Annotated in this window: 61 protein-coding genes (2 of these 61 running past the window's edge); 8 read left to right on the plus strand and 53 right to left on the minus strand. The window is 48.2% G+C overall.

Going from position 1 to position 57,512, the window contains the following annotated elements; genetic code table 11:
- Positions 1 to 145 carry the final stretch of a 3-hydroxyacyl-CoA dehydrogenase NAD-binding domain-containing protein gene (locus A1s21148_RS04295; protein ID WP_095671225.1) on the plus strand. The gene continues 1,964 nt to the left of window position 1, outside the view, so 145 of the gene's 2,109 nt are visible here — the last part of the coding sequence; its start codon lies beyond the left edge, outside the window; its stop codon occupies positions 143 to 145.
- Here the strand turns inward: A1s21148_RS04295 and dxs are convergent.
- The 3 genes from dxs to A1s21148_RS04310 are packed head-to-tail and all read right to left on the minus strand — an operon-like array spanning position 87 to position 6,008.
- Positions 87 to 2,033 (minus strand): 1-deoxy-D-xylulose-5-phosphate synthase, encoded by a 1,947-nt coding sequence (gene dxs, locus A1s21148_RS04300; RefSeq protein WP_095671226.1) that lies wholly within the window; start codon positions 2,031 to 2,033, stop codon positions 87 to 89. The genes A1s21148_RS04295 and dxs overlap by 59 nt on opposite strands.
- A gap of 49 nt (positions 2,034 to 2,082) precedes the next feature.
- Positions 2,083 to 4,740 carry an aconitate hydratase AcnA gene (gene acnA / locus A1s21148_RS04305; protein WP_095671227.1) on the minus strand — a complete coding sequence of 886 codons (2,658 nt, stop codon included), beginning with the start codon at positions 4,738 to 4,740 and terminating at the stop codon, positions 2,083 to 2,085.
- Between the two features lie 29 nt (positions 4,741 to 4,769).
- Positions 4,770 to 6,008, minus strand: a complete 1,239-nt coding sequence (locus A1s21148_RS04310; RefSeq protein ID WP_223299354.1) for a class I SAM-dependent RNA methyltransferase — start codon at positions 6,006 to 6,008, stop codon at positions 4,770 to 4,772.
- Between the two features lie 33 nt (positions 6,009 to 6,041).
- Here A1s21148_RS04310 and A1s21148_RS04315 point away from each other — a divergent pair, with 33 nt between their 5' ends.
- Positions 6,042 to 6,707, plus strand: coding sequence for a potassium channel family protein (locus tag A1s21148_RS04315; protein WP_095671228.1), 666 nt, complete (start codon positions 6,042 to 6,044; stop codon positions 6,705 to 6,707).
- A complete protein-coding gene (locus A1s21148_RS04320; protein ID WP_095671229.1) occupies positions 6,704 to 7,363 on the plus strand; it encodes a potassium channel family protein in 660 nt (219 codons plus the stop codon). The genes A1s21148_RS04315 and A1s21148_RS04320 overlap by 4 nt, the downstream gene beginning before the upstream one ends.
- A gap of 2 nt (positions 7,364 to 7,365) precedes the next feature.
- Here the strand turns inward: A1s21148_RS04320 and A1s21148_RS04325 are convergent, their stop codons facing one another.
- Genes A1s21148_RS04325 through A1s21148_RS04335 form a run of 3 tightly spaced genes read right to left on the minus strand, consistent with a single transcriptional unit; the run spans position 7,366 to position 9,013 of the window.
- The gene (locus tag A1s21148_RS04325; RefSeq protein ID WP_095671230.1) at positions 7,366 to 7,992 is read right to left on the minus strand and encodes a DUF3159 domain-containing protein; all 627 of its coding nucleotides are present in this window, start codon (positions 7,990 to 7,992) and stop codon (positions 7,366 to 7,368) included.
- A complete protein-coding gene (gene dut / locus A1s21148_RS04330) occupies positions 7,989 to 8,429 on the minus strand; it encodes a dUTP diphosphatase (protein WP_095671231.1) in 441 nt (146 codons plus the stop codon). The genes A1s21148_RS04325 and dut overlap by 4 nt, the downstream gene beginning before the upstream one ends.
- A complete protein-coding gene (locus A1s21148_RS04335; RefSeq protein WP_095671232.1) occupies positions 8,429 to 9,013 on the minus strand; it encodes a PaaI family thioesterase in 585 nt (194 codons plus the stop codon). The genes dut and A1s21148_RS04335 overlap by 1 nt, the downstream gene beginning before the upstream one ends.
- A gap of 78 nt (positions 9,014 to 9,091) precedes the next feature.
- Here A1s21148_RS04335 and A1s21148_RS04340 point away from each other — a divergent pair, with 78 nt between their 5' ends.
- A complete protein-coding gene (locus tag A1s21148_RS04340; protein ID WP_095671233.1) occupies positions 9,092 to 9,523 on the plus strand; it encodes a DUF3093 domain-containing protein in 432 nt (143 codons plus the stop codon).
- Between the two features lie 67 nt (positions 9,524 to 9,590).
- On the opposite strand, the gene A1s21148_RS04345 is transcribed toward A1s21148_RS04340, so the two are convergent.
- From A1s21148_RS04345 to recG, 24 genes are all read right to left on the minus strand, one after another.
- The gene (locus A1s21148_RS04345; protein ID WP_095671234.1) at positions 9,591 to 9,887 is read right to left on the minus strand and encodes a DUF4193 domain-containing protein; all 297 of its coding nucleotides are present in this window, start codon (positions 9,885 to 9,887) and stop codon (positions 9,591 to 9,593) included.
- Between the two features lie 149 nt (positions 9,888 to 10,036).
- Positions 10,037 to 11,506 (minus strand): GTPase HflX, encoded by a 1,470-nt coding sequence (gene hflX / locus A1s21148_RS04350; RefSeq protein WP_095671235.1) that lies wholly within the window; start codon positions 11,504 to 11,506, stop codon positions 10,037 to 10,039.
- The gene (gene dapF, locus A1s21148_RS04355; RefSeq protein ID WP_095671828.1) at positions 11,503 to 12,315 is read right to left on the minus strand and encodes a diaminopimelate epimerase; all 813 of its coding nucleotides are present in this window, start codon (positions 12,313 to 12,315) and stop codon (positions 11,503 to 11,505) included. Before dapF ends, hflX begins: the two co-directional genes overlap by 4 nt.
- Positions 12,315 to 13,220, minus strand: a complete 906-nt coding sequence (gene miaA / locus A1s21148_RS04360; RefSeq protein WP_095671829.1) for a tRNA (adenosine(37)-N6)-dimethylallyltransferase MiaA — start codon at positions 13,218 to 13,220, stop codon at positions 12,315 to 12,317. The genes dapF and miaA overlap by 1 nt, the downstream gene beginning before the upstream one ends.
- Before the next feature lie 7 nt (positions 13,221 to 13,227).
- Entirely contained in the window at positions 13,228 to 14,661 is a 1,434-nt protein-coding gene (gene miaB / locus A1s21148_RS04365; protein ID WP_095671236.1) for a tRNA (N6-isopentenyl adenosine(37)-C2)-methylthiotransferase MiaB, read from the minus strand.
- A 23-nt stretch (positions 14,662 to 14,684) separates the two neighbouring features.
- Positions 14,685 to 15,425 (minus strand): class II glutamine amidotransferase, encoded by a 741-nt coding sequence (locus A1s21148_RS04370; protein WP_095671237.1) that lies wholly within the window; start codon positions 15,423 to 15,425, stop codon positions 14,685 to 14,687.
- A 33-nt stretch (positions 15,426 to 15,458) separates the two neighbouring features.
- A complete protein-coding gene (locus A1s21148_RS04375) occupies positions 15,459 to 16,427 on the minus strand; it encodes an acyl-ACP desaturase (RefSeq protein WP_095671238.1) in 969 nt (322 codons plus the stop codon).
- Positions 16,428 to 16,464: 37 nt separating this feature from the next.
- Entirely contained in the window at positions 16,465 to 17,148 is a 684-nt protein-coding gene (gene trmD, locus A1s21148_RS04380) for a tRNA (guanosine(37)-N1)-methyltransferase TrmD (RefSeq protein ID WP_095671239.1), read from the minus strand.
- Positions 17,145 to 17,654, minus strand: coding sequence for a ribosome maturation factor RimM (gene rimM, locus A1s21148_RS04385; protein ID WP_095671240.1), 510 nt, complete (start codon positions 17,652 to 17,654; stop codon positions 17,145 to 17,147). Before rimM ends, trmD begins: the two co-directional genes overlap by 4 nt.
- Positions 17,655 to 17,672: 18 nt before the next feature.
- Positions 17,673 to 17,912 carry an RNA-binding protein gene (locus A1s21148_RS04390; protein WP_095527184.1) on the minus strand — a complete coding sequence of 80 codons (240 nt, stop codon included), beginning with the start codon at positions 17,910 to 17,912 and terminating at the stop codon, positions 17,673 to 17,675.
- A 2-nt stretch (positions 17,913 to 17,914) separates the two neighbouring features.
- Positions 17,915 to 18,469, minus strand: coding sequence for a 30S ribosomal protein S16 (gene rpsP / locus A1s21148_RS04395; RefSeq protein WP_190276864.1), 555 nt, complete (start codon positions 18,467 to 18,469; stop codon positions 17,915 to 17,917).
- Between the two features lie 173 nt (positions 18,470 to 18,642).
- Positions 18,643 to 20,082 carry a signal recognition particle protein gene (gene ffh, locus A1s21148_RS04400; RefSeq protein WP_095671242.1) on the minus strand — a complete coding sequence of 480 codons (1,440 nt, stop codon included), beginning with the start codon at positions 20,080 to 20,082 and terminating at the stop codon, positions 18,643 to 18,645.
- Positions 20,083 to 20,110: 28 nt separating this feature from the next.
- A complete protein-coding gene (locus A1s21148_RS04405; RefSeq protein ID WP_095671243.1) occupies positions 20,111 to 22,372 on the minus strand; it encodes a [protein-PII] uridylyltransferase in 2,262 nt (753 codons plus the stop codon).
- A 29-nt stretch (positions 22,373 to 22,401) separates the two neighbouring features.
- Positions 22,402 to 22,740, minus strand: a complete 339-nt coding sequence (locus A1s21148_RS04410; RefSeq protein WP_095671244.1) for a P-II family nitrogen regulator — start codon at positions 22,738 to 22,740, stop codon at positions 22,402 to 22,404.
- On the minus strand, positions 22,737 to 24,041 hold the full coding sequence (locus tag A1s21148_RS04415) for an ammonium transporter (RefSeq protein WP_095671245.1): 1,305 nt from the start codon (positions 24,039 to 24,041) through the stop codon (positions 22,737 to 22,739). Before A1s21148_RS04415 ends, A1s21148_RS04410 begins: the two co-directional genes overlap by 4 nt.
- Positions 24,042 to 24,210: 169 nt before the next feature.
- Complete coding sequence (ftsY, locus tag A1s21148_RS04420) at positions 24,211 to 25,050, minus strand: signal recognition particle-docking protein FtsY (RefSeq protein WP_095671246.1); 840 nt, start codon at positions 25,048 to 25,050, stop codon at positions 24,211 to 24,213.
- 28 nt (positions 25,051 to 25,078) lie between these two features.
- Positions 25,079 to 28,600 (minus strand): chromosome segregation protein SMC, encoded by a 3,522-nt coding sequence (smc, locus tag A1s21148_RS04425; protein WP_095671247.1) that lies wholly within the window; start codon positions 28,598 to 28,600, stop codon positions 25,079 to 25,081.
- Between the two features lie 69 nt (positions 28,601 to 28,669).
- On the minus strand, positions 28,670 to 29,299 hold the full coding sequence (gene rnc, locus A1s21148_RS04430) for a ribonuclease III (protein ID WP_236857233.1): 630 nt from the start codon (positions 29,297 to 29,299) through the stop codon (positions 28,670 to 28,672).
- A 49-nt stretch (positions 29,300 to 29,348) separates the two neighbouring features.
- The gene (rpmF, locus tag A1s21148_RS04435) at positions 29,349 to 29,522 is read right to left on the minus strand and encodes a 50S ribosomal protein L32 (protein WP_095671248.1); all 174 of its coding nucleotides are present in this window, start codon (positions 29,520 to 29,522) and stop codon (positions 29,349 to 29,351) included.
- 72 nt (positions 29,523 to 29,594) lie between these two features.
- Positions 29,595 to 30,197, minus strand: coding sequence for a YceD family protein (locus A1s21148_RS04440; protein ID WP_095671249.1), 603 nt, complete (start codon positions 30,195 to 30,197; stop codon positions 29,595 to 29,597).
- A gap of 49 nt (positions 30,198 to 30,246) precedes the next feature.
- Entirely contained in the window at positions 30,247 to 30,729 is a 483-nt protein-coding gene (locus tag A1s21148_RS04445) for an ATP synthase subunit B family protein (protein WP_095671250.1), read from the minus strand.
- Positions 30,730 to 30,731: 2 nt separating this feature from the next.
- The gene (gene coaD / locus A1s21148_RS04450; RefSeq protein WP_095671251.1) at positions 30,732 to 31,211 is read right to left on the minus strand and encodes a pantetheine-phosphate adenylyltransferase; all 480 of its coding nucleotides are present in this window, start codon (positions 31,209 to 31,211) and stop codon (positions 30,732 to 30,734) included.
- A 45-nt stretch (positions 31,212 to 31,256) separates the two neighbouring features.
- On the minus strand, positions 31,257 to 31,829 hold the full coding sequence (rsmD, locus tag A1s21148_RS04455; RefSeq protein WP_125932389.1) for a 16S rRNA (guanine(966)-N(2))-methyltransferase RsmD: 573 nt from the start codon (positions 31,827 to 31,829) through the stop codon (positions 31,257 to 31,259).
- A 10-nt stretch (positions 31,830 to 31,839) separates the two neighbouring features.
- The gene (gene recG, locus A1s21148_RS04460; protein WP_095671831.1) at positions 31,840 to 34,023 is read right to left on the minus strand and encodes an ATP-dependent DNA helicase RecG; all 2,184 of its coding nucleotides are present in this window, start codon (positions 34,021 to 34,023) and stop codon (positions 31,840 to 31,842) included.
- Between the two features lie 103 nt (positions 34,024 to 34,126).
- On the opposite strand from recG, the gene rpmB reads away from it, so the two are divergent.
- Complete coding sequence (rpmB, locus tag A1s21148_RS04465) at positions 34,127 to 34,312, plus strand: 50S ribosomal protein L28 (protein ID WP_095671252.1); 186 nt, start codon at positions 34,127 to 34,129, stop codon at positions 34,310 to 34,312.
- A gap of 16 nt (positions 34,313 to 34,328) precedes the next feature.
- On the opposite strand, the gene A1s21148_RS04470 is transcribed toward rpmB, so the two are convergent.
- Together A1s21148_RS04470 and thiL are read right to left on the minus strand one after the other, a co-directional pair.
- Positions 34,329 to 35,582: a hypothetical protein gene (locus A1s21148_RS04470; RefSeq protein WP_095671253.1), complete on the minus strand. Its 1,254-nt coding sequence runs from the start codon at positions 35,580 to 35,582 to the stop codon at positions 34,329 to 34,331.
- Positions 35,583 to 35,693: 111 nt separating this feature from the next.
- Complete coding sequence (gene thiL / locus A1s21148_RS04475; protein WP_095671832.1) at positions 35,694 to 36,650, minus strand: thiamine-phosphate kinase; 957 nt, start codon at positions 36,648 to 36,650, stop codon at positions 35,694 to 35,696.
- Between the two features lie 76 nt (positions 36,651 to 36,726).
- Between thiL and A1s21148_RS04480 the strand changes: the two genes are divergently transcribed.
- Positions 36,727 to 36,960 (plus strand): Lrp/AsnC family transcriptional regulator, encoded by a 234-nt coding sequence (locus A1s21148_RS04480; RefSeq protein ID WP_095671254.1) that lies wholly within the window; start codon positions 36,727 to 36,729, stop codon positions 36,958 to 36,960.
- A 3-nt stretch (positions 36,961 to 36,963) separates the two neighbouring features.
- Here the strand turns inward: A1s21148_RS04480 and A1s21148_RS04485 are convergent, their stop codons facing one another.
- The 7 genes from A1s21148_RS04485 to leuC form a co-directional block, all read right to left on the minus strand.
- The gene (locus tag A1s21148_RS04485; protein ID WP_095671255.1) at positions 36,964 to 38,640 is read right to left on the minus strand and encodes a hypothetical protein; all 1,677 of its coding nucleotides are present in this window, start codon (positions 38,638 to 38,640) and stop codon (positions 36,964 to 36,966) included.
- On the minus strand, positions 38,641 to 39,708 hold the full coding sequence (locus A1s21148_RS04490; RefSeq protein ID WP_095671256.1) for a D-alanine--D-alanine ligase family protein: 1,068 nt from the start codon (positions 39,706 to 39,708) through the stop codon (positions 38,641 to 38,643).
- A complete protein-coding gene (locus A1s21148_RS04495) occupies positions 39,705 to 40,706 on the minus strand; it encodes an NAD(P)H-dependent glycerol-3-phosphate dehydrogenase (RefSeq protein WP_095671257.1) in 1,002 nt (333 codons plus the stop codon). Before A1s21148_RS04495 ends, A1s21148_RS04490 begins: the two co-directional genes overlap by 4 nt.
- On the minus strand, positions 40,706 to 41,500 hold the full coding sequence (locus tag A1s21148_RS04500) for a lysophospholipid acyltransferase family protein (protein WP_095671258.1): 795 nt from the start codon (positions 41,498 to 41,500) through the stop codon (positions 40,706 to 40,708). The genes A1s21148_RS04495 and A1s21148_RS04500 overlap by 1 nt, the downstream gene beginning before the upstream one ends.
- A 91-nt stretch (positions 41,501 to 41,591) precedes the next feature.
- Entirely contained in the window at positions 41,592 to 42,035 is a 444-nt protein-coding gene (locus tag A1s21148_RS07580; RefSeq protein WP_095671259.1) for an HU family DNA-binding protein, read from the minus strand.
- Positions 42,036 to 42,293: 258 nt separating this feature from the next.
- Positions 42,294 to 42,893, minus strand: a complete 600-nt coding sequence (gene leuD / locus A1s21148_RS04510) for a 3-isopropylmalate dehydratase small subunit (RefSeq protein WP_095671833.1) — start codon at positions 42,891 to 42,893, stop codon at positions 42,294 to 42,296.
- A gap of 14 nt (positions 42,894 to 42,907) precedes the next feature.
- Entirely contained in the window at positions 42,908 to 44,299 is a 1,392-nt protein-coding gene (gene leuC / locus A1s21148_RS04515) for a 3-isopropylmalate dehydratase large subunit (RefSeq protein WP_095671260.1), read from the minus strand.
- A 54-nt stretch (positions 44,300 to 44,353) separates the two neighbouring features.
- On the opposite strand from leuC, the gene A1s21148_RS04520 reads away from it, so the two are divergent.
- Entirely contained in the window at positions 44,354 to 45,070 is a 717-nt protein-coding gene (locus tag A1s21148_RS04520) for an IclR family transcriptional regulator (RefSeq protein ID WP_095671261.1), read from the plus strand.
- Here the strand turns inward: A1s21148_RS04520 and A1s21148_RS04525 are convergent.
- Both A1s21148_RS04525 and recA read right to left on the minus strand, forming a co-directional pair.
- Entirely contained in the window at positions 45,067 to 45,573 is a 507-nt protein-coding gene (locus A1s21148_RS04525) for a regulatory protein RecX (protein ID WP_320409017.1), read from the minus strand. The genes A1s21148_RS04520 and A1s21148_RS04525 overlap by 4 nt on opposite strands.
- Complete coding sequence (recA, locus tag A1s21148_RS04530; protein WP_095671263.1) at positions 45,573 to 46,655, minus strand: recombinase RecA; 1,083 nt, start codon at positions 46,653 to 46,655, stop codon at positions 45,573 to 45,575. The genes A1s21148_RS04525 and recA overlap by 1 nt, the downstream gene beginning before the upstream one ends.
- A gap of 245 nt (positions 46,656 to 46,900) precedes the next feature.
- Here recA and yaaA point away from each other — a divergent pair, with 245 nt between their 5' ends.
- Positions 46,901 to 47,455: a peroxide stress protein YaaA gene (gene yaaA / locus A1s21148_RS04535; protein WP_095671264.1), complete on the plus strand. Its 555-nt coding sequence runs from the start codon at positions 46,901 to 46,903 to the stop codon at positions 47,453 to 47,455.
- An 18-nt stretch (positions 47,456 to 47,473) separates the two neighbouring features.
- Here yaaA and A1s21148_RS04540 read toward each other — a convergent pair whose 3' ends face one another.
- The 12 genes from A1s21148_RS04540 to A1s21148_RS04595 all read right to left on the minus strand — a co-directional run.
- Entirely contained in the window at positions 47,474 to 47,941 is a 468-nt protein-coding gene (locus tag A1s21148_RS04540; RefSeq protein ID WP_095671265.1) for a TspO/MBR family protein, read from the minus strand.
- A 46-nt stretch (positions 47,942 to 47,987) separates the two neighbouring features.
- Positions 47,988 to 49,253 (minus strand): YeeE/YedE family protein, encoded by a 1,266-nt coding sequence (locus A1s21148_RS04545; protein ID WP_095671266.1) that lies wholly within the window; start codon positions 49,251 to 49,253, stop codon positions 47,988 to 47,990.
- Positions 49,238 to 50,200 (minus strand): sulfurtransferase, encoded by a 963-nt coding sequence (locus A1s21148_RS04550; protein ID WP_095671267.1) that lies wholly within the window; start codon positions 50,198 to 50,200, stop codon positions 49,238 to 49,240. The genes A1s21148_RS04545 and A1s21148_RS04550 overlap by 16 nt, the downstream gene beginning before the upstream one ends.
- A gap of 198 nt (positions 50,201 to 50,398) precedes the next feature.
- Positions 50,399 to 50,596, minus strand: coding sequence for a DUF3046 domain-containing protein (locus A1s21148_RS04555; RefSeq protein ID WP_095671268.1), 198 nt, complete (start codon positions 50,594 to 50,596; stop codon positions 50,399 to 50,401).
- An 18-nt stretch (positions 50,597 to 50,614) separates the two neighbouring features.
- On the minus strand, positions 50,615 to 51,142 hold the full coding sequence (locus A1s21148_RS04560; protein ID WP_223298650.1) for a TetR/AcrR family transcriptional regulator: 528 nt from the start codon (positions 51,140 to 51,142) through the stop codon (positions 50,615 to 50,617).
- Positions 51,126 to 51,392, minus strand: a complete 267-nt coding sequence (locus tag A1s21148_RS04565) for a helix-turn-helix domain-containing protein (protein WP_095671834.1) — start codon at positions 51,390 to 51,392, stop codon at positions 51,126 to 51,128. The genes A1s21148_RS04560 and A1s21148_RS04565 overlap by 17 nt, the downstream gene beginning before the upstream one ends.
- Positions 51,393 to 51,409: 17 nt before the next feature.
- Complete coding sequence (locus A1s21148_RS04570; RefSeq protein WP_095671270.1) at positions 51,410 to 51,904, minus strand: CinA family protein; 495 nt, start codon at positions 51,902 to 51,904, stop codon at positions 51,410 to 51,412.
- A 17-nt stretch (positions 51,905 to 51,921) separates the two neighbouring features.
- Positions 51,922 to 52,473, minus strand: coding sequence for a CDP-diacylglycerol--glycerol-3-phosphate 3-phosphatidyltransferase (gene pgsA / locus A1s21148_RS04575; protein ID WP_095671271.1), 552 nt, complete (start codon positions 52,471 to 52,473; stop codon positions 51,922 to 51,924).
- Complete coding sequence (rimO, locus tag A1s21148_RS04580) at positions 52,470 to 53,864, minus strand: 30S ribosomal protein S12 methylthiotransferase RimO (RefSeq protein WP_095671272.1); 1,395 nt, start codon at positions 53,862 to 53,864, stop codon at positions 52,470 to 52,472. The genes pgsA and rimO overlap by 4 nt, the downstream gene beginning before the upstream one ends.
- A 26-nt stretch (positions 53,865 to 53,890) precedes the next feature.
- Entirely contained in the window at positions 53,891 to 54,634 is a 744-nt protein-coding gene (locus A1s21148_RS04585) for a helix-turn-helix domain-containing protein (protein ID WP_095671273.1), read from the minus strand.
- Between the two features lie 140 nt (positions 54,635 to 54,774).
- A complete protein-coding gene (locus tag A1s21148_RS04590; RefSeq protein WP_095671274.1) occupies positions 54,775 to 57,132 on the minus strand; it encodes an FtsK/SpoIIIE family DNA translocase in 2,358 nt (785 codons plus the stop codon).
- A gap of 17 nt (positions 57,133 to 57,149) precedes the next feature.
- A protein-coding gene (locus A1s21148_RS04595; RefSeq protein WP_095671275.1) for a ribonuclease J crosses the window boundary here: on the minus strand, positions 57,150 to 57,512 show its 3' portion. It continues 1,320 nt past the right edge of the window; only the last 363 of its 1,683 coding nucleotides appear in the window; its start codon lies off the right edge, out of view — the gene reads right to left on this strand; the stop codon is at positions 57,150 to 57,152.

Below are 57,512 nucleotides of genomic sequence, written 5' to 3' on the forward strand. Positions count from 1 at the left end.
TGCTGAGATTGATCTCTGCATGTTGATGGGTTCAGGTTGGCCGATGCACCTGGGCGGAATCTTGCCTTATCTAGATCGCGAAGGAATCAGCGAAGCGGTTTGCGGTCAGCGCTTTCATGCACCGGGTATTGCATCTCTGCCATAGTCGAATCTGACAAGTTCGAAGTCGAGTGGGAACTGTTCCACTCGACAATACTTCTTGCGATGCTCTGCGCGGTAATTCCGAGATCGTTCATGATCTCAGAGCGCTTGGAATGCTCAATGAATTCCAGTGGAATACCAATTGAGTGAATTGGCGTTGCTAGACCTGATGCGCGAAACATTTCGGAGATCGAACTTGCAATACCGCCATGCTTAATTCCATCTTCTAGAACAACTACGCTCTTATATCGCTGGGCAATTGTGACAAGTGAGATCGGAAGTGGCTTAACCCAGCGCGGATCGATAACCGTTACGCCAACGCCTTCTCGATAAGCCATTGATGCAGCTTCTACTGCGATCGCAGCCATCGCGCCGATACTCACCAAAAGTACATCTGCACTCTCTCCGCGATATAGAACATCGATGCCATCGCGTCTTTCAAATGCTGGAATATCTTCTTGAACCGCTCCCTTTGGAAAGCGCAGCATCGATGGTGCATCTGAGATAGCAACTGCTTCGCGCAAAATTTCACGCAGTCGTGCGCCATCACGTGGAGCTCCCACATGCATATTTGGAACAATTCCAGTTAACGCTAGATCCCAAATGCCATGGTGAGAAGGGCCGTCATCTCCGGTAACTCCAGAGCGATCCAAAACAAAGGTGACGCCAGCCTTGTGTAGCGCCACATCCAAGAGCAACTGATCAAATGCACGATTTAAGAATGTTGAATAAAGTGCGACAACTGGATGCAGACCAGCAAATGCCATTCCTGCTGCGCTAGTGACGGCATGTTGTTCTGCAATGCCAACATCGATTGTGCGCTCAGGAAATGCTTTCTCGAATTTATCTAAACCTGTTGGTCCAAGCATCGCTGCCGTTATCGCGACGATATCGCTGCGCTCGTGGCCAATCGCAACTAACTCTTCGGAAAATACTTTGGTCCAACTGGTAGCACTCTTCGCTAAAGGCGCACCAGTTTCTGGATCAACGATTCCAACTGCGTGAAATTTTTCGGCTTCATCTGCAACTGCAGGTTGATGACCACGTCCTTTTTCGGTAATTGCATGAACAAGAACTGGCGCGCCAAATTCTTTAGCCTTCGCTAAAGCCTTTTCAAGTGCTGCGATATCGTGGCCGTCGATTGGCCCCATGTACTTCAGGCCAAGATCTTCAAACATTCCTTGCGGAGCGACAATATCCTTTATGCCCTTCTTCATACCGTGCAAAGTTTCATAAATCGGAGTACCGACAACCGGGGTCTTATGTAGAAATTCTTTACCCCAGTCAAGAAATCTTTCATAACCGCGGGTTACGCGCAGAGTTGAGAGATAAGTTGCAAGCCCGCCAATTGTTGGAGAGTAAGAGCGTTCGTTATCGTTTACGACGATTACTAAATTTCGCTCTTCTGTAGCGGCAATATTGTTGAGCGCCTCCCAAGACATGCCGCCTGTTAGCGCGCCATCGCCAACCACAACAACTACATGGCGATCGCTTTGCCCAGTACGTGAAAATCCATAGGAAATTCCATCGCCCCAGGAAAGTGCAGTTGAGGCATGAGAGTTTTCGATTACATCGTGTTCGCTCTCGCCGCGATTTGGGTAACCAGCAATTCCACCTCGCTGGCGCAGACCATCGAAACTATCTGCCCGGCCGGTAATTATTTTATGAACGTAAGATTGATGCCCGGTATCAAAGAGCACTACATCGCGCGGTGAATCAAAGGTTCGATGTATCGCCAGAGTTAGCTCAACAACGCCTAAGTTAGGGCCAAGATGGCCGCCGGTCTTAGAGACTTTTTCGATAAGGAACCGGCGAATCTCTTCGCTTAACTTATCTATCTGTGCGCGATCCAACGCCTTAATATCAGCGGGACCTTTAAGAGACTCGAGCACGTGCTTAGTCTAGTTAAGGCCCTGCAGTTACGCGATTTCTACGTGATATTTAGGCGAGAAGGGACCTTAAGACGTACTGCATGATCCCCCCGTGGCGATAATAATCACCCTCACCCGGCGTATCGATGCGAACCTTTGCGGTAAATGTCTTATCCCCTGCGGTAACAGTTACCTCTTTCGGAATACCTCCGCCATTTAGCGCAGTGATTCCAGAGATCGCAAATTTTTCATCGCCCTTAAGTCCAAGGCTCTGTGCAGTATCACCATTAGTAAATTGCAATGGAAGAACTCCCATTCCAATCAGATTTGATCGGTGAATACGCTCAAAGCTTTCAGCGATTACTGCGCGAACTCCAAGGAGTGCAGTTCCCTTTGCAGCCCAGTCGCGAGATGAACCTGATCCGTACTCTTTTCCAGCCAAGATAACTAACGGTACGCCGGCTGCTTGGTAAGCAACTGATGCATCGTAAATTGTTGACTGTGCACCGTTATCAAGGAAGTTTCGGGTAAAGCCACCTTCTACGCCATCTAGCAACATATTCTTTAAGCGAATATTTGCAAAGGTGCCGCGAATCATTACTTCGTGGTTGCCGCGGCGTGATCCATATGAGTTGAAATCTGCGCGCGCGACGCCATGTGCTTCAAGGTATTTGCCTGCAGGCGAATCAGCCTTGATATTTCCAGCCGGTGAGATGTGATCTGTTGTTACAGAATCTCCAAGGATTGCTAGAACTCGCGCTCCAGAGATATCGGTAACTGGCTTTGGTTGCGCCGGCATTCCATCAAAGTATGGAGGTTTGCGTACATAGGTTGATTGCACATCCCATTCGAATGTCTTGCCAGTTGGCGTATCAAGTGATTTCCAACGGTGATCGCCATCAAAGACAGTCGCATAATCTTTCTTAAACATCTCGGATGAGATAGAAGAATCAATTACATCTTGAATCTCTTTCGCGCTTGGCCAGATATCTGCCAAGAGAACTTCCTTGCCATCCTTATCGGTGCCAAGTGAATCCTTTTCAAAGTCGTGATTCATAGTGCCTGCTAGCGCATAGGCAACTACTAGCGGAGGTGAAGCTAGGTAATTCATCTTCACATCAGGGCTAATGCGGCCTTCAAAGTTACGGTTGCCAGATAGCACTGCTGTTACAGCAAGATCATGTTCGTTAACAGATTTGCTAATTTCTAGTGGAAGCGGACCAGAGTTTCCGATACAAGTTACGCAGCCATAGCCAACAAGGTGGAAACCAAGTGCTTGCATATATTGAGTTAGGCCAGCGCGATCGTAGTAATCGGTAACAACTTTTGATCCTGGTGCCAAGGTTGTTTTGACCCATGGCTTAGAAGTTAGGCCGCGTTCTACCGCTTTCTTTGCAAGTAGCGCAGCGCCGATCATTACTGAAGGATTTGAGGTATTTGTACATGAGGTAATTGATGCAATTACGACGTCACCATTTTTGATGGTGGTCTCTTTTGCGCCAATCTTTACTGGGTAAGCCTCTTTGCCGGTTTTATCTGTGAAATAAGTTGGCAAGATTTTATCGAAAGCCGACTTTGAGTCGCTTAATGAGATGCGATCTTGCGGACGCTTTGGTCCAGAAATTGATGGAACAACTGTTGAAAGATCTAGTTCAACATGTTCGGAATAACGAGGGCTCACTGATGGGTCATGCCACATGCCTTGCGCTTTTGCATATTGTTCAACCAGAGCGAGTTGATCTTCGCTTCGTCCGGTAAGACGCAGGTAGCGAAGAGTTTCATCATCAATTGGGAAGATGGCACAAGTTGAACCATATTCTGGGCTCATATTTCCAATTGTGGTGCGGTTAGCCATTGGCACAGAGACAACGCCTGGTCCATAGAATTCAACGAACTTTCCAACGACGCCATGCTTACGCAATATCTCAGTAATTGTTAGCGCCATATCTGTGGCAGTTGTGCCAACAGGAAGTGAACCACTTAACTTGAATCCAACTACGCGAGGAATCAACATTGAAACTGGTTGTCCAAGCAGAGCTGCTTCGGCCTCGATACCGCCGACTCCCCAGCCAAGTACGCCGAGTCCGTTAACCATTGTTGTGTGTGAGTCCGTACCAACGACAGTATCTGGATAGGCGCGGAGCACTCCATTTACAGTGCGAGTCATGATTACTCTCGCTAGGTATTCAATGTTTACCTGGTGAACAATTCCGGTTCCAGGTGGAACAACTTTAAATTCATCAAAGGCGCCTTGGCCCCAGCGCAAGAAGCGGTAACGCTCGCGGTTGCGCTCATATTCAATATCTGTGTTCTGCTCGAAAGAATCTTCTGTACCGAATACATCGGCGATAACAGAGTGGTCGATAACAAGTTCAGCAGGTGCCAGTGGATTTACCTTCGCTGGGTCTCCCCCAAGATCAACAATTGCTTCGCGCATGGTTGCTAGATCTACTACGCAAGGGACTCCGGTGAAATCTTGCATGACAACGCGGGCCGGCGTGAATTGAATTTCAGTATCTGGCTCAACTGATGGATCCCATTGTGCAAGAGCTTTGATGTGGTCAGCGGTGATATTTGCGCCATCTTCGGTGCGAAGTAAATTCTCAAGTAAGACTTTAAGCGAGAACGGCAAGCTAGCAGCGCCCTCGATCTTAGAGATATCAAAGATTTCAAAATCTTTGCCACCAACATTTAGATTCTTCTTGGCACCTAATGAATTTTTGCTCATCGCTTATCCCTCACTGATTTATCTTGACGTCAAGATACCTTAACTCGCTTAAAAAGTGCAACAGATTCGATGTGTTGCGTCATCGGAAAGAGATCAAAGGCGCGAATATCGGCCAGCGTATAGCCCGAACTTTCTAAGTAAGCGCTATCCCGGGCAAGGGCTGCAGGATCGCAAGCCACATAAACGATTGCACGTGGCTTTAAAGAAACCATTGATTGAACGACGTTCTTGCCCGCTCCTTCGCGAGGTGGATCAAGAATAATTACATCGGCTTTCGAAAACCGCGGCAGAATCTTTTCGACATCGCCGGTATGGATTCCGACATTGGTGCGCTCGGCAAAATTTCTAAGCGCATCCCCAGTTGCGGATTTACTGCCTTCGACCAGATCGATTCTGCCGCTCTCGCCAACTAATTCGATAACTTGAGATGTAAAGAGCCCAACTCCCCCATAAAGATCCAAAACTTGATCGCCAATCTTGAGCTCGGCATATTTCAAAACGGCTTCGCAGAGAACAGCGGGCGCGCTTTTATGGCTCTGCCAGAAAGAGCGTTGCGATACTTCTAGTGGCGCGCCATTTACCTCATAAGTTGCAATATCTGGTCCTTCAGATGTTCGAACTGGGGTCTCATCGCGCATATATCCCGTAGCAATGGTCCGCTCACCAGTCGATGAAATAGAAACCTCAACCTGCAGATCCCCTTTCCACTTTCGATTACTTAACTCATGATATTTCAATTCGGGTTGCAGAATTCGACAATCAGAGACCGGAACAACTTTATTGCTACGTGCTTGGCGAAATCCGAGCGCTCCATCACGTGTTGTTACCGCAGTAAAGCGGGTGCGATATCCAAGCGGCCCAGCAACTTCTTCTACCTGCAAGAGTATTTCTTTCTTGGCAATACGTGCGAATTGTTCAGTTATAACTTCACTCTTTAGCTGGCGTTGTCTTTCCAACGAAATATGTTGAAAGTCGCACCCACCACAACCAGCGCGATGCGCAAATTGGCAAGGGGCGCTAACGCGATCACTAGAGGCGCTCAAAACTTTCACGACATCGGCGCGATTAAAAGAAGATCCGGTACCGGTTATCTCAATCTCAACTTCTTCACCAGGTATCGCATGGCGAACAAAGATCACTGCTCCCTGGTGGCGCGCTATGAAATGACCGCCATGGGCGATCTTCTCGATGGTGACGTTAAAGCGTTGACCTACGGATAGGTCCGCCTTTCTTTCTGATTTTTCCATTCGAGCATCATCTACCGCCATGTGCCCAAGCCTAGAGGTGGTAAGTTAAACCTTGTGCACGTCGTGATTATGGGATGCGGTCGAGTTGGTTCCTCTTTGGCGAGCGAACTTGAAGCGGCTGGCCATTCGGTTGCAATTATTGATCAATCTCGCGAAGCTTTCCGTCGCCTAGGCCCAGACTTTAAAGGTCGAACAGTCGCTGGCGTTGGCTTTGATCGCGATACCTTGCTTGAAGCCGGTATCGAAACAGCCGATGCATTTGCCGCTGTAAGCAATGGTGATAACTCAAATATTTTGGCAGCGCGCGTTGCCCGCGAAACTTATGGAGTAGCAAATGTTGTTGCGCGTATCTACGATCCAGGTCGCGCTGAGATTTACCAGCGCCTTGGTATTCCAACTGTTGCAACTGTTATCTGGGCAACCGATCAGATCCTGCGTCGCCTAGTGCCTGAAGGTTCACTCTCCGAATGGCGCGATGCCAGCGGAACAATTCAACTCTGCGAAATGCACCCCCACAAAGATTGGTTCGGTCGTCCAATCGCTGAAATTGAATTAGCGATCGAAGCCCGCGTCGCGTTTTTAACTCGACTTGCTGAAGGCTTGATCCCTGATGAGCACACTGTTTTGCAAGAAGGCGATCTAATGCACGTAACAGTTCGCGCCGAAAACACTGCTGCCGTAGAAGCAATTCTGGCCCGCTCACCTGAGGATCATTCATGAGAATTGCTATCGCAGGAGCTGGAAATGTCGGTCGTGCAATTGCGCGCGAACTTCTTGATAACGGACACCAAGTACTTCTAATCGACCGCGATCCAAAAGCGTTGAAGATGGAATCTGTTCCAGATGCCGAATGGTTGATGGCCGATGCCTGTGAAATTACCTCACTCGATAAAGCAGTATTGAATAATTGTCAGGTTTTAGTTGCGGCAACGGGAGATGACAAAGTTAATTTAGTTGCCTCACTCTTGGCCAAGACTGAATATGGCGTTCCTCGCGTTGTTGCCCGAATCAATCATCCAAAGAATGAGTGGCTCTTTGACTCATCTTGGGGCGTAGATGTTGCAGTATCAACTCCACGAATTATCTCAGCGCTAGTTGAAGAAGCGGTAAGCGTAGGAGATGTCGTTCGACTCTTCTCTTTCCGCAAGGGTCAAGCCAACTTGGTTGAGCTAACACTTCCTGATACATCAATGTGCATTGGCAAAACCGTTGAAGAAATTACCCTTCCCGACGATGCATCTCTTGCCGCAATCGTGCGCGATGGTCGTGTGATTACTCCGACTCCAACTGATGTCTTTAGCGCTGGCGATGAGCTTCTCTTTGTTGCTTCAGCAACTGCTGAAAGTTTGATCAAATCCTGCTTTATCGAACAGTAACTTTACTTTTCGCTAACTTTCGTTGTTGGAACGGTTTTTAAGATCATCCAAGAACCATAGGCAGTCGCCAGAAATAGCGGATATCCCATAGCTAGATTTACTGTTCCGAGTAAATTCACATTTCCACTTCGATAAATCGGGTACTGAACGGCGATGCGCGCAAAGAACATCCCAACCCAGAGCCAACTAGCCCGCTTATATGCGCGAGCTCGTGCTGGATCTTTACGCCATTGTAAGTTTTCTCCCAGAATTGGCCCAAGCAATAAACCAAGGATCGGCCATCCCGCCAAGTTGGCAATTAAGTAGACGCTGCCATATCCAAGGTTGGTAAGTAACTTTGGGATATAGAGATCGCTGGCATTTCCGGTGCGATTGGCAAACCAAGCGCAGATTAACGAGCCAATCAACCCAGAGACTGCATGTTGAATAGTCTCACGCATTGCTAGGCGAATTATCGTTAAGAGCGCCGACACTGAAACGGATGCAATAAGTGCGCTTTGAAGTTCATCTGTAACGTTGAAAACAACTAGAAAAATAACTGAAGGAATACCAGAATCAATTAAGCCTTTCTTGCCACCAAAAGCTGCAAGGACTTTCGCCCTATCCTCGTGATGTTCTGGATTACTCATGTGCGACCCGTTGATCCAAAGCCATCAGCGCCGCGACCAGAACCTGGCAGGCTTTCTACTTCTAGGAAATCTGCACGTTCTACCTTTTGAATAACTAGTTGCGCGATGCGATCGCCGCGTTTGAATGAAACGCTCTCTTTAGGATCGTGATTGATCAAAATAACTTGTAACTCTCCGCGATAACCAGCATCAACTGTGCCAGGAGCGTTAACCATGGTGACGCCATGTTTAATAGCAAGCCCTGAACGAGGATGAACTAGCGCAACATAGCCATCGGGAAGAGCGATCGAAATTCCAGTTGGGACTAACGTGCGCTCCCCCGGTGCAAGAACAACATCAATACGCGAGACGATATCTGCGCCAGCATCTCCGCCTTTTGCATAACGCGGCAGTGGTAGATCTGGATCTAGCCTTGTGACTAATACTTGAACGCCCATTATGGATTTATCTCAAATTCCGGATCTACAAAGGCGAGGATCTCAGGGGTCTTGGCGATATGTTCTAGATACTCTTTCGGAGCATTCTCTAAAAAGTGTGACATCGGAACAATTACAAAGAGCGCTGCCGCTTTTACTGCAATTTCACCATCTGGGCCACCAAGGCGACCTTCTGCAGCGGTGTAAACCTTACGATTTACCTGTCCAGTAATTCTTGCTGTTATATGCAAAGTAGTTCCCATTGGAACCGGCTTTAAAAAATCTGTTTCTAAACGCGCGGTGACCGCCGGTGAGCGAATCAACCACATCAACTTTCCGAGCGCTTCATCAAATGCCAGCGATAACAGCCCACCGTGCGCTAACCCTGGAGCGCCTTGGTGATTTTCAGTAACAATAAACTCAGCAGTTAAATCTGCACCAGCTCCTGCGTGTGCAACCAAATGTAAACCAGTTGGATGTAGTTCACCGCAACCGAAGCAATGTCCAAAGTGAGATGGAATCTTGGTCCCAATCTCGGGCGCCTTCGGATGGCGCTCTGGAATCATTGCGCCCTCTGGAGGAGTTGTACTCGGTACTCGACTCATAGCCTCACTTTACTTCATAGTCTTAACTTCATCTACGTTCCAAGATGAGAAAGGAGCTTAAAAGACTAAGATAAAGGTGTGATCTTCCGCGAAGTTCTAAGACCGCCTATTTGGGTGCTGGCCTTTATATATTTTCTCTTTCTCTCCATAGTTCTCTCTGTATGGGCAGCGCTAGATAATCGAGCGACGTTGGTCACTTTTGTAATCTCAATACTCGCTCTGATCTGGATCGCGTTTTCCATGACTTCAGAGATAACTTTTGACGGAAAAGTTCTAAAGATTGATAAAGCAAATATTGAAGTTAACTATCTTGGAAAAGCCACAGTTCTAGATAAAACTGCGATGAGGCTACTGCGCACCCGTGATGCTGATCCTGCCGCTTATCTGGCAATCAAATTTTGGGAGCCAAGTGGGCTGCGAATCGAACTAAACGATTCAAGAGATAGGACGCCGTATTGGCTGGTAACGAGCAAACGCGGCGAAGAGATCGCCGCGCTGCTTAATCGTTAACCAATTAACGGAATTTAACTTAATTTAACTTAATTTAACTTAATTGCATTCTTTGCAGACTGCTATCTTAATTGCACTCTTTGCAGACCGCCTTGGCGCCTTCGCCTTTAGCAAGTTGCGTAATGTGATGCACCAGGAAGCATCGTGAACAAGTAAATTCATCGGTCTGCTTTGGCACGACGCGTACTGCTAGTTCTTCACCAGATAGATCTGCGCCAGGAAGTTCTAGATTCTCTGCCGCCTCTGCTTCATCGACATCAATCTGACCGGATTGAGCATCGACGCGCTTAGCTTTGAGTTCTTCTAGCGACTCCTCGTGGAGTTCCTCATCCGTCTTTCGGGGGGTGTCGTAATCTGTTGCCACTGCTCTCACCTCACTTCCATATATTCAAAACAACTCGCATCTATTGCTCGTTGCGTACGGGCGCATACTCGCGCACTTACCTGTGATTACCCATTACAACCATCGGCGTGTCGCAGATATTCCCCGTATAAGTAAGTAATGACCAGACATTAATGGGGCTTTTCGACAGCCTCAATCGCTTTTGCCAGAGATGCTCCGACCCGAGCGTGAATAACGGTGCCACTTTCCACATATTCCTCAGAGAGAATTTCACCAGTCTCATGAATAGCGTTTACCAAATCACCGCGGTTGTAAGGAATTATCGAATTTATCTCGATATTCGGCTGTGGAAGTGATTTCTCAATTGCATGTACTAAACCTTCAATTCCAAATCCAGTTCGCGCAGAGAATGCATAACTGTTCTTCTCTTTACGCAATATCTCCATAACCACTTCAGGGTTAGCCGAATCAACCTTGTTGATGGCGATAATTTCTGGGATATCTCCCCCGCCAATATCGGTTATAACTTCGCGGACGGCGCGGATCTGTTCAAAAGGATCTGGATGCGAACCATCGACAACGTGAACAATTAAATCTGCTCCAGATACTTCCTCCAGTGTTGATTTAAAGGCATCAACTAATTGGTGAGGTAGATGGCGAACAAAACCCACAGTATCTGAGAGCGTATAGGTGCGACCATCTGCGGTATGTGACTTACGCACCGTTGGATCAAGGGTTGCAAATAAAGCATTTTCGACAAGCACACCTGCATTGGTTAGCCGGTTAAGAAGAGATGATTTTCCTGCGTTGGTATAACCTGCGATAGCTACAGATGGAATGTTGAAGCGTTTACGTTCTTGGCGTTTGGTGTCACGGGATACCTTCATCTCCGCAATCTCGCGGCGCAACTTGGCCATCTTGTCGCGGATACGACGACGATCTGTTTCGATCTTGGTTTCACCTGGACCGCGGCCACCAATACCTGCACCACCTGCGGCGCGGCCACCAACTTGGCGGGAAAGTGAATCACCCCAACCACGTAGACGAGGAAGTAAGTACGCGATCTGCGCAAGTTCTACCTGCGCCTTACCTTCCTTACTCTTAGCGTGCTGGGCGAAGATATCGAGAATAAGTGCGGTGCGATCTACAACTTTCACCTTTAACTTATCTTCAAGTTGTCGCAGTTGTGATGGAGATAGTTCACCGTCGCAAATAACTGTGTCCGCACCACTTGATGCAACTATCTGGCGAAGTTCAATTACCTTTCCAGAGCCGATATACGTTGCAGGATCTGGCTTATCTCTTCTCTGGATCAAACCATCTAGAACTTCCGAACCCGCAGTTTCGGCGAGTGCTTTCAACTCGGCGAGTGAATTCTCGGCCATCTCGGCACTGCCCTCAGTCCATACGCCGACAAGAACAACGCGTTCTAGTTGTAACTGGCGATACTCGGCATCAGAAATATCTTGTAGTTCAGTAGAAAATCCCTTTACGCGGCGGAGTGCGTGACGATCACTTAGCTCTTGTTGTGGATCAGGATCGTATTCGCTTTCATCGGCATCAAAATCTGCCGCTACGCGCGCACTTTCGCGAAGTAGCTCTTCAAATAAATCGTTATTACGAGGTTGGTCGTTACTCATGCATCCTGCAAGTAATTTGTAATATCAATATCTTTTATCAAAACTGCTGGACCAATAAGAGTGGCATTGGCGTGTGGATCGATATCTACTACCAATCTGCCTCCTGGAGGGTGAATAACCCAGCGTGCGGGCAGAGAAGTATTTGTGTGAAGCGTTGCAGCAAGTGCGACCGCACAAGTTCCGGTTCCGCATGAACGTGTTTCACCGCTACCACGTTCGTGCACGCGCATCTTGATCTCTTTATTTGCAGTTACTTCAACGAATTCAACGTTAACGCCTTCTGGGTAGATGTCTCGTGGGCGCACTACTGGCGCATCTTTGAGCGATCCCACATCTTCAATCTTCTCGACAAAAACCACAGCATGCGGATTGCCGACGCTGATGTGATACCCGTTCCAGATCTTTCCCTCAACGGAGGCGGTAACCGCTTCGCCCTCATCGATAACCTTGCCCATGTTTACTGAAATATCATCTTTAGTCGGAACACGTAGATGTTTTACGCCATCTCGGGTATTGATCGCAAAAATTCCTTCAGGCTGGTGGCCGCGTTCAACTAAATATCTCGCCATTACGCGGATGCCGTTGCCACACATTTCAGCGAGTGATCCGTCGGCATTTCGGTAATCCATAAACCATTTACCGTCGCGCTTACCAATTTTTATCAGGCCATCTGCGCCGATTCCAGTTTCACGGTTACACATCGCAGCCGTCTGTGAAGTAGTTATTGATATCTCTTCTTCAGGATCAAAGACCACAAGAAAATCATTCTCGGTGCCATGGCCATAGGTGGCGATAATTGGAGTATTCATTACGTTGTTGAGTTTATCTTCTGCAGAACCGTTTCCAAACGCGGTTGGATCGGTGAAATCCATTTAATTCGCGCATCGCGGGAGAACCAAGTCTCTTGGCGGCGGGCATACTGCCTTGTGGCGCGTTTGGTCTCTTCCATCGCCTGCTCCTCACTAATCTCACCTGCGCGCATGGAGATTACTTGCGCATAACCCAGTGCGCGCCTTGCGGTGGTTGCTTTGGTGATTCCTTCGGTGATTAGCGAATCAACTTCGGCTACCAAGCCTCTGCGCCACATTAAATCAACGCGCGCATCGATGCGTTCGGTTAGCTTCTCGCGATCCATAACCAAGCCAAATTGCAGAGCATCTGGATACTTAGTTGAGCCTTCGCGAGGAAGATTTGCGGTAAATGGATGACCAGTTATCTCAATTACTTCCAGAGCTCGAATTACGCGGCGCACATTTTGGATATCGATCGCCGCAGCTGCTGCGGGATCCAGAAGTTGTAGTCGTTCAAAAAGTCGGGCTACTCCAAATTCTTCGGCCTCTTGATTTAAACGCTCTCGAACTTCTGGATTGGTATCTGGGAAATTCAACTCATCCAGAATCGCCTTTATGTAGAGGCCCGTTCCGCCAACGATTACAGCATGGTTATTGCGCGCGTGAATCTCGGTAATCTTGGCTCGCGCTTGTTCTTGATACCAGGCAACCGTTGCATCTTCGGTAACGTCCAAGACATCTAGTAGATGATGCTCGATGCCGCCTCGTTCTTCCAGAGTTAACTTCGCGGTTCCTATATCCATGCCCCGATAGAGTTGCATCGAATCGGCATTGATGATCTCTGCACCAATCTCTTTAGCAAGAGCAACCGCAAGATCGCTCTTACCGGTCGCGGTAGCCCCACAAATCACTATCGTCTTCATAGTTGAGTTATTCAGCGGCACTTGGCTTGCGAAGAGTCGGAATGCCTAGCGAAGTTGCAGTTGGTCCTTGCTTTGTGCGCGCTTCGTGGACATCTCCCCCACGAGTTTTGATATGTGCCAACTCTTTAGCGATTAAGTAATGTGCTGAAGCATCTATTATTTCTAGGTCCACAAAATCTCCGGGGCGCGCTTGGCTAGTCGCATCAAAGTGCACCAAGCGGAAATCTTCGGTCTTTCCAGTTAACCGAGCCTGTGCTTGATCACGACGACCTTCAACTTCTGAAACCAGCGCGCGATGGGTTTGGCCGATAGATCTTTGATTTACCCCTAGTGAAATCTTCTGTTGATGTTCATGTAAACGCGTATAGCGCTCACCAACAACCGCTTCCGGTACTTGATTTGGCATTACACCAGCTGGGGTTCCGGGACGGATTGAATACTTGTACGTGTAAGCCGCCGAAAATTGTGCTTGCGTTGTTAGATCAAGAGTGGCTTGGAAATCATCTTCGGTTTCACCTGGAAAACCAACGATGATGTCGGTTGTAATCATGGCGTGTGGCATCGCGGTTCGTACACGTTCCAAGATGCCAAGGTAGCGACTTGAACGATAAGACCGGCGCATCTCTTGCAAGATACGGTCCGAACCTGATTGCAACGGCATATGAAGATGCGGCATCACATTTGGGGTTGTTGCCATTACCTCAATGACATCATCGGTGAAGTCACGTGGGTGCGGGGACATAAAGCGCACCCGCTCTAGGCCTTCTATTTCGCCACATTTGCGAAGTAACGCGGCAAAGGCACCGCGATCACCGAACTCCACACCGTAGGCATTTACATTCTGGCCGAGCAAGGTGATCTCAATTACGCCTTGATCGACCAGTGCTCGAACTTCTTTCAAGATATCTGCTTCGGGGCGATCTTTTTCAATGCCACGTAACGTCGGGACGATGCAGAAGGTACAAGTGTTGTTGCAGCCAACCGAAACTGAAACCCACGAGGTAAAGGCAGAGAATCTACGCGCCGGCAAGGTTGATGGGAAATGCTCCAGCGCTTCCTTAATCTCGATCTGTGATTCTTCTTCAATACGAGCACGCTCGAGAAGTACCGGAAGCGACCCAACGTTATGAGTACCGAAGACGACATCCACATAAGGAGCCTTCTTAAGGATTATCGATTGATCTTTCTGAGCCAAGCAGCCGCCAACTGCGATCTGCATATTGGGATTAGCCTTCTTAATCGGCGCAAGGAAACTTAGATTTCCATAGAGTTTGTTATCAGCATTTTCGCGCACGGCACATGTGTTAAATACAACGATGTCAGCTTGTTCGCCCTGAATAACCGGAAGATAACCTGCTTCATCTAAAAGGCCGGCGATGCGTTCAGAATCGTGAACGTTCATCTGGCAGCCATAAGTTTCGACTGCGTAGGTGCGGGCCATGAGGAGAAGGGTATCGCTGTGAGTTAGAGAGGTAATACCTCAAAGCTCAGATCCTTGCGATTAACGACCAAGATTGAATGGTTGGTTAGACGAGTCCAGTGATCTTTACCCCAACCGGTCGATGCCACCTTGATGACGCCATCTTCAACGCTATAGCGAAGTTCATAATGGCTCTCTACAGTCCATTCAGTCGAATCAGCCTCATTGAATTCACAGACCGCAATAAAGGTGTCGGGGGTCATGAGCATTGAGTTGATACTCGTGAAGTCGCAATTAGCAGAAATGGTCTTTACCGCTTTGCGAACACCTTCGATCAAACCAAGTTCATCAATACAGCTCAAGATAGTAAAGAAATAACGCTCACTATCAGTAGTTGAAGTGAACTTACCTAGGTAGCGTGGATCAACAAATTTCTGGACTGAATCGATCGATTTGATGGTGCCATTATGCATAAAGGAATAATCACCGTAGATAAATGGGTGGTTGTTGGAGAGATCTACCGTCAAACCTTTAGAAGCTAGGCGAAGGTGCAATAGCGCGCCATCTGACTTCAAATTCGTAGAAGATTCGGCGAACTTTTTACTTTCTGCGGCGAGAGTTAAGTCGCGAACAAGTTCGGTCTTGCGTGTATCTGTTGAGCAAGCCGAAATTCCCCAACCGTGTTTATGCTCTTTGGATAGTTCTACAAAGTTTTCAAATCCTTCGCCAACAACATCTGCAAAGGTACGTTCTTCGGTCGCTACATATCCAAGTAATCTACACATGGGGCAAATCTACCTTGAATTAAAAGTTAAAGTTTACTTTTGGATACGGATTGGGTTTTGGCCGCGTGCGATCAAGCGCTCAAAATGGACTTCGCGCTTATCGTTGAAGGTGGCAGCTTCTTTTCCAGATTTCTCCATGAAGGCAACTAATTCATCGCGCGCAACTAGGCCATCTCCGGAGAGATCATTTCGTTCAAAGACGTTCCAGGCGCGAAGCACTGGAGATACAACATCGTCTAGGTGCTGTTGTAGATCATAAATTCCAGCAAGAGCGATCTGTACCGCCTTGCGTCCAAATCCTGGCATGTTTGCACCGGGCATATCAAAGTTGGTTACAACATCTGCGATGGCGCGCATCGAAGCGTTTGGTTCCATATCCAGTGCTGCAGAAAGAGTGTTGCGGTAGAACAACATATGCAGATTCTCATCTAGAGCAACGCGCTGCATCATTCCCTCAGCGATTGGATCATCGGAAATTTTTCCGGTATTACGGTGCGAAATACGCGTTGCTAATTCTTGGAATGAAACGTAGGCAATCGTGTGCAACATATCGTTTTCATACGGAGTTTGATAACCAAGTGACATGTGAGCCATGCGCAGATCTTCAAGTTCATATGGATCGACGCCACGAGTAGCCATTAGGTAGTCGCGAATTACGATCGCATGGCGCGCTTCTTCAGCGGTCCAACGTTCAATCCAATTTCCCCAAGCACCATCACGTCCCATCGAAAGCGCAATTTCGGTGTGATAGCTAGGCAAATTATCTTCAGTTAAGAGATTGAGGACTAGTGAATCTTGCGCGACCGGTGAAAGGCGTGAATCTTTTGCTTCCCAAGCATCACCATTTAGCGGACCTGCGTAATCGCGGCCTTCAGACCATGGGACATACTCATGTGGATACCAATTTTTTTGAACAGATAGATGGCGCTCGAGTTCAACTGCGACAACTGGCTCAAGATCGCGAATAAGTCGAGATTGGATCTGTGCTGACTCATCGCTCATAGGTGAACGCTAAAGCAATAAAGCGGTTACTGACGAGTTATAAATTCTTTTTCGCGCGCTCAATGGCCTGTAATTCGCGCCACTTAGCGATTTCAGCGTGATTGCCACTCAATAAGATCTCAGGCACCGAGATGCCACGCCATTCTTGTGGTTTCGTGAAATTCGGATACTCCAAATAACCTTCAGAGTTATGTGACTCTTCAGTAAGCGATTCAGGGTTTCCAAGTACTCCTGGAATCAAGCGGGTAATCGCTTCAATCATTACAAGGGAAGCAACTTCTCCCCCGCCAAGAACATAGTCGCCAATTGAAACTTCATGAACTCGAACATTTTTGGCTGCATATTCAGATGACTCGTAATGTTGACGTACCCGATCATCGATTCCTTCGTAGCGACCACAGGCGAAGATAAGATGGCTTGAGCTAGCGAGGCTCTGCGCCATTTCCTGGTTGAAACGCTTTCCTGCAGGGGTCAAGATAATTAAATCTGTATCAGCAACTATCAAGGGATCTAATACTCGCCCCCAAATTTCAGGAAGCATCACCATTCCGGCGCCGCCACCGTATGGAGTGTCATCAACTGTGTTGTGGTTATCTTGCGTTGCCGCGCGAAGATCGTGAACTTGTATATCTACCAAGCCCTTGCTCTGTGCTTTCCCAAGCAGCGAAAGTTGAGCCGGCGCAAAGTATTCAGGAAAGATTGTTACCGCATCGATCTTCATTTACTGACTCCTGCTTCGTAATCCTCGGGAGGAATAACGGTCATTCGCTTTGCTTTCACATCAACTACTGGAACTAATTGATGTACGAAAGGAATTAACACTTCTCCACCTTCGGTCTTAATGCTCAGCACATCTTGCCCAGGCAGGTTTAAGACTTCAGTTACTTCCCCAAATAAATCGCCATCAACTAGGTATGCCTGACAGCCGATTAGCTGCAGCACGTGATAATCATCTTCATCAAGACCTGGCGCATCGATATCAACGTCGGCATAGAGAAGTTGATCCCGGTATTTCTCGATGGCATTGCGATCTTCTACTCCATCGAAGCTAAGCAACAGGATTCCGTTGTGCACACGTGCAGAAGCCACGGTTAAATTACCGTGGCTTTCTGTCTCAAGTATTGCCCCGATGGCAAAACGTTCTGCTGCATCATCGGTACGTACTTCAATTGTGGCCTCGCCCAAGATTCCGTGGGCGCGACCGATGCGACCTATATTCAGGCGCATCAGATAAAAGCTTTCGCTTTAACGAGCCTCATCGGTATCGATTAGGTCAACGCGTACAGTGCGACCAGCAATAGCGCTTACAACTGTGCGAAGCGCTTTTGCAGTGCGACCATTACGACCAATTACCTTGCCGATATCTTCAGGATTAACACGAACTTCTAGAGTCGTGCCGCGACGATGAGTCTTTTCCTTCACGATGACATCTTCAGGATTATCAACGATTCCTTTAACGAGGTGCTCGAGAGCTTCGTCCATCATTGTTATTCAGCGGCCTCTTCAGTTGTCGCTTCAGCAACTGGCGCTTCAACCACATCTTCTGTAGTCGCAGCTTGAGCTGGAACCTCTGCCACTGCTTCTTCTGCAACTGGCTCTGACACAACAACTTCTTCAACAATAGGAGCAGGGTTAGCCTTTGCAGCCAACTTCTCTTGCGCCTTCTTCTTCATTGTTGTTGCGCCTTCTTTAGGCTCATCCATTGCTTGCTTAACAGCTGCTTCGTAAGCGATGCTCTTAGCTGGCTTTGGTGTTGCAAACTTAAGTGTTCCTTCGGTGCCAGGTAGGCCCTTGAACTTCTGCCAATCGCCGGTGACCTTAAAGATCGCCTCTACAGCGGCAGTTGGTTGTGCGCCGACTCCGAGCCAGTACTGCGCGCGCTCTGAGTTAACTTCCATGATTGATGGCTCTTGTCCTGGAACGTAACGACCAATTTCTTCAATTGAAAGTCCGTTACGTGCTTTACGTGAATCTGTTACGACGATGCGGAAAAATGGTGTGCGGATCTTTCCCATGCGCATTAAGCGAATTTTTGTAGACAAAGAAGTAGTGCTCCTAAAAAGTGTGTCGCATCTAGAACTATGCAGCGGGGTGCGCATGTATTCGATACAACTGTGGATATGGATGTTGTGGGGGTAGAGGGCCCCTCAACAGGAGACTAATCTTGCCATCTACGCGTGTAGAAGCGAAATCCAAGCGTGGTGAGAGCAGGGCTTTAGCCCTTCTCCTCCAAGGCGCGTTTGGCGGGATTACCAGATTTCGACTTCTTCTTAGCTGGCTGCTGGCTGACCTTCTGAACAGGTGTGGGCGCCCCTGGTGGCATACCCATGCCGGCAGGCAACCCTTTACCGCTGCGCATCTGTTTCATCATCTTCTGTGCTGCTGCGAATTTATCAACTAAAGAATTTACATCTTGAACTTTTCGACCGGCGCCCAATGCAATTCGTGCACGCCGTGAACCATTTAGAACTTTTGGATCACGGCGCTCGATTGGCGTCATTGATTGAACAATTGATTTAGTGCGGACGATTTCAGATTCATCAAAATTCTCGATCTGTTTCTTCATCCCAGCAGCGCCCGGCAACATTCCGAGTAATTTCGACATCGAGCCCATCTTCGACATCGCCTCTAACTGCTCGAGAAAATCTTCAAGTGTGAAGTCATCCCCACGCGCAAATTTTTCTTCTAGACGTGCGGAACTTTCAACATCAAAGGCTTTCTTGGCCTGTTCTGCCAAAGTTGCGACATCGCCAAGACCCAAGATTCGTGAAGCCATGCGATCGGGATAGAAGATATCGAAATCGATGAGCTTTTCACCATTCGATGAAAACATGATTGGTTTACCGCTTAATTGTGTGATCGAAAGCGCGGCGCCACCTCGAGCATCACCATCGAGCTTGGTAAGTACCACGCCATCAAAACCAACGCCATCCTGAAACGCTTGCGCGGTGCGGACAGCATCTTGACCGATCATCGCATCAACAACGAAGAGGATCTCATCTGGCGAAATTGCATCACGGATAGCGATCGCCTCGCGCATTAAATCTTCATCTACACCTAGGCGACCTGCGGTATCGACGATAACCATGTTGTACAACTTAGATTTTGCGAAAGCGATTCCTTGCTCTGCAACCTTTACTGGATTTCCAACACCGTTGCCAGGTTCAGGTGCAAAGACTGGAACGCCAACGCTTTCTCCAACAACCTGTAATTGGTTAACAGCATTAGGGCGTTGTAGATCTGATGCGACAAGAAGAGGAGTGTTGCCTTGTTCGGCATAGAACTTGGCAAGTTTTCCAGCCAAAGTAGTTTTACCGGCTCCTTGCAAACCAGCCAACATGATTACCGTCGGAGCAGTCTTTGCAAAGCGAACTCGGCGCGCGGATCCGCCAAGGATCTCTACTAGTTCGGCGTTAACGATCTCAAAGATTGCTTGTGCTTGATTTGTTCCTGATTGCAGATTTGGGAGCGCTTCCAGCGACTTGCTGCGAATTTTTTCGATAAAGCTATCTACGACAGGTAGTGCAACATCTGACTCGAGAAGCGCGGTACGAACTTCGGCGCAAGTGTTTTCGATATCTGAAGGAGAAATTTTTCCTCGGGAACGCAGCGAGGAGAACGCGTTCGAGAATTTGGAGGAAAGGTTGTCAAACATAAGGTGGCAATAGTACTTGAAAGGTTAATTAAGCAAGAGCGCTAGATAGGCGATTGGCTAGTTCTTGGGCGCGCTCAGGAGAGAGCGCTCCCCCACCAATTTCAGTTACATAAAGGGTATCTATCGCTTCCGCCCCCAAAGTTGTAACGATTGCGGAGCGAATATCAACTTGTGACTTCGTGATTACATCGCCGATTCCAAATAAAAGTGCGGGACGATCATGGCTACGGACTTCAATGATGGTTGCATCAGTTGCCGAATCCATAAAAGTTTCAACGATCGGAAGCGGAACTGGAATAGACGGAATATTTGCGTAATCTGCAACGCGGCGTTTAATTCTCTCAGTTAAATCAGACGGATCCGCTAAAGCCTCGGCTATTGCCGCCTTTATCGCACCCTCATCGACCGATGGGGCGAATTGGTTAGGCGTAACAATCCACTTCATGATTGCGCTCTTGCCAATAGTTTGCGTACGCGCTGAACGCACATCAAATCGGGCCAAGTTTAAAACACCAGCAACGATAGAGAGAAGTCCCGTTTTATCTGGAGCTATGATTTCGATTGCAAAATCAGGATCGCGTGCTTCAATTTTAACTTGAAGTTCGCCACTATCTGCTAAAACTCTCTGCTCGCTTGTGAATTCTGGTTGTCGCGCTATCGTGTTATCGGTTAACGCCGAAGTAACCCGAGTAACAAGTTCGCTTAATAAACTCTCTTTCCAATCACTCCATGCCGCCCGCCCTGTTGCCTGTCCATCGGCGATGCTGAGCGCATGCAAGAGTTCTAGGGTCTGTAAATCCGGAATCACAGAAGTCACGCTCGCGATAGTCGCGGGGTCATCTAAATCTCTCCGCGTAGCGGTGGCGCTCAATAGCAGGTGATGTTTTACCAATAGCTTCAAGGTCGCAATATCTTTTTCATCAAAACCAATACGGCGTGCAAGCGGTTCGATTAACTTCTCTCCGCGATCGCTGTGATCTTCTTGCGTACCTTTTCCGATATCGTGGAATAACGCCGCAAAGAGAAGTAAATCTGGGCGGTGCACACTTCTAGTAAGCGCAGCTGCAAATACCGCGGTCTCAACCATGTGTCTATCAACGGTATGGCGATGCAGGGCGTTGCGCTGCGGCAAGGAACGTACCGCTCGCCATTCAGGCAACCAATCGAAGAGAATCTCTTCTTGATCAAGCCCTTCCCAGATTCGCACCATAGGCGCACCTGCGCCAATTAGCGTAATTAAATTCTCACGTGCAGATCTAGGCCACGGGTTCGGTAACTTAGAAATACCCGATTTTGATGCCTGAGCCAGAGCTTGCAAAGACGTTGGTGAAACCGGAAGCCCTGCTTGTGCCGCAATTGCAGCAGCACGTAAACCAATTACCGGATCTTTATCAAAATCAAATCCTTCGTCAATGAAGACTTCTTGATGCGCAATTGATATTCCTTGCGCAATCTGTGTTGTGCGTGATCTCTTTAAGAAGCGTCCAATCCCATCTTTTCCGCGATGATCAAAGCGATGCCAAGTTGATTCGAGAAGATAGTCAACCGATCTAGCGGCCTGTGCGATATCGCTCATAAGCGCATCCGCATCGGCGTATTTCAAAAGTTCGGAAACTTTATCTTGCTCTTGAAAAAGTAAGCGATCCTTATCTCTGCTGGTAACGGTATGCAAAGCTTCACGCGCATTGTTTAAGACTGATTCTGCAGTGCTGATGTGTTCCAGGGAGATAGAGACCGCGCCTGAACGAGCGATCGCTCGCAGTGCGTTGATATCTCTTAAGCCCCCACGCGCCTCTTTTAAATCAGGTTCAAGGAGGTAAGCGAGATCACCGGCGCGAAGATGGCGATCGGCGAGTGAGCGGCGTAGTTCGGGCAGCCTTTCGCGCGAATTACCGCGCCAGTCATCGATTGCATCGTGTTGCACCGCCGCCACTAAATCTGGATCACCGCAAATTAATCGAATATCAAGTAGTCCCAGCGCCACCTTTAAATCACTGGAAGCGCTCTCACGTGTTTCGGATCTAGTTCTAACGGAATGATCGACTTTAAAAGATTTATCCCAGAGCGGGTAGAGAATTTTATTTACTATCTCTGCGAGAGATTTCTCTTCAATTCTCCCGTTATGTAGAAAGAGAATATCTAGATCTGATCCTGGAGATAGCTCACCGCGGCCGTAACCGCCGACCGCGGCGAGTGCTACCCCACTAACTACATCTGGTACTTGGCTAAATAGCGAGGTCAGGAAGCGATCGCTCTCGTTCGATCGCTCCCTTCGCTCACGTGTACCCATGTACCTATCTTACTGACCTGCTTTATCTCCTAGATCGCATCCGTTCCGCGTTCACCGGTTCTGACGCGCACGATTGAATCAACTGGCGTTGTCCAAACTTTTCCATCGCCGATTGATCCTGTTGATGCTGCTTTCACGATGACATCGACAATTGCCGCTGCATCTGCATCATCAACTAGTACCTCAAGGCGAACCTTGGGTACTAGGTCAACGGTGTATTCGGCGCCACGATAAACCTCAGTGTGTCCACGTTGGCGACCGAAACCACTGGCTTCAGAGACCGTCATTCCGGTAACGCCCGCTGCTTGCAGAGCATCTTTGACTTCATCTAACTTAAATGGTTTCAAGATAGCTGTAATTAACTTCATAGCAGTGAACCTCCTCGTGATGAACTTGTCATTTCATATGCAGTTTCTGCGTGTTCATTTAGATCAATGCCTTCTACTTCTGCATCTTTCTTTACGCGGAAACCAATTGTCTTTTCAATTGCGTAACCGATGATCAGTGTGGCAATGAATGAGTATGCGAAAACAAGTCCCACGCCCAACGCCTGCTTTCCAAGTAGCGCTGTTCCGCCACCATAGAAGATTCCATCGAGGCTAAGGCTGTTGACCGCTGATGAGCCAAATAGACCGATTGCAAGTGATCCCCAGATTCCACCGATTAAGTGAACTGCCACTACATCGAGTGAATCATCGAAGCCAAGCTTGTATTTGATTCCGACAGAGAGCGCACATATCGCTCCTGCAAGCAGGCCAATTACTACTGCGGCCCATGGTGCCACGAATGCACATGCTGGAGTGATTGCAACTAACCCTGCTACCGCACCTGATGCTGCACCAAGTGAAGTTGCATGTCCATTACGAACCTTCTCTACAAGTAACCAACCCAGAACCGCAGCAGCTGCTGCAACTTGAGTATTGATTAGAGCTAGAGCTGCTGTTCCATTTGCAGCTAGTGATGAGCCGGCGTTAAATCCAAACCAGCCGAACCAGAGAAGACCTGCGCCAAGCATCACCAAAGGTAATGAGTGTGGACGCATTGATTCTTTACGCCATCCAACTCTCTTTCCAATTACGATCGCTAGCGCTAAGCCTGCAGCGCCGGCGTTGATGTGAACTGCGGTTCCACCTGCAAAGTCTTGAACGCCTCTGCTAGCTAAATAACCTGCGCCCGTAATTGTGTCTCCGACTTTATTTCCGAATGCGAATACCCAGTGCGCAACTGGGAAGTAAACCAAAGTCGACCAGATAGCGACAAAGATCGCCCAAGCGGTGAACTTTGTGCGGTCTGCAATTGCACCGGAGATCAGCGCAGGGGTAATGATTGCGAACATCAATTGGAATGCTGCAAAGACAAGAACTGGAATTGGATAAACTCCACCGTTATTTGTGAAGTCATTAACAACTCCGCCTAAGCCAGAAAATGAGATATTTCCGTACCAAGGTGAATTAGCTTTGTATCCAAATGCCAGTTCAAAACCGTAGATAACCCACAGCACGCTAACAATTCCGATGGTAACCATCGACATCATCATCATATTTAGAACGCTCTTAGTACGAACCATGCCACCGTAGAAGAACGCTAAACCTGGCGTCATAAGTAGAACGAGAGCGGTACTTGCTAATACCCAGGCGGTATCGCCTGAATTAAGAACAATCTCTTCCATTATTCGTTTCCTATTCCTAGAGTTTTAAAAAAATGAACAAACCCTCGCCGTTGAGATGGGGTAAAGATGCTCTCGGCGGGTTACGTAGGCTCGTTTTCTAGGTTAAGACGGGGTCACAAAATCGGGAAATTTGTTACATCTGTGTTACGCCGAGTGCGGGATAGGAAGGCTATTCGCCGATTAAGCCAGAGATGTAGCGCTCCGAGTCGAAGGCAGCGAAATCTGATTCGGCTTCACCGGTTCCGACAAACTTGATTGGTATATCGAGAGCGTTTTCAATGGCTAGGGCTACTCCGCCTCGGGCGCTGCCATCTAACTTTGTGACAATCAAGCCAGTTACATCAACGGCTTCGGTAAAAATCTTTGCTTGGGTAATTCCATTTTGACCTGTCGTTGCATCAATCACCAATAGAACTTCTGAAACCGGTAAGGATTTTTCGATTACGCGTTTTACCTTGCCGAGTTCTGCCATCAAATCGCTCTTATTGTGAAGTCGCCCAGCGGTATCAATAAGCAAGTAGCTAACTTGTTGTTCGTTTGCACGAACTGCGGCATCAAAAACGACCGATGCAGGCTCGGCTCCCTCTTTGCCAGCGATAACTTCAACGCCAATACGCGCTCCCCATGTCTGCAACTGCTCTACTGCAGCAGCGCGAAAGGTGTCGGCTGCAGCAAGAATTACTGAAGAGCCAGAGCCTTTTAGCGAAGCGGCCAACTTCGCAACTGAAGTTGTTTTGCCGGTGCCATTTACTCCAACAACGATTAGCGCTGAGGTGGAGACTGCCTTACTTAAGGTTCGGGATTTACTTGAGAGCTTCGAATTTAATATCTGAGTCAGAGAAGCGAGTGCATCATCGCCCTTGATTGATTTAGCATCTTTGATAATTGAGGATGTAAGTGACGGGCCAAGATCTGCGGCAAGAAGTTCTGCTTCAAGTTCTTGCCAATCGAGTGGATCAGCCGTCGAAACGCCTTTTATCTTTGAGATGAATTTACTGAAAATACCCATTGTCTAAAGAACCATTGCCTAAAGAACCTTAAGCGGTGTCAGATTCGCGCAGGCGCTGTGAAATAACCTCAGTTACGCCATCGCCGCGCATGGTTACGCCATAGAGCGCATCAGCGATCTCCATCGTGCGCTTCTGGTGAGTAATGATGATCAACTGTGAACTTTCGCGAAGTTCTTCGAGCACAACTAATAATCGGCCCAAGTTAACGTCATCGAGGGCGGCCTCAACTTCATCAAGCACGTAGAAAGGACTTGGTCGTGCTTTAAAGATCGCTACCAACATAGCAACCGCTGTCAGAGACTTTTCTCCGCCTGAAAGTAGCGAGAGGCGCTTGATGCGCTTTCCTGGTGGGCGTGCTTCCACATCAACGCCAGTGTTGAGAAGATCATCAGGATTTGTAAGTATCAAACGACCATCGCCACCTGGGAATAAGCGGGCGAAGATATCTTCAAAGTGTTTAGCGGTTTCTTCGTAAGCTTCCATGAAGATCTGTTGCACGCGATCATCGACTTCCTTGATGATATCCAGTAGATCTTTCTTGGTGCGCTTTAGATCTTCTAACTGTTCGGCCAAGAACTTAAGGCGCTCTTCAAGCGCGTTGTACTCTTCCAAAGCTAATGGGTTGATCTTGCCGAGAAGAGTGAGTGAACGTTCAGTGGCAGCGAGGCGCTTCTCCTGTTGATCGCGGCGATACGGGATTAATTCAGTAGCGACGATCTCACCGGTCTCGGTTTCGATAAAGGTTGGTACATCGTTCTGAGGTCCGTACTCATTTACAAGAGTTGTCGTATCAACTCCAAGTTCTTCTACTGCCTTGGACTCAAGTTGTTCGATGCGCATACGTTGCTCGGCGCGAGCGATCTCATCTTTATGAACCGAAGAAGTAAGCTGTTCGAGTTCAGAGGCGAGTTCACGGCCACGTGATCGCACGGTAAGCGTTTCGCCTTCGCGGTCCGAGCGTGATGCCTCTAGTCGGGCGCGCTCTGTTGCAGCCTTTGCGATAGATCGTTCAATATGAATTAACGCTTCATACGCTGCCTCTGCAATTGCAGAAGAGATAAGCGCACCGCGTGCACGTGCACCGCGACGCGATACTGCACGCTCGGATGCTTCACGTTCGGCGTTAGCGGAATCTTCTAGAGCCTTGGCGCGCGCACCAATTGAATCAACGCGCTCTTCGCTGGTACGAACGGCAAGGCGTGCTTCTACTTCTGCAGTTCGCGCAAGCGAGACTTCATTTCGTAAGTTTTCGGCGGCGCTGTGATCTGGTTCGCCTATTTCGCCACGCTGTTGAAGTTGTGCAGATGCGATCGAAAGTTCGTTCTCATCGCGACCTTTAGCAGCATTGGCTTCAGCGATCGCAGAATTTAAGCGCTCAACTTCAGCCGATGCCGATTTCATATTCTGACCGGCAACTGCAAGTTGCTCGGTAAACGCTGAAATCCGCGCATCAGATTCATTTAACTTAGATAACGCGATATCAAATGTGCTCTGTTTGCTTTCCACATCGCCTTGCGCCTTTGAAATTTCAAATTTAATGCGATCGCAGTTATGGGTAATTGTCTCAAGCTTGGCCTGTAACTCTTGAACCAGAGCGTTAATTTCAATTAGCGAAGTTGAAGATGCTGAACCGCCGCGTGCACGTTTTGCGGTGATTACATCGCCGTCGCGAGTTACAACTGTGACGCTTGGGTGGGAGCGAATAATGCCTTCGGCCTCACGAGCGTTATCTGCAACGACTGTGTTAGATAAAAGCGAGGCAAGAAGCTCGGAAATTTCGGAGGAGCGAACATGTGAAGTGAGCGCTGTAAGTCCAGCAGGAACAGATGTAGCGTTGTGTGAACCTGGTTGGTAGACAAGTACATCTGCTTGGCCCAAGTTCTCAGAACGCAATGTTGTTAGCGCACTAATCGCAGAATTTAAGTCACGTACAACAATCGCATCAGAGAGCGTACCAAGCGCTGCAGCAGTTGCAGATTCCCATCCGGAATCAATTTGAACGAGGGAGGCAATGCTTCCGAGAATTGTTAAGCCGCGAGAATCACGAACTAACGCTGCCCCACCATCACGTGATTTCGAGGTAAGCAACATCGCTTCTAACTTGGATTCAACGGCATTTCGCTCACGATCGGCGGCGCGCTCAGCATCAACTAGTGAACTCAGTTCCGCTTTCGCGCTATCCAGAGATCGCTTAGCGACTTCAAATTCAGAGTCGAGCCCAAGTTCTCCGGCATCTGCACCAGCAATATCCATCTCGAGAGTTGAATATTGACGTTGTGCGCTCTCGGCGCGAGATTGCGCTTCATCGCGCGCTTTTACTAAGCGAGCAATTTCTTCTGCGATCGCTTCTAATCGCGCAGCCAGTGATTTGATATGCCCTTCTTGACGCGCAGTACCCTCACGTTGATCGGCGATAGCGCGCATCGCTGCGGCGATTTTATCTTCCTCAACTTTTAAAGATTGTTCAGCGCCTGCAAGTTTTGAAGTTGTGGCTTGTAAGTGCGCTTGTGCGCTCTGAACTTCGCTGCGCAGTTGCGCCTCCTGCTGGCGAAGCGCCAGCGCTTCTTGATCAAGCGCTTCTGGGTCACGGCCTGCGCTACGCGCTTCTTCTGCTTCTTCGGCTAAGAAGCGTGAGCGCTCTTGTGCAAGTGATTGCGTTCCGCGGAATTTTTCGCGAAGCGCGCTCAGTGCGTAGAAATTTTCCTGTGCTGCAATTAGAAGTGGGCTCTCGAAAGCGGCTTGCGCATCAAGAGATTCTTCGCGTGATCTGACTTTATCTAACTCATTTTCAACAAGTGAACGTCGCTCACGAAGTGCGGTTTCATCCGCTACTTCAGCATCGAGAGTTTTGGAAAGTGAGATGAAATCATCAGCGAGCAGACGTAACTTGGCATCACGAAGATCAGCCTGAATTGTCGCCGCTTTTTTCGCAACTTCTGCTTGCTTCCCGAGTGGACGGAGTTGGCGACGAAGTTCAACCGTTAAATCCTGAACGCGAGCCAAATTGGCCTGCATTGAATCTAACTTGCGTAGCGCTTTCTCTTTACGTTTGCGATGCTTAAGTACGCCAGCTGCTTCTTCGATAAACCCACGGCGTTCTTCAGGGGTAGCCATCAAAATTGCATCTAATTGGCCTTGGCCAACGATGACATGCATTTCGCGGCCGATACCTGAGTCGCTTAGTAGTTCTTGGATATCCAATAAGCGTGATGCTTCACCATTTATTTGGTACTCGCTCTGGCCATTACGAAAGAGAATGCGGGAAATTGTTACTTCGGTGTAATCAATTGGCAGGGCGCCATCGGTGTTATCGATTGTTAGTGAAACTTCTGCGCGACCAAGTGGTGCACGCCCGCTTGTGCCAGCGAAGATGACATCTTCCATCTTGCCGCCGCGAAGTGACTTCGCACCTTGCTCGCCCATAACCCAAGTGAGGGCATCTACAACATTTGATTTTCCAGAGCCGTTTGGACCGACGACGCAGGTGATGCCCGGTTCCAGGCGAAGCGTCGTTGCCGACGCGAAGGATTTAAATCCTTTAAGCGTCATACTCTTTAAATACACGGCGTAAACCTACCGTTTAGGTGGCGTCTTTACGTACGTGACGCGAGTGAAGTACTACTTGAGGGTTGCGAGAATTTCGTAGGCAGAACGAGCCGCTGATTGCTCTGCTTCGCGTTTGCTCTTACCGATACCTTGCGCAACTGCTTCACCGGCGACCATCGCTACAGCGGTGAAACTCTTATCGTGGTCTGGGCCTTCTTCAGTTACTAAATATTCGAGGGTGCCTTTTCCAAGTGATGAAACTAATTCTTGGAGCGCGGTCTTGCCATCTAGCCCAGCGCCCTTTGCCATAGCGCTTTCGAGAGTCTCATTAATTAACGTGCGAACAACGGTAGTAGTTGTTGCAAATCCGCACTCCAGATAAATAGCGCCAATCAAGGCTTCTAGAGCATCGGCAAGTAGTGAGTTTTTATCGCGCCCACCGGTGACTTCTTCACCTTTTCCAAGGCGTATATATTTTCCGAGTTCGAGTGTGCGCGCAATATCTGCGAGCGCACGCATATTTACGATTCCAGATCGCAGTGGAGATAAACGTGATTCATCTAAATCTGGATAACGAAGGTAGAGCTCTTCAGTAACAATTAAGCCCAGTACTGAATCACCTAAAAATTCTAAACGTTCATTTGTTTCTTTAGCACCGGTCTCATATGCAAATGATCGATGGGTAAAAGCTAACTCGAGCAATTCGGGCTTTAATGTGATTCCGAGTTGCGCAGTTAAAGTAGAGAACAGATCAGACCTCGAGAACCTGGCGGCGGTTATATGTTCCGCAGGTTGGGCATGCTGTATGTGTGAGCTTTGGCTGCTGGCACTGTGGGCATGCTGCAAGTGATGCTGCAGTTGTCTTCCACATTGAGCGGCGTGAGCGTGTCTTCGAACGAGACATCTTTCGCTTTGGAACTGGCACGGTAATCGTCCTTAATCTCTTTTAAACCTATTGGTAAAAATTGGCTTAACTCGGTTAGGAGGTAAGTATCCCTTATTCATCCGATTTCTTAAAATCCAGTCCAGCCAAGCCCGCCCAGCGAGCGTCGATCGCCTCATGCTGGTGGCCTTCCGGAAGATCTGCCCACTTCTGACCGCAATCTGGACAGAGCCCGAGGCACTCTTCTGAGCAGAGCGGGTTGATCGGTAGATCTAAGACAACGGCATCCCGAATTGGTGGCTCAAGATCCATCACATTGCCATCCATCCAAAGTTCGTCATCTTCTTCCAGATCTACGTCGTCATCAGCTGCGCGCTTGGACTTCTTACCCTTTTTGCCAGAATCTTTACTTGGCTCGTAGCGATAGAGCTCTTGAATCTTTCGTTCAACGGTAATTTCAACTGGATCAAGGCAACGAATGCACTCGCCCTTTGCGATCGCATATAGATCAGCGCTTAATAAGACTCCCTCAGTAACGGATTCCAGGCGCAGATCTACTTCAATAACATCACCGGCTGGGACGCTCACCAGCGGAACACCAATTGGCTCCAAAATTTTTAGATCTAACTGATATTCCTTCATCTCTCCCGCACGGCGAGGAAGTTCAAAAGTATTGAATTCAAAGACCTGTGAGGCCTTAGATGAAGGTTGCGACATGGGTATTTTCTCTTCTTGATATCTTCTTGGCTATATAACTAAGTGCTAATTACTTGTCGTCAGCTAATTGAGATAAAACATCTTTATCGTTTGCGCCATCTAGTCGCTCACGACCGCGGGCTACTGCATCAAGAGTCTTATTGAGGATCACTTCTAGAGTGGCAAGGCGACCATCAATGTAGCTTTCTACTTCAGCGCGCTCATCGGCGGCAAGTGCACGAGCGTCATCGAGGATACGTTGCGCTTCATCGCGAGCAGCCTGAACGATCGCGGTTTGTTCGATCATGCGGGCAACATCTTCGCGTGCTGTAGCGATCATCTGCTCGGCAGATGATCTACCTTCCTCAATTAAATTATCGCGCTGCACCAAAATCGCTTCAGCTGCAGATAAATCTTGTGGAAGTGCAATTCGTGCGCCATCTAAAATTTCTAGAATCTCGCCGCGATGTACAACGCAGGAAGCAGAAAGTGGAACTCCGCGAGCCTCTTCGATGAGAGTAATTGCGGTGCTGAGTTTTTCAATCGAATCCATTTTTACTTCCCTGCTACTCGTGCTTTAAGTGCATCATTTACGACGCCTGGAACCATAGAGGATACATCTCCACCGAAATGAGCGAGCTCTTTAACGATTGAAGATGATAGAAATGAGTGGGTTGGAGCAGTTGCCATAAACATGGTTTCGACGCCAGAGCCTTGGAGATTTACTTGCGCCATCTGAAGTTCGTAATCAAAGTCGGTAACCGCGCGCAAACCTTTAACGATCGCTTGGATCGAATTTTCCTTGCAGTAATCAACTAGCAATCCATGCCAAGAATCAACCTTGACGTTCTTAAATTTAGAAGTAGTTTTACGAGCCATCTCCATACGCTCTCCTACTGTAAAGAGCGATGCCTTAGTGCGATTTTCCAATACGGCAACAATAACTTCATCAAACTGGCTGCTCGCGCGCTCGATAATATCGAGGTGGCCAAAGGTGATTGGATCAAATGATCCTGGGCAAACTGCGCGCTTCATGGAGTAAACGCTAGCAACGATCAGCGTGGTTATCCATTTTCAGGCTCAAAGCTCGGCTGGAACCCCATAGAAAATGGTCGCTTGCCCATAATTCTTTTCGCGCAGAGCCTGGTATCCATCTGGCCAAGAGATTTCCTTTACTCTGGAATTTCGCTCAACTGCAATTAGCGCTTGTGGATGGAGAAATCCGCCCTCGCGAAGTTGAATGAGATTTTCAATTACATCAATATCTTCTACATCATATGGTGGATCAATATAAATGAAGTGATACGGAACTGTTGCGCGATCCTGCAAGAAACGGTGAACGCTCATTCCAAAGAGATGGAAGCTGCCTGGACACAGCGCGGTCTTGATGCTTTCGAAGTTTGCGGTAATCGACTTTTGCGCTTGTTCATCTTTTTCAACTGCGTGAACAATCTCGGCGCCTCGCGAAAGTGATTCGAGCGCGATTGCACCGGTGCCAGCATATAAATCCAAAATATGAAGCCCTGCAAAGTCGCCAAACTCAGATGCCAAGGTTGAAAAAAGCGCCTCGCGGGCGCGATCAGAAGTTGGTCGGGTGGCACCTGCCACGGCGGCAATATTTCGCCCCTTGGCAAGTCCTGCGATGATGCGCATTTATTTATCCCTAACCTTTATCGATATATGTAGATGTTTGCTCTTTCTTTAACATCTCTAATTCGTCTTTGAGCAAAGGATAGCCTTTGAGAGAGCTATCGCTTTCTAACAATTCTGCGGCAACGTTGCGAGCTTCCTCAATTAGACCTTCATCGCGCAAGACGCGCAGCAACCGAAGATGCGAACGAGCGCCGGATTGTGTCGCACCTAAAACATCGCCTTCACGTCTTTGTTCAAGATCGATACGAGAAAGTTCGAAGCCATCTTGGGTCTTAGATACAGCTTCCAATCGCTCACGTGCTGGCGTTTCGATTGGCGCGCCAGATACGAGCAGACATAAACCAGGTGAAGTGCCGCGGCCAACGCGGCCACGTAATTGATGTAACTGAGATACGCCGAAGCGATCTGCATCCATAATCACCATAACTGTGGCATTTGGAACATCCACGCCGACTTCAATAACTGTCGTTGAAACAAGTACATCTATCTCACCTGTAGAAAAAGCCTGCATCGTTGCATCCTTTAACTCGGTGGTTAAGCGTCCATGCAAAGGCGCGATCCGTAAGCCCTTAAGCGCTCCCCCATGCAACTTCGGTGCTAACTCTTCAACGGAGGCGATATCAGGAGATTGTTCTCCGTAGAGAAAATCTAAATCGGCATCTTCAGAACTTTCGGCGGCGATGCGCGGTGCAACTATGTAGGCCTGATGCCCTTGTGAAACTTCTTCGCGAATTCGCTCCCAGGCGCGATCTAGGAAAGTTGGTTTCTCCATAGTTGGTACAACATGCGTTGTGATTGGCTGGCGACCTAGCGGTAGTTCGCGCAGAGTTGAAATATCTAAATCGCCAAAGACGGTCATCGCAACAGTTCTAGGTATTGGAGTTGCAGTCATAACCAACAGGTGTGGTGGGTTAACTGCCTTTGCTTTCAGCGCATCTCGTTGCTCAACTCCAAAGCGATGTTGCTCATCTACAACAATTAAGCCAAGGTCGCTAAAAACTACGCTCTCGCTAAGCAGTGCATGGGTACCAATAACAATTCCTGCCTGGCCAGATGCGGCAAGAGCAAGCGCTTCTTTGCGCGCGGCCGCGTTCTGCGAACCGGTTAATAAAGTTATTTGCGTTGCGTTTTCAACACCGCCCAGCATCCCTCCTTGGGCCAGCGGACCGAGCAACTTTTCTATAGTTCGCAGATGCTGAGCAGCTAAAACTTCTGTTGGGGCAAGTAACGCTGCTTGTCCGCCACTATCGACTACCGCCAACATGGCGCGAAGTGCGACCACAGTTTTACCTGAACCAACTTCACCTTGTAGCAATCGATGCATTGGAATATCGGCTGCTAAATCACTTTCAATCTCACGTGAAACTTCTACCTGTCCAGGCGTTAACTTCCACGGTAGCGATTTATCAAAAGTTTCTAGAATTCCACCGGACTTAACTGGTCGGGCGACAGTCTTAAGCGCTCGTAGTTCGGCTCTTCGCTCGAGTAAAAGTAGTTGCAGTAAGAAAGCTTCATCAAAGGTTAAGCGCGCCTTGGAAAGTTCTGCGCTATCTAGATCAACTGGGTTATGGATCTGAGCCAAGGCTTGCTGCGCAGACGGGTATTTAAACTTCTCAAGGATATGTGGCGGGATGAAATCTGGGACTTCATCTAAAGAATCAATGGCCAGCTTTACACATTGCGCAATCTTCCAGGAAGGAAGTTTTGAACTGGCTGGATAAACCGGCAGAAACTTTCCAGCAAAATCTGCAACAGCAGAATCAACATCACTGCCATCAGGGACCATTTCGTAATCTGGGTGTGCCAACTGGCGTTTGCCGTTGAATACTCCGACCTTTCCCGCAAACAAACCTTGTCTGCCAACCCGCAGTTCCTTCTCGCGCCAAGCTTGATTAAAAAAAGTTAGCGACATCTTTGCGCTGCCATCGGTGACGATAACTTCGAGAATGCTGCCCTTGCGGCCCTGCAATTTGCGGCTGCTTGAAGAGTAAATCTCTGCCAGTACCGTTACTTCATCGCCCTCATTAAGTTCGGCAATGTCACTTAACTCTCCGCGAACCAAATAGCGACGCGGATAGTGGTGTAATAAATCAGAGACGGTTCGGTAACCAAAAACGGTATCCAAGACTTTGGCGGTGCGATCGCCTACGACATCAACCAACTTGGTTGTGAGCCTGCCTTCTGCGATCGCCATAGGAGCCATTCTCGCGTGGATTCCTTGGAATTAGCGTGAAGTTGGCCTTCTTGCTACCCTTACGCCCTGTTCATTAAGTTAAAGATCTATAAGGAGTAACGCTGTGGCATCAACATGCGATATCTGTGGCAAAGGGCCCAGCTTTGGAAATAACGTTTCACACTCTCAGGTAAAGACTCGTCGTCGCTGGAATCCAAATATCCAACGTATCAAGACACTTGTCGGTGGAACAGCTAAGCGTCAGAACGTCTGTACTTCCTGCCTTAAGGCCGGAAAAGTTTCTCGCTAAAGCTTCTTAGATCTAATTAAGACCGCTTTTTAAATCCAGTAGGGCACTTTGGCTTAACGCCAGTGACCTTTCTTAACTGGTTTCCTTTAATACAAGAAATCGACGTCACCTTTGGCGTTGGCGTTGGCTTAGGCGAAGCTGTGGTTCTCACGGTTCCGGATGCAGACATATTGCTTGCCGCCCCTGCAGATGAAGCCATTAAGTCATAGCTCGGATTTAGCGAGATATCTAGCATCGGATCTGGAAATTCAAAGCCGAATACCTGAATGATAATTCGACCATTCTTAACAGCAACAGTTTTAGTTGCTGCGGTGGTTCCGCCTTCGCTTGTGCGAACTGAGATAGTTAAAGCCGATGCTGCATCTTCTGCCTTCTTTAGCCCCCAAAGAGCTAGCGCATCGGCAGATGAAATCGTTGCATAGTAAAAACCAGTGTTAACTGACTTACCATCTGGCGCCAAGCGCGGAGCAGATGCTTTGTAACTCAAAGACTTCTTCTCAGCGTTCCACACTGGAGTCGAAAGTTTGCAGAGTCCGTTAGATCCAACATAGATCTTGCCGCTGCCACCTTCAAATGAGAACCCGAGTGGATCATTTGATGGAACTAATATCGATTGGAATTGAGTAACGAGCGCTGATGAGACGCCAGCATCACCGGTGCAATCTTTAGCGCTTTTAGCTTGTGGAACCTTTACTGGATAACCGGCAATCTCAAAGACCGCCGCCTGAACGTCAACTGTTGCTTCAGTTGCAATGCCATAGGTAACGCCTAGCTTGAAGTCGGAGATTCGCATCTTTACCGAAATCAGCGCATCACTATTTAGATTAACTGGCGTTGTGGCACTTGTTGTTAGCGCTGCAAGTGTGACGTTATTTCCTGGTGAATAAGTTGGCTTAGCATCGAGCATAATCCATGGAACAAATTCATTTGCAGCTTGTGCTTCTATATATAGACCGTCGTAATTTTCATTTGCGAATGCACCATCTGCGCTCCATCGCCCTGGCAGAGCTTTGCCTGATGCAACACCATTTGTATTTCCTGCAGTAGCGCCTTGAGTACCGCTAGCAACCCAAGTAAGTGCAATAGCTTTACCACCAGTAGGTGTAATGCTTACTGAATCAATGCAGTATGCGCCGCCGCCTGCAGAACAAGGTAAGAACGCACCCTTAGGAACGGTGACGCTGGCATTTGCAGAAGTAACTCCAACCAGAATTGCTGAGATAGAAAGTGCTACAGTGGCCAAAGTTGCTACAAATGATGATCTTTTCATCTCGCAAAATTATCGCCTTGCGAAAAGGTAGGCAATAGCACCGCGCCTGTTTTTATGTGTTTAAAAAAATAAAAAATATGGAAATCGCTGCATAAAAATCCAAGGGTCTTTTTAAAAATGTTGCCAAGCGTTCGCTTCCACGCCTGCGGGAACGTTTGCAAGGCCCGCACCTTGGGTAACTTCTCCAATTAAAAGCCCTGGCAGATCTGTCCCGGTTGCCAGAAGGGCGTGATCCTCTCCCCCAGCAAAAATCCAACTCCAAATATCAATATCCATTCGCTGGGCAAGATTTTCAAGCTCCATGAATTCAGCGCTTGCTTGGATTTTAGTTAGGTCAAAGTTAAAGCAAACCTTTGAGCTCTCTGCCATCTGCGCTGCTTGAATAACCAAGGCATCGCTGATATCGCAGAGTGCATTGGCCTTTGAAGCATCAAATCCATAATCAATAGTTGGGGATTTAAACTCGCTAAGTGCTTTTGGAGCAGACTCCATATCTTCTTTTGATCCGGAACTCACAATCGCCAAACCGGCCGCCGACCACCCCGTAAGTGATGATAGATAAATGCCATCTCCTGGTTTTGCTCCACTACGAGTTATCGCTTTGTTAGTAGAACCAATCGCAGTCATTGAGATAACTACTTGATCAGCGCGAGAGATATCTCCACCAACTACATGGGCTTCCGCAAGATCTGCTTCAAATTTAATCCCAAGTGCAAGATCAGAAATCCATTCCATAGTCTCGGAACCTGTAAGAGCAACAGCGACAAGTAGGTAGTCGGGCTTAGCTGACATCGCTAAAAGATCTGCGGTATTTGCAGCCGTTACTTTTCTACCAATTTCAAAAGCGCTCGACCAGTCGGTTCGAAAGTGAACTCCGGAAACGGCCATGTCGGTTGTTAAAACTTGGGCTTTGGCGCCAGATACAACCGCTGCATCATCGCCAATCCCAAGAGAAATTCGTGGATCGGTTGATGCAAAAATCTCCTTTAGGCGCGCGATTACCTGCGCTTCGTTGAAGCCGCTAGCGTTTTTTTGCGCTTCGTTGAAGCCGCCGTCAGTAATCGCCATAGCGCCAAGACTAGAACATGGGGTACCTTTGCGCTTACCTTCAACGGCGAAGTTCTCACGAGAAAGGCAGACCACTATGTCAGTTCAGGCATACATCTTGATTCAAACCGAAGTTGGCAAAGCATCTAGCGTTGCAAAATCTGTCTCTGCTATCGCCGGCGTTACATTGGCTGAAGGAGTTACAGGTCCTTACGATGTAATCATGCGCGCAGAGTCTCCATCAATGGAGGAATTTGGCCGCGCGATTTTGTCTAAGGTGCAGGCTGTTCCGGGTATTACGCGCACCCTGACTTGCCCTGTTACGTACTAAGACTTACTTCTTCTTATATCCAGCCGGACACTTCGGGTTTACTCCCGTAATTTTCTTGCTCGTTTTTCCCTTGATGCAGGTAAGAGTCGAACTTTTCTTCGATGCTGCTTTTGGAGTGGTCGCAGTTGGCTGAGCACTATCTTGAGTAAATTTCACTTTTATTGTCGGTGTAGAGAAAGTGAAGTTATCGGCCTGTAGTTTTATGAAGCCATCTTTTTCAGAGACCAAAACTGTAGCCACTTGGCTCGAGTTGCTAGCGGAAACTACCTCGACTCTGGCTTCAATTGGAGCCTTAGAAAAACCGTAGTAACAACGGGCGGTATCAGATTGAACAATGTAGGTATATCGACCCTTGAACACCGAGCCGTCGCCATTTTTGTGGATACCGGCAACTCGATAGTTCAGAGAACCATCCTTAAACTCTGGAGGACCGTTTTCAAATATTGGGGCATTTGTAACTACCATGCCGTGTAGCTTTGTTTTATCTGCAGAACATTTGTTGGTGCCAAGATAGGTATTTGCACCGAAGTTCCAAAAAATTGAATTGGTTTGTCGCAGAATGTTTCTGCCGTTGTTGCTCGCCGCCGGAGAGTACGGCTTGAAGTGATCTTCAAAGGCCGAAAATAGTGCGAACTTTTCAAAATTAACAGAAAACAATCTGGTGGTGGTTTGCGCTTCAAGAAATCCAGCATATGTCGTTGATGTGTTACCGCCTACGCCACCATCGTTGAAAGAGCCACTGCCAGGATTCGGCACTGAAACTCCCACCCGGCCTACCGTGAAGAAATCGCGAAGATATTTCTCGAGTTTTGCATCCTTTGAGATCTCTGATTTTGCAACCTTGGCAGATAGTTCTGGAACAAAAGTTACATCTCCGCCGATGCGGATCTTGTTATAAGAGGCATCAAGTGAAGTAACTGCGAACTCTGAATTCTGCATTCGCCCAAAAATCCAACCAGTTAAATCCTTATTCATCCTTAGTGTTACGGCTAATTTCTCGCTGCCGTCAAAATTTGCGGAATCAACGCACTGTGTTCCGATGGCAAATTCTGTGCATGCCGCACCAGACTTCAACCTGACTGGATAAATTTGGCCTTTGAAATCTGAGAGCACAATCTTGTCTGCCGCTTCACCAGACTGTCTGCTAGATGTCGCTATATATCTCAATAGAATATGAGCTGCATACAACCGATCTGTTCCATCGGCGTTCTTTTCAGAACTCTTCCAGATGGAAAGTCCCCCACCTGCGGGAACATCAACCAGATTTGTTCCGCTCTTAAATTGATATCTGGCGATCTTTTGGGATGTTGCTTCACCGTAAAGCGTTAACTTTTCTAGCGCGCCACTTGCGTTCTTTGCTTCTATTCCATCAAGGCATGCGCGATCGGCTTCGTTGACACATGGGCTAAGGATCAAATCCGCAAATAAATTGTCGTAAACGCTACAACTTGGATCATCCCAGCCAGAGCACCAAAGCTGCTTCCAATCTTCCAGTTTCTTACTGCCTTTTTGATCTTGTCCGTAGATTGACGATTGACTCCAGAGGCCGAAATCATTTGCGGCAAAGTCTGTGTAAACAAATGAATCAGCAGCGCGCGCAGGTGGCGCGAAAGCAGCTACAGAAAATAACAGAACTAAGGAAATCAATGGAGATGCGAATTTGGTAAATCTCTGATTCATCTAATTCCCCAAGACTCCGTTATTGCGCGTAAGCGCTGACGCCAGTAAATGGGAAATAACTTCTGTGTATTCCACGCCTGTTGCTCCCCACATCTTCGGAAATACTGATGTGGCAGTAAAGCCTGGCATCGTATTTAACTCATTAATAATGACTTCATTGTTATCGGTTAGGAAGAAGTCAACGCGAGCCAAGCCACTGCAGCCAAGTGCGATAAAGGCATCCACGGCTTTTACACGAATCTGATCGCTGATCTTCTGATCAATTGCAGCCGGAAGTTCGATGGTAGTTGCTGAATCTAGATACTTAGCTTCAAAGTTATAGAAATCGTACTTTGGATCGATCTTTATCTGCCCAACAAGTGATGCTTTAGCAACTCCATCTATCTCAAGGACTGCGCACTCAATCTCTTTGCCACGAATTTCTTGCTCAACCATCGCCTTTGGATCAAAGGTATGTGCCTCTTCAAGAGCAGCGGCAAATTCAGCAGCAGATTTAACTTTTGTTGTCCCACGACTTGATCCACCACGTGCCGGCTTTACAAATACTGGATAGCCAAGTTGGTCTGCCTGTTTTTGAACCGCTGATTTATCTTTTGCCCAATCAGATGCGCGAGCGACAAAGCCTGCTGCAACTTTAATTCCATGGGCCGCAAAGATTGGCTTTGCAAATGATTTATCCATAGCAACTGCTGAAGCAAGAACTCCAGAGCCAACATATGCAATATCGGCCATCTCAAGAAGTCCTTGAATAGTTCCATCTTCACCGTACGGACCGTGCAGTAACGGAAAGACGATATCTATCTTTAAATTGACGTCAGCGCTAATAAAACCTGATGCATCTAATGAAACGGGGTTTCCAGTTTCTGGAACTACTGGGAGAACGCCGTTTTTAATTGTGAGAGATGTTTTGTCATCAAGTAAAAACCATTTGCCGCTCTTGCTGATGCCGATCAAAACAGGTTCAAATTTACTGCGATCAATTGCGGAGAGCACTCCCCCTGCGGAAATACATGAGATTTCGTGTTCGCTGGAGCGACCACCACAGATAATTGCTACGCGCTGAGTCATCGGATGAAGTTCTCCGCTTGAGTTGTAATCTCCATTAAGCGCTGTAGCGCCTGTGCTGGAGTGAGCGAGCCATTAACAATGTCCGCTACTGATTCGATTACGGGAACTTCTACTCCAACGCGGTGGGCAATTTCTACAATCGCTCCCGATGAGGAGACGCCTTCTACCGTCTTAGCTCCGTGCGCAACCGCTTGTTCCATGGAACCAGTCTTGCCTAAGAGTTCACCAAATGTGCGGTTGCGTGAAAGTGGAGAGCCACATGTTGCAACTAAATCGCCCATACCGGCAAGGCCTGCCGCACTTAGGGGATCCGCGCCGTGCGCGGCACAGAGTCGTGCGACTTCATTAAGGCCGCGAGTAATTAACATCGCTTGGGTATTTTCGCCAAAGCCCATGCCGATAGAGATTCCAACGGCTAAGGCAATTACATTTTTGATTGCGCCCGCTAATTCGCAACCTAATAGATCAACTGATGTGTAAACGCGGTAGTAAGGAGTGCGAAATAGTGCGCGAACTTCTTCAGAGGTAGCTTGCGTAGTTGCTGCAGCCACCGCACCAGCGGGTTGGCGCAGCACTAGTTCGTCAGCCAAATTCGGTCCAGTAATCATCGCAACTCTATGTGGGCCGAGAATTTCAACAATTACCTCAGTCATACGAAGTTGGGTGCTGATTTCAATTCCTTTTAAGGTACTGACCACCAAGCAACCTTCCGAGAAGCGTGGTTTCCACTCCTTTAAAGTTGCGCGCAATTGCGAAGATGGAATCGCTAAAACATAACTTTGGCTAAAGGCGAAGGCTTCATCTAAATCTGAGGTGGCTTTTAGCTCTGTGGGTAATGTGTGATGTGCTAAATATTTCGCATTTGTATGAGACGAATTAATCTCATCTACAACTTCTTGGTTTCGACCCCAGAGCAGAACATCATTTCCGGCATCGCAGAGAACTTGCGCCATGGTTGAACCCCATGCGCCTGCTCCAAATACCGTTACCTTGCTCATTACTTCTCTGCCACCTTTTTGCGCTTCTTCTTAAAATTACCCGTACGAGGTAAATCAGAAGTATGTGGATCAAAGATTACTTCAGGTCGCTTCTCGCCACGAATTTCCTCAAGCAGATTTGTAATTTCCCGCATAACTTTCGCAGTTGCCTCAATAAGTGCTTGCTGATCATCCTCTTTGCCATACCACTGGGAGAGATCAACCGGCTTTCCCGCTTTCAAGGTGATCTGGGTGCGTGGAAACAATTTAATCTTCTTCGAATATGTCGGCATCAAAATTTGTGCGCCCCATTGCGCAACTGGAATTACGGGAGTGCGAGTGCTTATTGCCAGTCTGGCCAAACCAGTCTTAGCAATCATCGGCCAATGATCGGCATCACGAGAGAGAGTTCCTTCTGGATAAACACCAAGTAAATGTCCCGACTCTAAAAGTCGCTTCGCGTGATCGACAGCTTTGCCTGCATTTGGGGTTTCACGTTCTACCGGAACCTGACCAGCTGCCAGCAGAATGCGGCCGATGATTGGAACTTTAAATACACCGACTTTGCCTAAGAATCTAGGAGCGCGGCCATTCTTGTAGAGAAAGTGCGCAAAATTTAAGACATCGAAATATGAGAGATGGTTATTAGCAACTATTACGGCGCCAGTCTTTGGAATATTTTCCGCGCCAATCCAGGTGCGCTTGGTGATCAGGTTAATGATTGGGATCAATATAGATGAGCAAATTTTAAAGGTGATATTTGTACCGAGCGGGTTACCGGTAGGTGGCGCATATGAAACGCGCATCTTGGCCATATCTAAATCTTAGTGGGCAAAGAAAAACTGGGGCCAGCAAGCGCTGGCCCCAGTTTCAAAAAGATTTAGGAAGTTACTTTAGAAGCAGAAATTAACGCTTCTTAGCAGCCTTCTTTACAACCTTCTTCTTAGCTGCTGGCTTTCGCTTAGCAACCTTCTTAACAGCCTTCTTCTTAGCAACCTTCTTAGCAGCTGCCTTCTTAGCCACTGGCTTTGCAACAGGCTTTGGTTCTGGCTTTGGAGCCGGTCCTAGCTTGCGCTCACCTGAGATGACATCCTTCAAACCCTTTGCAGGCAAGAAGCGAGCCTTCTTTGAAGCTTTGATCTTGATTGTCTCGCCTGTGAATGGGTTACGTCCCATACGTGCCTTGCGATCAACCTTCTTGAACTTACCGAAATCGTTGATCATTACATCTTCACCCTTTGACATGGTGCGTGTAATTGTGTCGAAAACGATTTCTACAGCGTGTGCTGCTTCCTTCTTGCTGTCGTTGAAGTGTGGGGCCAACGCGGCAATGAACTGGGCCTTATTCATCTAAATCCCCTTAGATTTAAGCGTAAATTAAGCGTTCGCTTAACTTGTGGCTAAAACTTAAACCTTTTAATAGGGTGAGAGCGATATTAAAACGGGCGTGTCGCAATTTAATATTTTAGAAAAATCGCACTTTTTACGCGTAAAAAACTCTCATTTACAAGTTGAGGGTTGAACAGAAAACGCTCACCCCATCAATGAAGTGAGCGTTTTACGCTGGTTTTCACGCTTGAAAAACGAGCGAGAGTTTTTCTTAGTTCTTTAAATGCGAATTGGCAGTGTTTTTGGCTTGTAAGCAGGTCGCTTTGCTTCGAAAGAATCGATCGCATCAGTGTGCTTTAGCGTCAACCCGATGTCATCTAGGCCCTCCATCAAGCGCCAGCGGGTGTAATCATCTAATTCGAAGGCAACCGTGGTTGATCCGTAGGAAACTGTGCGTGTTTCAAGATCAACGGTGATTGAAGTTGTTGGATCGCTTTCGATAGCGGTCCAGATCGCTTCCACTGCTTCCTGAGGAAGGATCACGGTTAGCAAACCGCCCTTAAGCGAATTTCCGCGGAAGATATCGGCGAAGCGGCTTGAGATTACAACTTTGAAACCATAGTTCTGTAGCGCCCAAACAGCGTGCTCGCGAGATGAACCGGTTCCGAATTCAGGGCCAGCAACCAAGATAGTTCCGCTCTTATATTGCGGTTGATTCAAAACAAACTCTGGGTCATTGCGCCAAGCAGCAAATAGCCCATCTTCAAAGCCGCTGCGAGTAACGCGCTTTAGGTAAACGGCAGGAATGATCTGATCGGTATCAACATTGCTACGACGTAGCGGAATACCTGTACCTGTGTGTTTAACGAACTTCTCCATGGCCATATCCCTTCCTACAAATCTGCCGGTGATGACAGCGTGCCGCGAATTGCGGTAGCTGCTGCAACAAGTGGGCTAACTAAGTGCGTACGTCCGCCCTTACCTTGGCGGCCTTCAAAGTTTCTATTGGAAGTTGAAGCAGAACGCTCTCCCACAGCTAGTTGATCTGGGTTCATGCCCAAACACATTGAACAACCGGCGTTACGCCATTCGGCACCGAAATCAAGGAAGACTTTATCTAAGCCCTCTTTCATCGCTTGCTGGCGAACGCGCTCTGAACCAGGCACAACTAACATGCGAAGTTTTGGTGCAATCTTCTTGCCTTCAATTACTGATGCAGCTGCACGTAGATCTTCGATGCGACCATTGGTGCAAGAGCCCAAGAAAACAGTGTCAATCGCTATCTTTTTTAGTGGCGTTCCTGCTGTAAGACCCATGTATTCAAGTGCGCGTTCAGCAGCTCCACGTTCTTCAGAGTCTTTAATATCTGCAGGATTTGGAACTGATGCATTTAGTGGCAAGCCCTGTCCTGGATTAGTTCCCCACGTTACAAATGGCTCCAGTATGTTGCCATCGAGTGTGATCTCAACATCAAACTTAGCGTCGCTATCTGTAAATAGTGTTTCCCAATACTTCTGCGCAGTTTCGAAATCTTCTGGCGCATGTGGCTTGCCCTTAATGTAATCAAAGGTCTTCTGATCTGGTGCGATCAAACCAGCGCGCGCACCAGCTTCGATAGACATGTTACAAACGGTCATACGACCTTCCATCGAAAGTTCGCGAATTGCGGAGCCACGGTATTCGATGATGTAGCCCTGTCCCCCGCCAGTACCAATCTGCGCGATGATCGCCAAGATAATATCTTTTGCGGTTACGCCGGTCTTTAGAGTTCCTTCAACATTAATCGCCATTGTCTTTGGACGGTTTGATGGCAGAGTCTGTGTAGCTAGTACATGTTCAACTTCTGATGTACCAATACCGAATGCAATCGCACCGAATGCGCCATGTGTTGAAGTATGTGAATCGCCGCAAACAATTGTCATACCTGGTTGGGTAATGCCGAGCTGTGGTCCAACTACGTGAACCACGCCTTGATCGGCATCGCCGAGTGAGTGAATACGAATTCCGAATTCCTTAGCGTTATTGCGCAAGGTATCGATCTGCAGCTTTGAAACTGGATCTGCGATTGGCTTTAAAATATCGAGCGTCGGGGTGTTGTGATCTTCTGTTGCAATTGTCAGGTCTGGGCGGCGCACTTTTCGTCCAGCAAGGCGCAGGCCATCAAATGCTTGCGCACTTGTTACTTCGTGAACTAATTGCAGATCGATGTAGAGCAGATCAGGTTCTCCTTGCGCCGAACGAACGACGTGGTCTTCCCAAATCTTCTCTGCCAGTGTTTTACCCATGCTCTTCTTTCCTTAAATCTTGCATCTCATTAGATGGGATGCTAATCTCACTGTGTGGAGAAGAAGAATAGCGGAGTTGGCGTTCTAGATAAAGCGGTAACCATTCTAGGTACGCTCGAATCTGGCCCTCATTCGCTGGCAGAGCTAGTTGCCGCAACCGGCATCGCTCGCCCTACCGCCCACCGTTTAGCCGTTGCCCTTGAGCACCATCGCCTTGTTACTCGCGATCTGCAGGGTCGTTTCGTTCTTGGTCCACGTTCATCTGAACTCGCAGCCGCTGCAGGCGAAGATCGCTTACTTGCCGCCGCCGCTCCAGCGCTTGCTGCGCTACGTGATGCAACCGGTGAATCTGCGCAGTTATATCGACGCCAAGGCGATATCCGTATCTGTGTCGCTGTTGCTGAACGTTTATCTGGCCTTCGCGACTCTGTTCCAGTTGGCGCATCGCTCACAATGCAGGCAGGTTCTGCTGCACAAATTTTATTGGCTTGGGAAGATTCCGAAAAGATTCATCGCGGACTTAAGAACGCAAGATTTACAGCTGCACATTTATCTGCCGACCGTCGCCGCGGATGGGCGCAATCAGTTGGAGAACGCGAAGCAGGCGTTGCATCAGTTAGCGCGCCAGTTAAAGGCCCTAATGGAAAAGTTATTGCTGCTGTTTCGATCTCTGGCCCTATAGAGCGTTTAGGACGCCAACCAGGGCGCGTACATGCCGCCGCCGTTGTTGCAACGGCTGCAAGACTTACAGAGCATCTAGCAAAGAGCTAGTGATTTAAAAGATCTAACTCTTTCAAGACCTGAGTAATAATTCCGAAACCAAAACCTTTTCGCTGCAGAAGCGATTGAATTCTGCGCACGTGAACTTCTGGTTCAAGTCGTGACATGGTGTTGTACTTCTTAAAGGCAAGGTCAAAGGCGCTGCGGTATTCAGAATCATCATCGATCTCATCAAGTGCTTCATCGATCGCGCTCTGCATTACACCCTTTTGGCGAAGCTCCCCCGCAATGATGCGCTTTGAGATCTTCTTATGGTTATGGCGTGACTGAGCCCAAGCTTTAGCAAACTCTTCATCGTTAACGAGGCCGGCTTCTTGCAACCGGAAGATAATTGCTTGCGCAACATCATCTTCTACGCCCCGGGTCTTAAGGTGAGCGAGAAGCTCGCCCTTACTTTTCGCACGAGTAACCAGAGCGTTTAGCGCAATGGTGTGTGCTACTTCGTAAGGGTCGGAGCCTTCGCCTCTTGAAACCTTTACAAAATCAAGGCTAATTAGAAATCAACCTCTGCTGCAGCTTCATCGATCGCCGCTACGAGCTCGGCATCAACTTCGATCGGCACAAAGTGTGCGCGGATCTTGGTTTCGATCTCATTTGCTAGATCTGGGTTATCGAGAAGGAATGCACGAGAATTTTCCTTGCCCTGTCCCAACTGATCGGCTTCGTATGTGTACCAAGCGCCAGCTTTCTTAACGACTCCGATTTCAACGCCGAGGTCGATGAGTGAACCTTCGCGTGAAATACCTGTGCCGTAGATGATGTCAAACTCTGCTTGCTTAAACGGTGGAGCCATCTTGTTCTTGACAACCTTAACGCGGGTGCGGTTACCGACGGATTCGGTGCCATCCTTAAGAGTTTCGATGCGACGGATGTCGAGGCGAACAGATGCGTAGAACTTAAGTGCCTTACCGCCAGTTGTTGTCTCAGGTGAACCGAAGAAGACACCGATCTTTTCGCGGAGCTGGTTGATGAAGATCGCAGTTGTCTTTGATTGGTGAAGTGCACCGGTGATCTTGCGGAGCGCTTGCGACATAAGGCGTGCTTGCAAGCCCATATGAGAATCGCCCATCTCGCCTTCGATTTCAGCGCGTGGAACAAGTGCTGCAACTGAGTCGACGACAACGAGATCAAGTGCGCCAGAACGGATCAACATATCCATGATTTCAAGCGCTTGTTCGCCAGTGTCTGGTTGTGAAACAAGAAGTGCATCGATATCAACGCCGAGCTTCTTTGCGTACTCTGCATCGAATGCGTGCTCTGCATCGATAAATGCGCAGATGCCGCCGGCCTTTTGTGCATTTGCAATTGCGTGCAAGGTAAGTGTTGTCTTACCTGAAGATTCTGGTCCGTAGATTTCTACGATACGTCCGCGTGGTAGTCCACCGATACCGAGTGCGATATCTAGTGCGATTGAACCAGTTGGGATAACTTCGATGATCGCATTTTGACGATCAGACATTTTCATTACTGAGCCCTTACCAAATTGACGTTCGATCTGGGCTAGTGCGGTGTCGAGCGCCTTTTGGCGATCGGAGGTGTTTTTCTCTTCGGCTTTATTTGCTTTTTCAGCAGCCACGTTTTGCTCCTTTAGATAAGAACGTCTATGCGTGATGCATATTCGTTGGTAGTCGGCCCAGAAGGTACGGAAGGCCGCCGACGGCCTACGAGGCTTATAGAGAGCCTGTGGGCGGAAAGCGGAACCGCTCTGGTTGTGCAGGGATAACTTTATCCGAACATCTGTTCGAAAGGTAGCAGGAGGGGCTGACAAGGTCTTTAGGCGTGTCGCCCCGTAGTTCTACGTAAGAAGGGGAGGATGCCCAGATGTTGATCCTCCTGCCGCCTTCCGAGAAAAAGGTTGAGACCAGCAAGCCAACGCCAGCGATCAACGTCTACACCGGCGTCCTCTACCAGGCCCTCGGCTGGGCCACCTTGAGCCCGGCAGCGCGTAAGCGGGCGGCGAGCGCAGTTGTGATCATCTCAGCCAAGTACGGAGCGGTGCGCCCCGACCAGTTGATCGAGAGCTACAAGGCGAAGATCGATAACAACGCGATGCGCGGGCCGGTCGCGAAAGTCCTAGCCCCAATCAAGACCCCGCTAATCGTGGACTGTCGTTCCTCTACATATAAAACCGTCTGGCACTCCCCCGTAGATAAGACCGTTGAGGTGCAGATTTCAACTGTGGTCGATGGCGTGCGCAAAGTCGTTACTCATATGTCTAAGAAGACCCGTGGCGAAATTGCGCGCGCGCTTTTGCAATCACGGTCAGTGCCCAAGACCCCGGAAGATCTATATGCGATCGTGTCGGAGAAGTATCCATGTGCGCTGACCCCGAGCGATGGAGTTAATCCTTGGGTCTTGGAAGTAATCGCTATCTAAAAGTTAACAATTGCTAATTTAATTCTTCGCTAAATATCCCCAGGCTAAGCTCGCGGCAATCGCTACCCAGATTTGATATGGAACAAGTAATAGCCCCATAGTGAGCGTTGCTCTAAAAGTAAGAAAAAGTACGGGAAGTGTTAGAACCGCAGCCGACGTTAGCGCTATAGAGGCATTTAAGAAATTGTGTGGAACATAGAATTGATAAGCCCAGGTTAAAGCGGCAGCGATGCTTAAGCCGAAGAAGACCAACCAGGTTATATTCTCAAATTTATTTAATGATCTGGATACTTGATAAGAGGTAACACCGAGAACTGTGAAGTTGTATGGCCAGATGAGCCCGATAACAGCACTGGGTGGCTGCCAAGCAGGACGATTTAGAGATGCATACCAACCTGGTGAGGAAGAGACCCAGATGCCTGAGCCAAAAGCGTAGATAAAGACAAAGAGAATCCCAATTGCAGCAGCGATTAATTTGAAATCCACGGTAAGAATCTAGCGGTATTTCTCGGCTTACCTTGGTTTCTGCTGTTTAAAGCTTATGGAGTTTTAGCTTTATCCCGATCCAGGCACCCGTAAAAGCTGTTGCGAAGAACACCCAGCCTGAGAGTGCGAATGACTGTGTTCCAGAGAGAAGCACTCCGACGGTGCAGCCGAGTGCGATCATCGAAGACCAACCGAGAAGCAGCCCACCAACGAGTGCGGTTATGGCGTTGCGCCAAGTTATCTGCTGGAATTTAAAGCGATTGCCTGCCAGCGCTGCGGCAAATGAAGCAATAACGATTCCGAGAATCAACCAACCGTTATTCACGATCGCTGTAGAAACAACTGCGATACAGCCAGCCATTAGATCTAAGCCATCAAGGTTCTGCGGAATCCAACCTTGGCCCTCAAAGTACGTACGAGAGGTTGTGCTTATCTGACGTGTTACGCCAAGAGGTTCTATTCGCAGATAAGCAAAGGTTCCGATTACTCCAAAGATTGCACCGGTAGTTAGCGGACGCCAACGATTGATGAGAAGTGATTGGCGCAGGCTTGCGAGATCAATCTTGGTCGCAACCGGATTAGAAAGTGGCGTGGAGTTTTTACCAAATTTAATGGCAACTACTGCGATCAACGCAAGTAGCAACAGGGTTAACGCTAACGATCCGCCATAGCCCAAATAATGGGGCAACCAAGTTGTAGGTGCATCGCTTATGGATTTTGAGTACAACGTATTCCAACTCTTGAAGCCAAGTCCGAAGCCGATTAACGAACCAAATAGTGCAGGGTAGGCGCGCAGCGATCCTTGCCCGATGCGATAAAGATGGCCGCTAATGCAAGCACCTGAGAGCGCCATACCGATTCCGAATGCAAGACCTGCAACAACTAACGCGGTACTAACTGGTCCAATGTGTGCATTAGGTGGAAGGCGATCTGAACTTGTATCAGGCAAGAACTGCCCAAAGATAACTGCGTAACCAATTGCACCGACTGCTATCGCGCTAAGGATAGATAAGAACGGTGTTGTGTCACGGTCTTCAATGGCATCGCGGAAGATGCAGAAGAAACAGAATCGACCTCTCTCGAAAGCGATTCCGAGGGCGCTACCAATCAAGAGCGATAGCGCTGCATTCACGCCAGTTCCTTCGTTATCACTTAATTGGTATGCGGTGAATAGCAAACCAACTACCAATAACGCTGCTAACCCTGTTCTTACAGAATCACCCTTGCTCCAGGTAGAAACCTCAGTAGAGGTTCCGGAATCTCCAGAACCTCTACCAAAGTTAGTATCTGCGCTAATTACGCTGCTCCCCAAATAGTTCCGGCTGGGTTGTTAATTGGATTTCCAACTCCATTTCCGTATTCAGTCCAAGAACCGTCATAGTTCTTAACTTCATATCCGAGGATTTCGCTAAGTACGAACCAAGTGAGCGATGAACGCTCACCAATGCGGCAATAGGTAATGATTGGCTTCTTGCCATCAATCCCCTTATCGGCGTAGAGCTTCTTGAGATCTGCGACGGTCTTAAATGTTCCATCCGCATTAACGTTTGCACCCCATGGCACATTAACGGCACCTGGGATATGTCCGGCACGGACTGCAAGTTCCTGGAATCCGGCTGGAGCAAAAATTTTACCGTTGTACTCATCAGCTGAGCGAATATCAACCAAATCTGCTGAACCCTTCTTGCGGACTGCAGGAAGCACATCGCGAATCAAAGTTGCACGGATTGATTTATCAGCCTTAGTTGCAACGAAGTTGCCTTCTTTTGGTGCTGGAACAACAGTTGTAAATGGACGGCCATCCTTCTCCCACTTAACGCGTCCGCCATCTACTAGTCGAACATCTTCAATACCGTAGGTGTTAAAGATCCACGCACCCCAAGCAGCGAACCAGTTGTTCTTATCTCCATAGAGAACCACAGTTGAATTCTTATTGATACCAGCGGCGCGAGCTAACTTCTGAAAACGTGCGCCAGCGACGATGTCACGGTTTACAACTTCAACAAGATCTGTGTACCAATTGAACTTAACTGCGTTCTTGATATGTCCGCGCTCGTAAAGACCAGCCTCAGTGCTTACTTCGATGATCTTCACATCTGGGTTATCCAAATTCTTCTCTAGCCAGTCGGTCTGAACAACAGAGCGGGCTAGGTTCTTTGGAGCCGCACTGGCAGGTGCAACAGTCACGCCGGCGACTAAGCCCAGGCTAAGTAAGGCAACAACAATATTCTTCGGTCGAACTACTAAATTCTTAAACATACTTCTCTCCTTAAAATAGTTTTATACATGGAAAACTGGCTGAAATAAAAGGTTTGATGGCTTGCTTAAAATCAGCAGGCAGAGGTGTTTACACGGCAGAAATCAATTACGCGACGCTTTGTAAACATGGTGGAAATATAAATTGATAACTTGCTAAACGCAACACGCCAATTATTTGCAGATGCGATCTATCTATAGTTACTTGTATTTAACAGTCTCATTCGGGTAAGCAGCACATACTGCGCGCCATATTTCATGCGGTTCAAGCCCAGATTGCAACGCTTCATCCACGCTCTTACTGCCGAGTTCAGTAATTGCAATGTCTTTGCAGAAGGAAGGAGCCCATTGCTCTCCGAATGAGAGAGTTAAACGTTCGCGAAGATCAGAAATACGCATTTAATCGATAGTTAAAATTTAAAAGAGGGTGCGATCGACTAAGAGTTCTGCTTGTTCGCGAGACTGAGCCAGGGTTAGTGGTTGCATCGCCTGCCCCATCAGCCAACGCATAGCAACGCCTGTGCCTGCTGCAGATTTAGTTGCGTTGTACAAACACTTTGCCAGTTCGAGATAAAGGGGATGTTCTGCATGAGAGAGCATCTCGGTAAGCGCTGCTTTATCGTGAATGCGCATCGCAGATAGCGCACCATCTGTTGAAATGTAGAGCGAAAGCTTTTCCAGGGCATCAGCTGGGGTGCCTGCCTTGTTTGCCAGGTCAATCATGAATTCAACTTCTGCGGTGATTAACGCAGAGATCACCGCTGATTTATCGCGGTAATGGTTATATAAAGTTGCGCGGGATACCTGTGAAGCATCTGCGATTTCGATCATGGAGATATTTGATAGACCAAATTGTGAAATTAATTTTTTAGCGCCTTCTAAAATTGCGCTCTCGGTACGGCGGTGGGTTGCACCTTGGGTGGCGTACTTAGGCTGCGTCGACAACGGACAACTTCGCACTCTCTTGAGACTTGAGCTCAAGTGAGACGTTGGTAATCACAGAAGAAAGAGTTAGATCTAGCGCTTCACAGATTGCATTTAATAATTCTGAGGATGCTTCCTTTTGGCCGCGTTCTACTTCAGAGAGGTAACCGAGTGACACGCGTGCTTCGCGTGCGACATCGCGCAATGTGCGTGACTGTTCAGTACGGGCAGCGCGCAGGGTCTGGCCAACTGCTGTGCGTAGTAGCGCCATGGTGGTCATCCCTTCTCTTATCTATCGCGTTGTCTAAGGATACGCGCAAATGAGGCGATCGCGCTTGCTACGGTGGCGTTTCGCACAACTTCACGTTCACCAGAGAGCGAAAGTTCTATTACTTGAACTATCGGGCCAACGAAGGCTACGAAAACTCGGCCGGCATCAGAGCCATCGGATGGCCCAGGTCCTGCGACGCCAGTGGTTGCAATCGCCCAGGTGGAACCAAATGATTTATTGGCGCCGTGCCCCATGGCAATTGCAACTTCTTCGCTGACAACTGAGCGTTCTGCAATCACAGATTCATCTACTCCCAAGTGCGAAACTTTTATCTCAGGACGATAAGCAGTTAGTGATCCAAGAAAAACATCTGAGGCGCCAGGAACAATTGTTAGCGCGTTGCTTAGCCCGCCTGCAGTAAGTGATTCTGCGGTGGAGAGAGTTTCGCCACGAGTGCGCAGCGAGTCATGGATATCGGAGACAAGGCCGAGAATCTCTTTTGAAAGCTCCATGGTGGCTCCGAATTAATCTAATTGGTGGTCTGTGGTCTAAAAGCAGATCGTACATAGTAAGCACCGGTCACGATAGTGAGTGCGATCGCAATATACATAAATCCATCACGGAACCAATAGAGCGAAGGATCTAGCGGCAGAACATAGAAACCTGTTCCGAAACCTTGGAAGGCAGCCTTTATCTTTCCGCCCTTATTCGCCGGAATTACTCCCCGCTTAACAATGGCTAATCTAAAGAAGGTTATTCCTATTTCGCGAGCCAAGATCACGATTGTGATCCACCAAGGCATGCGGTCGAGAATTGATAGGCAGATCATTGCCGTTCCGACCATCGCCTTATCCGCAACTGGATCTAGGAATTTACCTAGCTCAGTTATCTGTTGGCGACTGCGCGCTAACTTGCCATCGACAATATCGGTCAGACCTAAGATGAAAAATATCCACCACGAAATAATCTGCCAGTTGTAATCATCTCCCCCGTTCATGAAGAGGGCTACCGCGCCAAAGGGAATTAGTACAAGTCGTGCGATAGTTAAAGAGTTAGGAGTTATGAAGGCGGGGACTCTCACAGCGCACGCGCCACCAAATCTGCGCCCATGGATTCGATAACCACGGCATCAATGTATTGCCCGACCTTAAAGCCAGTTCCGATAAATGAGGTTGTGCCATCTACTTCAGGGCCTTGGTGTGCGGCGCGACCTTCTTGTAGCTCTTCATCTTCAATAAGGACGCGCACATTCTCGCCAATACGGGCTGCTGCGCGCATGGAAACCATCTCATCAGCCAATGAAGATAAAGCCTCAACGCGTTCGCGGATAACTTCTTCGGCAACTTTATCTGTGAGATCAAGGGCCTCAGTATTGTCTTCATCAGAGTAGCCAAAGATGCCGATCGCATCTAATTTAGCGGCGCTAATGAAGTTTGCAAGATCGTCATAATCTTCTTGCGTCTCCCCCGGAAAGCCAACGATGAAGTTAGAGCGAATACCTGCTTCAGGAGATAGCGCTCTGATCTGAGCAATCAAATGTAAGAATTTTTCAGAATCTCCAAAGCGGCGCATGCGACGCAAGACTGTAGGGCTGGTGTGCTGGAATGAGAGATCAAAATATGGCGCAATTTTTTCATTTTCGATCATTGCCTGTAGCAACGATGGGCGCATCTCGGCTGGCTGCAGATAGGAAAGGCGAACTCTCTCGATGCCCTCGATCGCAGCAAAGTCAGGAAGTATCTTCTCCATTAACTTTAGATCACCGAGATCTTTTCCATATGAAGTCGTATTTTCACTTACCAAGAAGAGCTCAGTGACCCCGTTCTTGGCGAGCCATTTTCCTTCTTCTATGATCTCGGTTGGCTTGCGTGAGATAAATGAACCGCGGAAATAAGGAATCGCACAGAATGAACAACGACGATCACAACCGGAGGCAATCTTTAGCGGCGCCCATGGAGCGTTACCTAAACGTTTACGAAAGAGCGAACCGCCTGCGCCGAGTGAAGATGCATAAGACTCATCAATGGCTTCTTGACGTGCAGCTGGGCGATCAGCTGGAGCAATAGGCAGTAACGATCTGCGATCTCGTGGAACATGTGGCGTATGAGCATTTCCAGAAACAATTGATTGCAAGCGGGCTGAAATATCTTGGTAATCATCGAAGCCCAAAATACCGTCGGCTTCAGGTAACGCCTTTGCTAACTCTTGTCCGTACCGCTCGGCCATACATCCAACGGCGACAACCGCGCGCGTGGTTCCGTGGCCTTTTAGCGAATTAGCCTCAAGCAAGGCATCGATTGAATCTTTCTTTGCAGATTCTATAAAGCCACAGGTATTTACAACGGCGACTTCGGCATCTTCAACTTCGCTAACCAGAGTCCAGCCATCGGCTGCTAAACGGCCAGCAAGTTCTTCGGAGTCGACTTCATTACGGGCGCAGCCCATGGTGACTATTGCAACTGTCCGACTCATTTGTCAGATGGTACAGCGTGCAGAGATTACTTGGATCTAAAAGTCTTACGAATCTCCTGATTACGCGCACCTAGCGGCGCTAATTTCTGACCATTTAGCGTTAAATCAAGATCTCCCGCATTGCTTAGATAAACACTGATAGATGTTGGAGCGCTAAAGCTCTTGGTGTCGCCTTGAAAGATAGGGTCTTGAAAAAGTGTTTTACCACCGGCAACAACATGAATATTTGAACTTCCTCGCGTTGCCGAAATTGTTAACTTCATTTCGCCATTTGCTGAAGCAGGAACGCTTTCAGTTGCGGCAGGTTCTGTGGCTACTGCTGAAGCAGAGGCCAAAGGTGTTGGTGTTGCAGATGGAGTTGTCGTAACAACAGGCGTTACCGTGGTTTCAGAATTCGAAATGATGATTTGACCTACTGCAATTGCAGATAAGAGTACGACTGAAGCGATTACCAGCGACTTGGGCTTAATAGATTTACGTTCCGTCGGTATTCGGGATACATTATTTTCAACCAACATGTCATGAATCTTTCGCGATTCGCTAGAGTGCTCTTCGTTGTAAAGATCAATCAGCGTCTGTGGCTCTACGAATATATGAGCAGCAATGTTGCGAAGATGTCCGCGTGCATAAGTGTCGCCACCGCAATTAACGAACTTATTTTTTTCCATCTCAATAAGCAATCCAGGGCGAATGCTTAGCCGTGATGCGAGTTCGTCAATACTCAGGCCAGCGCTTTCGCGCGCACCTTGCATAAATTGACCAAGTGACATTTCTGCTCGCAATGCTAAGTATCGGGATTACTGATGAGTAAAGTCTAGAACCGCAATCACCCCAGCGATAGCCATATACGTGAATCCTGAGTGAAATCACCCCCAGAGGTAGTCCCCTATTTGGTTACTGTCACCGCTCTTTAGTAATCGCGGAGCGTGGCAAGAACCGAATCGAGTTCATCTGGCTTAACCATCACAACTCGTGCCTTGGAACCTTCTGATGGTCCAACGATTCCGCGAGATTCCATCAAATCCATCAAGCGACCGGCTTTTGCAAAACCGACTCTAAGTTTTCGTTGCAGCATTGAGGTAGAACCAAATTGCGTTCCGACAACCAGCTCAATCGCTTGAAGCAATAGATCTAAATCATCACCGATCTCTTTATCAACCATCATTGAAGATTGCGGTGCAACTGTGACATCTTCACGATAGCGAGGCGATAATTGCTTCTTGACGTGGTTGGTAACCGCTTCAATTTCGCGCTCTGAAACGTAGGCTCCCTGAATACGGATAGCGCGGGAAGCTCCCATTGGAATAAATAAACCATCGCCTTGTCCAACGAGCTTTTCTGCGCCCGGGCTATCTAAGATAACGCGGCTATCAGCCAGAGAACTTGTTGCAAAGGAAAGACGTGATGGAACGTTTGCCTTAATGAGACCGGTGACAACATCTACTGAAGGGCGCTGGGTGGCAAGAACTAAGTGGATACCTGCAGAACGTGCCAACTGAGTAATACGTACAACAGATTCTTCAACTTCACGTGCAGCAACCATCATCAAATCTGCGAGCTCATCAATAATTACAAGTAGATAAGGGTATGGCTCAACTACGCGATCACTTCCTGGAGGCGGAATAACTTTTCCAGCGCGAACCGCCTTGTTGAAGTCATCGATATGTCTAAATCCAAAGGTTGAAAGATCCTCATAGCGAAGATCCATTTCGCGGACCACCCAAGTAAGGGCATCTGCCGCTTTCTTAGGGTTGGTAATGATTGGAGTAATCAGATGAGGAATACCTTCATAGGCGGTTAACTCAACTCGCTTGGGATCGATTAAAACCAAGCGAACTTCATCAGGTGTTGCACGCATTAAAATCGATGTAATCATCGCGTTAATCATCGATGATTTACCAGCACCTGTCGCACCTGCCACTAATAAGTGCGGCATCTTCGCCAAGTTGGCACATACAAAATTTCCTTCAACATCTTTACCTAGCGCGACCAGCATCGGGTGGTGATCCTGGCCTGCAACAGTTGAGCGCATAACATCGCCCAAAGCCACGATTTCACGGTCGGTATTTGGAATCTCGATACCGACTGCAGATTTTCCTGGGATCGGCGAGAGGATGCGCACATCGCTAGATGCAACTGCATAGGAAATGTTTTTAGCTAGCGCGGTGATTCGCTCGACCTTTACCGCGTTTCCGAGTTCTACTTCATAGCGCGTAACCGTTGGGCCACGCATAAAGCCAGTAACTTGGGCATCGATGTCAAACTGTAGAAAGACTTCGGTTAGCGCTGCAACTACGGTGTCATTGGCCTTCGATTTCGCCTTTGCGGCGGGGCCGGTGCGCAGTAAATCTTGTGGTGGCAACAAGTAATTTGAGTCGGCAGTTAATAAAAGTTGTTCGGGACGCTTTCCAGTTGCTGGCGGCGCAGTTGTAGTAGCAGTCGGAGCCTGAACTACGCGAGGAACCTCAACTGTGAATTCTTCATCAAATGACTCTTCATCAATATCTTCTTCAGTTTCATCCGCATGCTGGTTCCAGGCAACAACGGGGGTTTCAAATGGTGGGGTATCAGTAATTTCAAAGTCGGCTTCTTCACGTTGCGGGCGTTTTGACCAGAGCCAAATACCAGTGTTCTTAACGCGAATACCAACTGATGAAAGTGGAGTCGCGGTTGTAACTAATAAACCAAAGCAGAACAGTGCGATCAAGAATGGATATGCCAAGAGCGATGTCATTAACGCTTCTAGCGGCATAGATACCGCGTAGCCCAACCATCCCCCACCATGGCGCATCGCAGTTGCACCTGTTGGATTAACTGCACCTAGCGAACCATTTAATAAGTGCGCCAAACCGGAAGCGCTAACAACCAAGGTGATTACACCAACGATGATCCGTGAAGTTGCTTTCTGGTTATCTGGAGTGCGGAATAAACGCAGTGCAAAGTAGAGAATTAACAGCGGTGCAAAGAAACCAATTCGGCCGAAGGCGCCGTAGATAACTGCGTAAAGGTTTCGGCCTACAAAGTTATCGGCTGCAAACCAAGTTCCGGCAAATGCAGCAAGGGCAAGAATTAAAAGTAGGAAAGCTAGGCCATCGCGATGATGGGCGGGATCTAAGTCGCGGGCACCTCGAGCCAAGAAGCGCACAGTTGAACCCAGCGCCTTGGCGATAGTTCTCCAAAGGGCGCTAATCGAACGCCCAACAAATGAGAGCGCGATTTGCCCAGCGCCACCTGATTTGCGAGTAGTTGTGCGTTTTCTCTTAGCCACACCTTTAATCTTAGCGGTCAGACCTCAATAACTACGGGAACGATCATCGGACGGCGGCGATGTTTTCCGCCGACCCAACTGCCGATTGTGCGTCGGACTACTTGAGAAAGTTGATGAGTTCCATTTACACCTTCAGAAACCGCGTGCTTTAAGGCTTTTTCGATCTGCCCCTTAACTTCATCAAAGAGCGCTTCATCTTCATTAAATCCACGTGCATGGATATCAGGGCCGGCGATGATCTTTCCGCTCTGTGACTCAATTACTACTACGACAGAGATAAATCCTTCTTCTCCTAATATGCGGCGATCTTTCAAAGATGATTCGGTGATATCTCCGATGCTTTGACCATCGACGTAAACAAAACCACAAGGTACGGCACC

This window comes from Candidatus Planktophila lacus (assembly GCF_002287925.1).
Classification (GTDB): Bacteria; Actinomycetota; Actinomycetes; order Nanopelagicales; family Nanopelagicaceae; genus Planktophila; species Planktophila lacus.

Coding starts and splice junctions, on each gene's coding strand:
- A1s21148_RS04410 (WP_095671244.1), bottom strand. CDS start 22,740: ATGAAGTTAATTACAGCTATCTTGAAACCATTTAAGTTAGATGAAGTC.
- A1s21148_RS04335 (WP_095671232.1), bottom strand. CDS start 9,013: ATGAGTCGAGTACCGAGTACAACTCCTCCAGAGGGCGCAATGATTCCA.
- recG (WP_095671831.1), bottom strand. CDS start 34,023: ATGGCGATCGCAGAAGGCAGGCTCACAACCAAGTTGGTTGATGTCGTA.
- trmD (WP_095671239.1), bottom strand. CDS start 17,148: ATGAAGATCGATGCGGTAACAATCTTTCCTGAATACTTTGCGCCGGCT.
- A1s21148_RS04485 (WP_095671255.1), bottom strand. CDS start 38,640: ATGAATCAGAGATTTACCAAATTCGCATCTCCATTGATTTCCTTAGTT.
- A1s21148_RS04570 (WP_095671270.1), bottom strand. CDS start 51,904: ATGGAGCTTTCAAAAGAGATTCTCGGCCTTGTCTCCGATATCCATGAC.
- A1s21148_RS04375 (WP_095671238.1), bottom strand. CDS start 16,427: ATGAGCGATGAGTCAGCACAGATCCAATCTCGACTTATTCGCGATCTT.
- A1s21148_RS04445 (WP_095671250.1), bottom strand. CDS start 30,729: ATGGATTCGATTGAAAAACTCAGCACCGCAATTACTCTCATCGAAGAG.
- miaB (WP_095671236.1), bottom strand. CDS start 14,661: ATGGCCCGCACCTACGCAGTCGAAACTTATGGCTGCCAGATGAACGTT.
- A1s21148_RS07580 (WP_095671259.1), bottom strand. CDS start 42,035: ATGAATAAGGCCCAGTTCATTGCCGCGTTGGCCCCACACTTCAACGAC.
- A1s21148_RS04320 (WP_095671229.1), top strand. CDS start 6,704: ATGAGAATTGCTATCGCAGGAGCTGGAAATGTCGGTCGTGCAATTGCG.
- ftsY (WP_095671246.1), bottom strand. CDS start 25,050: ATGGGTATTTTCAGTAAATTCATCTCAAAGATAAAAGGCGTTTCGACG.
- A1s21148_RS04405 (WP_095671243.1), bottom strand. CDS start 22,372: ATGGGTACACGTGAGCGAAGGGAGCGATCGAACGAGAGCGATCGCTTC.
- leuC (WP_095671260.1), bottom strand. CDS start 44,299: ATGGGTAAAACACTGGCAGAGAAGATTTGGGAAGACCACGTCGTTCGT.
- A1s21148_RS04310 (WP_223299354.1), bottom strand. CDS start 6,008: ATGGCGGTAGATGATGCTCGAATGGAAAAATCAGAAAGAAAGGCGGAC.
- A1s21148_RS04550 (WP_095671267.1), bottom strand. CDS start 50,200: ATGTTTAAGAATTTAGTAGTTCGACCGAAGAATATTGTTGTTGCCTTA.
- hflX (WP_095671235.1), bottom strand. CDS start 11,506: ATGAGTAACGACCAACCTCGTAATAACGATTTATTTGAAGAGCTACTT.
- A1s21148_RS04470 (WP_095671253.1), bottom strand. CDS start 35,582: ATGAAAAGATCATCATTTGTAGCAACTTTGGCCACTGTAGCACTTTCT.
- A1s21148_RS04555 (WP_095671268.1), bottom strand. CDS start 50,596: ATGCGTATTTCTGATCTTCGCGAACGTTTAACTCTCTCATTCGGAGAG.
- ffh (WP_095671242.1), bottom strand. CDS start 20,082: ATGTTTGACAACCTTTCCTCCAAATTCTCGAACGCGTTCTCCTCGCTG.
- yaaA (WP_095671264.1), top strand. CDS start 46,901: ATGTTGATCCTCCTGCCGCCTTCCGAGAAAAAGGTTGAGACCAGCAAG.
- coaD (WP_095671251.1), bottom strand. CDS start 31,211: ATGAAGCGCGCAGTTTGCCCAGGATCATTTGATCCAATCACCTTTGGC.
- A1s21148_RS04585 (WP_095671273.1), bottom strand. CDS start 54,634: ATGTCACTTGGTCAATTTATGCAAGGTGCGCGCGAAAGCGCTGGCCTG.
- smc (WP_095671247.1), bottom strand. CDS start 28,600: ATGACGCTTAAAGGATTTAAATCCTTCGCGTCGGCAACGACGCTTCGC.
- rsmD (WP_125932389.1), bottom strand. CDS start 31,829: ATGCGCATCATCGCAGGACTTGCCAAGGGGCGAAATATTGCCGCCGTG.
- A1s21148_RS04480 (WP_095671254.1), top strand. CDS start 36,727: ATGTCAGTTCAGGCATACATCTTGATTCAAACCGAAGTTGGCAAAGCA.
- acnA (WP_095671227.1), bottom strand. CDS start 4,740: ATGAGCAAAAATTCATTAGGTGCCAAGAAGAATCTAAATGTTGGTGGC.
- A1s21148_RS04440 (WP_095671249.1), bottom strand. CDS start 30,197: ATGTCGCAACCTTCATCTAAGGCCTCACAGGTCTTTGAATTCAATACT.
- A1s21148_RS04415 (WP_095671245.1), bottom strand. CDS start 24,041: ATGGAAGAGATTGTTCTTAATTCAGGCGATACCGCCTGGGTATTAGCA.
- A1s21148_RS04565 (WP_095671834.1), bottom strand. CDS start 51,392: ATGGCGCTACTACGCACAGCAGTTGGCCAGACCCTGCGCGCTGCCCGT.
- A1s21148_RS04325 (WP_095671230.1), bottom strand. CDS start 7,992: ATGAGTAATCCAGAACATCACGAGGATAGGGCGAAAGTCCTTGCAGCT.
- dapF (WP_095671828.1), bottom strand. CDS start 12,315: ATGAATACTCCAATTATCGCCACCTATGGCCATGGCACCGAGAATGAT.
- A1s21148_RS04370 (WP_095671237.1), bottom strand. CDS start 15,425: ATGTGTAGATTACTTGGATATGTAGCGACCGAAGAACGTACCTTTGCA.
- leuD (WP_095671833.1), bottom strand. CDS start 42,893: ATGGAGAAGTTCGTTAAACACACAGGTACAGGTATTCCGCTACGTCGT.
- thiL (WP_095671832.1), bottom strand. CDS start 36,650: ATGGCGATTACTGACGGCGGCTTCAACGAAGCGCAAAAAAACGCTAGC.
- A1s21148_RS04500 (WP_095671258.1), bottom strand. CDS start 41,500: ATGGCCAAGATGCGCGTTTCATATGCGCCACCTACCGGTAACCCGCTC.
- rimM (WP_095671240.1), bottom strand. CDS start 17,654: ATGCGCCTGAATATAGGTCGCATCGGTCGCGCCCACGGAATCTTGGGC.
- miaA (WP_095671829.1), bottom strand. CDS start 13,220: ATGAAGACGATAGTGATTTGTGGGGCTACCGCGACCGGTAAGAGCGAT.
- dut (WP_095671231.1), bottom strand. CDS start 8,429: ATGGGCGTTCAAGTATTAGTCACAAGGCTAGATCCAGATCTACCACTG.
- A1s21148_RS04495 (WP_095671257.1), bottom strand. CDS start 40,706: ATGAGCAAGGTAACGGTATTTGGAGCAGGCGCATGGGGTTCAACCATG.
- A1s21148_RS04490 (WP_095671256.1), bottom strand. CDS start 39,708: ATGACTCAGCGCGTAGCAATTATCTGTGGTGGTCGCTCCAGCGAACAC.
- A1s21148_RS04390 (WP_095527184.1), bottom strand. CDS start 17,912: ATGATGGACGAAGCTCTCGAGCACCTCGTTAAAGGAATCGTTGATAAT.
- rimO (WP_095671272.1), bottom strand. CDS start 53,864: ATGAGTCGGACAGTTGCAATAGTCACCATGGGCTGCGCCCGTAATGAA.